The following is a 57,671-nucleotide window of genomic DNA, read 5'->3' on the forward strand; positions in this document are numbered from 1 at the left end:
ACCCGCACGGTGAGCTTCACCCCGGCGAACTCGCCGTGGCGCAGCGTGGGAGCGGTCGTGCCACCGGGCGGCACCGGGCCGGCCGGGGCCCGGAAGGCGGAGCGCGCGACCACGCTCGCGGCGTAGCGGGCCTCGTCGGCGGTCCACTCGCGCGGCAGGTGGCGGCCCTCGGTCGGGCGGTCCCACACGGCCGGTGCGAAGAGCGCCTGCGCCCCGAGGAGCATCGTCTCGCCGGAGACGGTGTGCGGCGGCGGTGGCGCCTGTTCCCGCACCGCGGCCAGCAGCCCGGCCGGGCCCGGTCCGGTCGCGGCCTCGTGCAGCAGCGGCACGGCCTGCTGGAGGGTGAGGTCCTGCCCGGGGACGAACGGGATCTCGGTGGCGTCGCCGTCCCTGGTGAACCGCAGCCCGAGTTCCATCCGGGTGGTGCCGTCCGGACCTGCCAGCAGCCGTCCGGCGGCCCGGTGCAGCCCGATCTGGGCGCGCACGAGATCCGGCTGCGGGACGTTCTCGGTGCCCACCAGCCTGACCCGGGCGGTGAGCCGGACGAGCTCCGTCCCGTCCGACAGCAGCTCGCGGCGGACCGAGACCGGACCGAAGCCGGTCAGTGGCGCCTCGGCGCCCCGGCCGACCGTCGGCGCCCCGCCGACGTCGTACCGCGGGTCGCGGAGCGACTGGTGCGGGGACGGTCGGTGGCCCAGGAAGCTGCCGTCCGCCAGGTACATGCCTTCGATCCACACGTCGTCGGCACGGCCCAGCTTGAAGGTGACGCCGTTCTCCACGCGCACGAGCTGCGCGTTCCCGAGCGCTTCGTCGACCCGGGCGGCGAGGTGCGCCTCGGTCCAGCTCTTCGGGTAGTACACCGTCCCGGGGTCGAGCAGCGAACGGCTCCAGCGCGAGGGGAAGGCCGCGAGCGGGGCGCCCTCGCCGACCGAGGGGTCCAGCCGCGCCTGGAAGACCCGGACCGTGCCGTTGGGCAGGGTCTCCTGCCGCTCGCCGGCCTGGAGGGCGGGCGGGCGGCGCGGGCCGCCCTTCAGCGTGCCGTCGGGTTCGGTGGGCTGCCAGGCGTTGTGCCGGGTCGGCGGGGGGACGGTCCCGGCCGTCGGGGCCGTCGGGGCCGCCGGGGCCGTCGCGGGGTCGGCCGCCGGGGCCGTCGCGGGGTCGGCCGCCGGCGGACGCGCGGAGGCTTCGGTGTCCGCGTCGCCGCCGTACGGCGCGTTCGGCAGCGGGACCTCCTCGTCCGGGGCGGGGGGCGGGAGGGCCTTGTCCTCGTCGGTGGACGTGCGGGGCCGCGTCGTGGTGTCGTCGGGCGTGCGGCCGAGGGGGGTGTCCTGACCGCCGAGGACCGAGGCGATGCTCCCGGTCTGCCGGGGGATCCGGGGGGCCGGCTCCTGGACGTCGTGGCGGCCGGACGCGTCGGTGCCGACCGGCGGGTTCGGGGCGCGGTCCGGAGTGCGGTCCGGGGCCGGGTGGCCGGCGGAGGAGGTGGCGACCGTCGCGGAGGCGGTGGCGTGTTCCGTGGTGGCCGCGGAGTCGTCCGCCCCGCCGACCCGCCTGCGGGGCGCGGCCGGCCCGTCGCCCGCGGACTCGGTGGACACGGGGGGCGCCGCGCCCTTGCGGGCCGGAGCGTTCCTCCGCGGGGTCTCCTGGCCCGCGGTCTCCGAGGGCGCCCGCTCGGAGGACCTCCGGTCCGGCGCCTTCTGCTCGGACTCCTGCGACCGCGGCTTCGGTGCGACGGCCGGGGCGTCGTCCGACTGGACCTTGACCGGCGCCCCGGGGGCGTTCCCCTCGCCGTCCTTCGATCCGCCGGCCTTCGGCGTCCCCGTGGAACCGTCCGTCGGCACCAGGGTCTCGGTGCTGCCGCCGATCGTCCGGGTGAGCGTCTCGGCCAGCGAGAGGTGGTCGCCGCCGCCCCGCTCCTCCGCCAGGAAGTCGACGTACGGCAGCAGTTGCTGCATCCACTCGGCCACCTCGCGGTCGGCCGGCGGGGTCTTGATGTCCACCCCCGAGGCGTGCGACAGGCCCTTGGCGACGTCCTCCAGCGAGTCGACCCGGAAGCTCCTGGCGAACTCGAAGGCCTCCGGGTGGCCCATCCGGGGCACCGGGAAGGGCACGAGCTTGCCGGATGCCATGCTGGCGAGCGCGGCGAAGCTGATCGGGTGGTAGAGCGGGAAGTACTTGGACGCCCCGTCCTTGACGGCCTGGAACTGGGTCCGCTGGACCAGGTCGGCGTAGCCGTGCATCAGCGGGGCCGTGCCGAGGTGCAGGACGTGGCCCATCATCGCGGTCATCATGCCGCCGACGAAGCTGCCCGCGGTGACGGTGAACTCGTGGTTCTCGCCGAAGATGAGGTTGTAGAAGCCCTCGCTGAGCACGTTCTGGGTGCCGGACTGGACGTAGTTGCCGAGCGCCAGGCCGAGCTGGAACATCTTGTTGCCCTGCGTCAGGCCGTCGGCGAGGTCCGGCAGGTGCTTTCCCAGCGCGTTGATCTGGTGGGCGGTCAGGCCCTTCCCGGCGTTCCCCTCCTGGGTGAGGACCGCGCCGAGCGCCTCCTTGAGGCCCTCGCTGGCCGCGCCCCGGGACAGGACGCTCTGCTGGGACTTGCCCACCCACTTCTCGGCGAACGCCTCGCCGAGCTCGCGGCCGAGCGCCCCTGCCCCCTTCTTCCCGAGCTGCTCGCCGAGGTGCTTGACGAAGGTCTTCTCCATCTCCTTGACGAAAATGCCGCCGAGCGTGCCCTTGCCGGTCTTCCCGAAGCCCGCCTGGAGCTGCTCGGCGGACGCCTCCATCAGGCTGCCGAGGTCCCGGGCGAACGCCTTGGCCTGCGCCTTCTTCAGGGCCTCGTCGGCGAGCCCCTTCGAGGTCTCCTTGCCGATGGTGCCGAGCGTGCCCTTCTCGCCGGACTTGGCGGCCGCCTCGGCGGCGGTCTTCAGCGTGCCCTTGAGGCTCTTCAGCTCGCCGTTCACCAGGTAGTCGCTGAGCTTGTCCGCGAGCAGCCGGCCGCCGCTCTTTCCCAGCAGCCGGCCGAGCAGCTTGCCCAGGCCCAGGCCGAGCAGGTCGAGCGGGCCGCCGAGGACACCGCCGATGACGCCGAAGAGCACGGCCTGCTTGGTGTACTCCTTGTCGATCTCCTTGCGGTTGCCCTGGCCGATCTGGAGGTTCTGGATGACGCCGTCCATCAGCAGACCGCCCACGATGCCCGAGAAGGTGTGCATCGCGATGGTCTTGAGCAGGTACTTCATCAGGGCCGTCAGCGCGACCTTGGTGAGCAGCTTCTTGAGCACCAGTCCGGACAGGCTGGTACCGAAGCTGAACGGCGCCCAGAAGATCGCCAGCGCGATCTCGACGATCAGCTGCACCAGCTGGGCGATCGCCATCCACTTGGTGTACTCGACCGTGTTGGCCACGTCGCCGGCGCAGTCCGCCAGCGCCTTGGCGGTCTTGGCCGCCGCCGTCACGTAGTCGTCCCCGCCGTTCGCGCCGATGAACGCGTTCATCTGGTAGGTGAACGTGGTGGCGGCCTGGCCCTTGAACTGCCGGGCGCAGGCGATCGCCACCTTCGCGATCAGCGCCCGCAGTTCCGGCAGCTCCTTGTGCAGCTGCTCGTAGGCGTCCCGGACGTCGCGCAGGTCCCCCTCACGGATCTCCGGCCAGGGCATGCCGGTGATGATCGTGAAGAACCTCGCGGTCGATTCGTTGACCTCGATCGAGGAGTGGGCCACGGGAACTGCCTGCCGTTTCCGTTCGGTGCGCGGGGTCGGGCCGTCGGCCGCGGGTGGGTCAGAAGCCGTTGGCGAGGTCGTTGGCGTGGTCGCCGGCCCGGTCGAGGGTGAGGGCGAGGAGCTCGCCGTTCTCACCGACCGAGAGCACGGTGGAGCCGATCCTCAGGAGCAGCTCGTAGAGGTTCTTGGTGCCGTCGTCGACCTGGGCGTGGTACTGCTGGCCGATCTCGTCGTTGCCGCCGACGCTCAGGTTGATCTCGTTGATGTGCTCGGCCTCGGTGGTGAGCTGGGCGACGAAGTCCTTGAGCTCGAAGAACTCGGCGAAGCTCTTCCTGAGCATCGCCGTCTTCGAGGTGGTGTTCGGCTCAACCACGGAACTCCTCCTGCCGGTCGGCCTTCTTCGTCCGCTCCTCGGCGTCGTAGCCCGGACGCATCGCCCAGAGCGGTTCGAGGATCTCGTCCAGCTCGGTGCCGCCGGTCATCGACAGCCGCAGCGTCTCGCCGATCCCGTCGAACCGGGAGATGCGCTCGGCGACCTGCCTGCCGACGTCGGCCCGGGCCTCGTTGAGCACGTCGGTGAGGACCTTGGCGAGCTCGGCGGGGGCCATGTCGCGGTAGTCGTTGGTGTGGAAGGTCATCGAGACGACCTGGCCCTGCGAACCGACCTTGACGGTGACCATCCGGTCCTTGGAGGTGACCGAGCCGGTGAGCTCGTTCATCTCCTGCTGCATGGCCTCGGCCCTGGCCAGCTCGGTCTGCATGTCGGCCATCGCCTGGGCGATCTGGTCCGCGAACGGGTTGCTCATGCGCTGTTCCTCGTCTCTCCTCGTGGCCCGGGTGCCGCCCGGCCGCCCTGCCGCCGGACGGGGCGGCCGGGCGGCACCCGGGGCGGTCAGCGTCCGATGACGCCGTGCACGGCACCGGAGTCGGTGCCCCAGACCTCTTCGTCCTCCGCCAGCCAGGTGGTGCGGCGGCGGTCCTTGTCGTTGCCCGCGCCGCCCGCCCCGCCCGCGCCGGCGCCCATGCCGGCGCCCGGCATCATCGGCATCCCGCCGGACGAGGTCGCGGTCCGCTGGCCGGTCAGGGCGGCCTGCTCCTGGGCCGCGGCCCGGGCGGCCCGCTCCGCGGCGGCGCGCTCGGCGTTGGCCTGGTCGACCGCGGTCCTGGTGAGGGACGGGTCGCCGCCGGCGGCCAGCGCCCGGTTGCTGAGGCCGCCGCCCATCCCGGTGACCATCGGGCCGCCGCCGAGGCCGAGCGAGCCTCCCCCGCCCGAGCCCCCGGCGCCGAGGCCCATCGTGTTGTAGGAGAAGCCGCCGGTGCCGAACTCGTTGGGCGTCAGGAGGTTGTCACCGCCGCCGCTGTCGTCGCCCGCCGCGGAGTAGCGGTCGGCGAGCAGCTGCCGGTACTGCGAGACGGTGTTGCCCTGGCCGTCGCGCAGGACGCCGTCCGGGCCGATGGTGTAGCCCGGGCCGGCCACCATCGGGTTGCCGTTGGAGTCCAGGACGGGATTGCCGTTCTCGTCGACGATCCGCCCGTCCTTGGTGATCACGGAGCTGGGGGGCACCACCACGGGCCGGTTCGAGCCGGTGCCGCCCGGGAGGAGGCTGTCGGGCAGCGGGCCGGTGTTGAGGTTCGGGAAGGGGTTGCCGATCAGGTTGGGGCCGCTGCCGGAGCCACCGGTGCCGGAGTTGCCGGTCCCGCTGTTGCCGAGGTTGAGGTTCGGGGTGTTGGTGCCGCTGTTGCCGCCGATGTTGCCGAGGTTGAGGTTCGGCGTGTTCCCGCCGCTGCTCCCGGAGTTGCCTCCGACACCCTTGATGTCCTTGATGTCCTTGGTGTCCGGGCCGCCGATGTCCTTGGTGTCCGGACCGCCGGTGATGTCCTTGATGCTGGGACCGCCGCCCCCGTCCTTGAGGTCGGGACCACCGCCGCCGTCCTTGGTGTCCGGCCCGCCGGTGATGTCCTTGATGTCGGGGGCCCCGTCCTTGGTGGGGTCCTTGGTGGGGTCCTTCGTCGGGTCGTCCTTCGTCGGGTTCTTCGGATCGGGCATGATCAGCGGGAAGGGCTTCAGCGGCTGGGCGGCGTTCGTGGCGGCCCCGTAGGCCGTGGTGATCGCGGTCAGCGCGTCGTCGGCCGCCTTGTCGAGGATCTTCACGACATTGGCGACCCAGATCTCCCGGGCCCGCTTGTCGACCTGCTTCCAGAAGTCGACCGTCGTGGGGTCGCCGAACGGCGCTCCGGTCACGGTGACCTTCAGGGAGGTGAGCAGGTCGAGCCTGCCGTAGGCGTCGGCCGCGCCGTTGGCCGGGTCCTCCCGGCTGTGCCAGGTCGGGGTCCGGTCGGACGCCTTCTCGATCTTCAGCGTCGCGCCCTTGAGCCCCTCCATCAGCGCCGCGGTCACCGTGTTCGTCGGCCAGGCCTGCGCCGATGCCCACCAGGCCTGGAAGCCCTTCCACAGCGCCGCGATCTGATCCTCGACCAGCGTCTTGCACGGCGTCAGGTAGGAGCCGACGTCGGCCATCCGGATGATCCGGTTGTCGGCGTCGATCTCGTTGCGGAACGCCAGCAGCAGGGCGCGGAGCGCGTTCGCCGCGCTGCCCTGCCAGTCGCCGTCCTCCTCCCCGATGCCCTTCACCCAGTCCGTCCCGATCTTGGTGATCCAGCCGTCGAGGAAGTAGGTGAAGTCCCGGAGGTTGTCCGCCGCCTTGGTGAAGCCGGCCGGGTCGAGCCGGTCGTTGCCCTTGATCGTGCCGTCGATGAAGCGTTCCAGCGGCGCCCTGCTGGCCGTCCACGCCGCGAACTTGGCACCCGCGCCGTCGAGGTTCGGGTAGTTCACGTTGGTGCCGACGACGTAGCTGGCGTGCTTCACGTCCGTGTTGACGCCCACGGTGTAGGTGAAGTACCAGGCCACCCAGCTGTCGAGCGCCACATCGGTGCCGTCGCCCTTGACGCCCTGCCAGCCGTAGTGGACCTCCTGCTTGCGGACGTCGGTGTTGACCCACGGCTTGTCGTCGTCGCGCACCGACTCCCGGGTGGCCGGCTTGGCGTCGGCCGTCGACCCGAGGAACGTCAGCCCGTCCTCCCAGATGTGCCCCATGGCATCCCCTCTCGCGGCCGAGCCCGACCGGACGTGGCGCGGGGCCGGCCCGTGCCCGGGCCGACTCCGCGGTGGTGGCGGGGGGTCCCCCGCCGGATTACTTGGTGCCGGGGTTCAGCGTCCGCCCGGCCAGCTTCATGAACTGCGCGTAGTCCAGGGAGTCGTCCAGCGCGTTGTTCAGGTAGCGGTCGGCGAGCTGGAGATCGATGATCAGGGTCTCGAACTGGCCGACGACCGTCCCGAGCATCCCGGCGACCGACGCGTCATAGGCCTTGAGCGTGGTGGCCAGCGTGTTCGGCGCGGTGAAGTTGCCGGAGTTGTTTCCCGTCAGGAACGGTGTGGTGCCGTCGCCGTAGGCCCTGAGCTCCCGCACCGGCAGCGACGTCTTGACATCGTCGAGGAAGGCCTTGATGGTCGTGCTGGAGAAGGTCGCCAGGAAACCGTCGGTGATCTTGACGGTGCCGCCGTCGTTGTCGCCGTTCCCCTCGTCCGCCACGCCGGTCAGCCCTGGACGTGGTCGAAGTGGGTGCTCGCCCGCATGTCCGCGTCCTTGATGGCGTTGCGGATCTCGGTGAGCGCGTTGTGGGCGTTGACGATCTTGCCGCCCATCGCCTGGTCGGCGTTGTGCAGCGTCTTCGAGAGGGTGTCCGCGGCGGTCGAGAAGTCACCCAGCAGCTCGACGCCGATCTTGGTGCCGAGATAGGTCCTGAGGTCCTCCATCTGGTCGTGCATGGTCTTGGCATGCGCTTCCAGGTCGTTGATGGCGGTGTCGACGCCCGCGTAGTGGAGCGACATGTGGCCTTCGGCCATGGTGGGTTCCCTTCTGGTCGAGCGGTCGGTGCAGAGAGGTCAGCGGGCCGCGGGGGGGTTCAGGACGCCCTCGACGTAGGCGGCGGGGCCGGGATCGCCGCCGAGGCTGTTGGTCGCGACCGTCAGGGTGTGGTCGCCGGCCGCGGCGAAGATCTGGCCGGTGTCGCCGAACTTCCCGTGGAAGGCGTCGTAGTCCTGGGAGACCTTCGCGTACTGGGCCAGCCAGTCGTTGATGTTGTTCTGGAAGGTGGTACTGGCCGCGCCCTCGAAGCTGTCCCGGATGGCCGCGTTGATGTCCTCGATGTAGGTGGCGGTCGTCCTCATCGCCGCGTACTTCTGCTCGACCTGGGTCCTGATGTCCTGCAGCACCTGCTGACTGACCGTCGTCTGCTGGGCCATGTGCGTACCTCCTCCGGTACCGTCGGCCGCTCCCGGCCGGCGGGATTCGCCGCGGGCCGGTCGGGCCGGCCCGCCAGGGTGAACGGCACGGCGCGGCCGACCGGTTCACCCCCGGCCGCCGCCGCCGCGGATCAGCGCGTGCAGCGCCCCTCGCCGGTCACCGCGGGCTGGACGACGCCGCCCGCCAGTGGCGCCGGGTCGAGGCTGGGACCGGTGGGCAGCAGGGACAGCACCCGCCCGGGCACCGCCGTCGGCGCGGTCTTCGGGTAGCCGAGCCGCTCGGCCACCGCCGGCGAGGCGAGCGGGTACTTCACGCCCGCATCGGTGACCAGGTACAGCGTGCTGCCGGAGCCGGCCCCGGACACCGCCCGGACCAGCGCGCCGCCGCCGGGGCGCACCGCGATCCGGTCGGCCGGGGTGCAGCTGGGCAGGATGCCGGGCTGGAGCACCGGCGGCAGGCCGAGCACGGGCGTGGCGTCCAGCACGGCGACGTCCAGCTGCCCGCCGTCGGCCGCGGGCCGCAGCGCCGCGCAGAGCGCCTGTTCGGCCCGCGGCGGCAGCAGCGCCGGCGGGCGGCCGGGCAGGCCCTCGGGGGCGAAGGCCGCCGCCGCCGAGGCCGGCGCGGTGTGCGCGGCGAGGTCGGCCGCGCCGGCCGGCGCGGGCGTCGCCGGACCGCTCGCGTAGGCCTCCTGCTGGGTGCGCGGATCGCCTTCGAGCAGGGCGAACTGGGTGGCGGTGACGGCCACCAGGCCCTGTTCCGTCAGCAGGTAGCGCTCCTCGCCGGTGCCGGTGAACAGCTGGCCGACCCGGGTGGGGCGGCCGGAGAGCGCCGGGCCGTCCTTGCCCCGGCCCGGCACGTCCGGGGCCCGCAGCTCCGGTCCGGCCGGGAAGGCGGCCAGGAAGGAGGCGGTGACCGGAACGGGCGCGGCGGCGGACCAGCCGAGCGCCCGGACGGCGCCGCCCACCGCGTCCACCGTGAACCGGCGGCCGTGCCACAGCAGGTGGACCGCACCGTCCGGGCCGGCGACCAGGACGCCCTGGTCGCCGGCCGGCCGGCCGGTCTGCCGGGTGCCGATCGCGACCGAGAGCTGCGGCACGGGCTTGGCCGGCGCCCCGGTCCCGGCGCTCGTGGTGCGCAGCGTGCAGAGCAGCCAGTCGGCGCCGGTCACGGCGGCCGGGGCCGGCAGGCCGTCGGGCGCGCCGACGATGCCGACCGGGGTGCCGCGCGCGGCGCCCTCCAGCGAGCGGGCCGAGACCTGGTCGACCTTCAGCTGCTCGCCGGCGAGCAGCCGCGCGCTGGCCTCGTTGAGGACGGGGTGGAGCAGGCCGCCGGCGTAGACGTAGCGGGCGCCGGTCTCCTTGACCACCACCAGGGTGCCGGGCTGCTTCCAGCCGCTCGCGCCACCGGGTTTGACCAGCCCGTAGACGCCGGCCCCGGCGCCGATCAGCAGGGCGAGGGCCAATCCGATGGCGGCGCCGCGGTTGGTCCGGCCCACGGGGGTGTCGGGGGCGTCCGGCTCGGCGCGCAGGACGCCGGCGGCGATCCGGCTCATCACGAACAGGTGGGCCTGCACCTGGTCGCGTCGGGACTGCATGGCGGTGGTCCTCCTCGGTGCGGGTACCTCGGGTCGGATCGGGTCTGCGGCCTGGCGGCCGCGCCGGGGAGGGTGCTCAGCCCGCCAGGCCGCGCATCGCCCCGTAGAAGCCGAACACCTGGAGCGCGAGCGGCAGCAGCGCGAGCGCGGCGAGCGAGTGCAGCAGGTCCCCGGCCCGGCCCCAGTACGGCAGCAGCCGGCGGCCGGGCACCGTCCACGCGGCCGCGCAGAGCCCGGTCGCGACGGCCAGCAGCACGGCGAACACGACCAGCCGCGCGCCCGGTTCGGCGTCCCAGCCCGTGCGGGCGGCCAGCAGGCCGAGGCCCAGCGCGCCCGGCAGCAGCAGCGCGAGCCGCTGGCGCAGCCCGCCGATGTCGCGGGCGTGCAGCAGGACCAGCACCGACAGGTCGGCGGCCAGCGCCGTCGTGCCCCAGCCGCCGTCGCGCGCCAGCGCCAGCAGGGCGAGCGTGACCGCGCACGCGGTGCCGACCGCGGCGAAGAACCCGGCCAGGTAGCTGTCCGCGACGAGACTGCGGGCGAGCACGTCCTCGGCCGGGAACGGCTCGATCTCCTCCTGGAGTTCGTCGGCGTTGCGGGGCAGCGCGGGCAGCCGCATCCCGGCCAGCTTGAACGAGAGGCCGGGGACGAACGCGCCGAACAGCACGGCGACGGCGGCGAGCGCCGCCGCGATGTGGGCCGTGGGCGCGCCGGACGCGGCGAGCGCCCCGGCCCCCAGCGTGAGCGAGGCCGTCACCAGCAGCCCGGCGAAGAACGGTCCGGAGCCGACCAGCGCCAGCGCCAGCGCGGTGGCGCCGACCGCCGCCGAACCGCCCGCCAGCAGCCGGGACGGGCCGGTGACGCCGGGGACCAGCGCGGCGGCGGCCGCCGCGTGGACCACTCCGGCGGCGACCAGCGCCGTCCCGGCCCGGGGGTCGCCGAGCAGCCGGGCCGCCGCCGTGCCCCCGGCCAGCAGCAGCACCGCGACGACCGCCGCGGCGGCGCACCGGGGGCCCTGTGGGCCGGGCAGGGCGAGCAGCAGCAGGCCGCCGGCCAGCGTGACCAGGGCGAGGACGAGCGCGAGCCCGCGGGTGGCGGCGGGCCGCCAGGAGTCGCCGCGGGCGGTGGTGCCGGCCCGGACGCCGTCCACCAGGTCGTCGAAGTGCACCTCGGGCAGCGTCTCCCGGACCGGGCGCAGGAAGAGCTCCTCGCCGTCGCTCAGCCCGAGTTCCTCCAGGGTGCGCTCCTCGTCGAGGGGCGGTCCGCCGAGGCGCTGGAGGACCCAGCCGGAGTGCTCGGTGCCGCTCTCCGCGACATCGGGACCGGCGTAGCCGAGGACGGCGGGCAGCAGGTCGGCGAGGACGACGTCGCCGGGGAGGGCGAGTTCGAAGGCCGCCCCGGGGGCGCGGAACCTCAGTCTGACCAGCCCTGTCGCCACCGTGGTGCTGCTCACCTGTCGCGTCCTCCCGTGGAATCGGCCTGCCCGCTCTCCCGTCACAGGTACGGACGGCGACGGGCGGGCGGTTCACCCGGTGCGCGCGGGCCCGGACGGCGGGCGGGCCGGCCACCGGTGAACCGGCGGGACCCCACGGGCCGTAGGCCCGAGTGCGGCGCGGTCCGCGGGCGGCACGGCCCGGGCCGCCGGACCCCCCGCCATCGGCGCCGCCGCCGGCGCCGCGAGAGGAGAGCCCCGTTGAGCGTGGTCCTGGTCGATCGTCCGCCCCGGCGCCCCGGCCCGGCGATGCCGGACGGCGAGCTCCAGCTGCAGGAGCCGCCGGTCCTTCCGGAGCAGCAGAGCGGCATGTCCAACATGATCGCCATGGCGCCGATGGCGCTGAGCTCGCTCTCGATGGTGATGATCTTCCTCAACCCGCAGTCCAACGGCGGTCCGCTCACCTATGTGGCGATGGGCATGATGGGCCTGTCCGCCGTCGGCATGCTGGTGACCCAGCTGATCCGCGGCGCCAGCGACCGCAAGCGCCAGCTGCGCGGCGAGCGCCGCGACTACCTGCGCTACCTCTCCCAGGTGCGCCGCCAGGTCCGCCGCCACATCGTCAACCAGCGGCTGGCCCTCGCCTGGCGCCACCCCGAGCCCGGCGCGCTCGGCTCGCTGGTGCGCACCTCGCGGCTGTGGGAGCGGCGGGCGGCCCACCCGGACTTCGGCGACGTGCGGATCGCCACCGGCTCCCAGCGCCTGGCGGTCAAGCTGGCCCCGCTCGCCACCCAGCCCGTGGAGGACCTGGAGCCGCTGTGCGCGCACGCACTGCGCCGCTTCATCCACGCCTACGGCTCGATCGACGACCAGCCGATCGCCGTCCACGTGCGCGGCTACGCCCACGTCCTGCTGCGCTGCGAGCACCCCGCGCCCGAGGCCGAGCCGGCGGACGGCGCGCAGGCCCCGCCCCCCGCGCCCGCCGGAGCGGAGCCCCCCGAGCCGGCCGACCCCGGCCCGGCCCGCGCGCTGGCCCGGGCGATGATCGCCCAGCTCGCGTTCTTCCACGCCCCGGACGAGCTGCGCATCGCGGCCGCCGTCTCCCGCGAGCTGCGCGAGGAGTGGGCCTGGCTGAAGTGGCTGCCGCACTCCCTGCACCCCACCGAGACGGACGGCGCCGGGCCGGTGCGCCTGGTCGCCGACTCGCTGCTGGAGCTGGAGCAGCTGCTGGGCCCGGAGTTCGCCGACCGGCCGCCCTACGAGCCGGAGACCCAGCCCGGCCGGGACGAGCCGTTCACCCTGATCGTCCTGGACGGGGTGAAGCTGCCCGGCGGCAGCCGCGCCCTGCTGGCCGGCTACCGCAACGCCGTGCTGCTGGACGTCTCCGGGGCGGTGGAGTGGAAGCACGCGCCGTTCCGGATGCGGCTGCGGATCACCGGCGACCGGCTGGACCTCGTCACCACCGACCGCAACCGGCGCGACGAGCTCACCCCGCTCGGCCGCCCGGACGCCCTGAGCGCCCCGGCCGCCCGCCGCTACGCCACCACGCTCGCCCCGTACCGGCTGGGCGACGCGATGGACGTCTCCGAGCCGCTCAGCACCGACTTCGACCTCACCTCGCTGCTGGGCATCAACGACCTGTACCAGCACGACATCGCCCGCAGCTGGGCGGAGCGCCCGCGCGGCCGCCGGCTGCGGGTGCCGATCGGCGTCGGCGCGGACGGCAAGCCGGTGGAGCTCGACATCAAGGAGTCCGCCCAGGGCGGGATGGGCCCGCACGGCATGCTGATCGGCGCCACCGGCTCCGGCAAGTCGGAGCTGCTGCGCACCCTGGTGCTCGCGCTCGCGCTGACCCACTCCTCGGAGACGCTCAACTTCGTCCTCGTCGACTTCAAGGGCGGCGCGACCTTCCTCGGCCTCGACGAGCTGCCGCACACCTCCGCGGTGATCACCAACCTGGCCGACGAGGCCGCCCTGGTCGACCGGATGCGCGACGCCCTGCACGGCGAGATGAACCGCCGCCAGGAACTGCTCCGCTCGGCCGGCAACTACAGCTCGCTGCTGGACTACGAGACCGCGCGGGCCGCCGGCACCCAGCTCGACCCGCTGCCGACGCTCTTCGTCGTGGTCGACGAGTTCAGTGAACTGCTCTCCGCGCACCGCGACTTCATGGACCTGTTCATCATGATCGGCCGGCTCGGCCGCTCGCTCGGCGTCCACCTGCTGCTCGCCTCCCAGCGGCTGGACGAGGGCCGGATGCACGCGCTGGAGTCCCACCTGTCGTACCGGGTCGGCCTGCGCACCTTCTCCGCCATGGAGAGCCGCGGCGTGCTCGGCGTGCCCGACGCCTACCAACTGCCCTCCCAGCCCGGCAACGGCATCCTGCGCAGCGACATCGCCACCCTCACCCGGTTCAAGGCCGCGTACGTCTCCGGGCCCTACCGGCGCCGGCGCGGCGCCGTCCAGCAGGCCGCGGTGGCCGGCCAGATCGTGGCCTACGGCACCGAGTACGTCGCGCCGCGCGACCCCGACCCGGAGGTGCTGGCCGCCGAGGAGGCCCGGGAGGCGGCCGAGGAGGACGCCCCGAACCTGCTGGAGCTGGCGGCCGAGCGGATGCTCGACGCCGGTCCGCCCGCCCACCGGGTCTGGCTGCCGCCGCTGGACACCCCGCCCACGCTGGACGAGCTGCTGCCGCCGCTCACCCCCACCACGCGGCACGGGCTGGCGCCCGACGGCCGCCCGGCCGTCGGCACGCTGACCGTGCCGGTGGGCGTGGTGGACCGCCCGTTCCAGCAGCTGCGCGAGCTGCTCACCGCCGACCTGTCGGCCGCCGGCGGCCACGTCGGCATCGCGGGCGGTCCGCAGAGCGGCAAAAGCACCCTGCTGCGCACCCTGATCACCGGGCTCGCGCTCACCCACACGCCGCAGGAGGTGCAGTTCTACTGCCTGGACTTCGGCGGCGGCACGCTCTCCTCGCTGCGCGGGCTGCCGCACGTCGGCGGCGTCACCGGGCGCCACGACCCGGAGCGGGTCGGCCGCACGATCGCCGAGGTCAACGCCGTCATCGCGCGCCGTGAACTGCGGTTCGCCCAGCTGGGCATCGACTCCATGACGACCTTCCGCCGCCGCAAGGCCACCGGGGACCCGGAGCTCGCCGACGACCGGCACGGCGACGTGTTCCTGGTCATCGACGGCTGGGGCACCCTGCGCCAGGAGTTCATGGACCTGGTGGCCGCGCTGACCCCGATCGCCGGACGCGGCCTCAACTACGGCGTGCACCTGGTCGTCGCCGCGGCCCGCTGGGGCGAGCTGTCCAGCGGGGTGCGCGACCAGTTCGGCACCCGCTTCGAGCTGCGGCTCGGCGACCCCATCGACTCCATGATCAACATGCGGGCCGCCGAGACCGTCCCGCACCTGCCCGGCCGCGGCCTGACCAAGGAGCGGCTGCACTTCCTCGTCGCCCTCCCCCGGCTCGACGGCCAGGCCGGCGCCGACACCCTCGCCGACGGCGTCGCGGACCTCGTCGACGCCGTCAACGAGCACTGGACCGGACCGCGCGCACCCGAGGTGCGGATGCTGCCGCTGCTGCTGGACTCCTCCGCGCTGCCCGGGCCCGAGGGCCGGCTGCGGGTCGCCATCGGCCTGGAGGACACCGCGATCGCCCCGCTCTGGCACGACTTCGAGGAGTCGCCGCACCTGCTGGTGGTCGGCGACAGCGAGAGCGGCAAGACCAACCTGCTGCGGCTGCTGGTCGACGGGATCACCTCCGCCTACACGCCGGCCGAGGCCCGGATCATGCTCGTCGACTTCCGGCGCGGGCTCTACGAGAGCGTCCCGGAGGAGTACCGGCTCGGCTACGCCGTCTCGGTGGACGTGCTCAAGCAGGTCGTCACCGGCGCGGCCCGCGCCATGGAGGCCCGGCTGCCCGGCGAGGAGATCAGCCCGGCCCGGCTGCGGCTGCGCGACTGGTGGACGGGGCCGGAGCTCTTCGTCGTCGTCGACGACTACGACCTCATCCCCAACCAGATGGGCAGCGGCCCCTTCGGCCCGCTCCTCGACCACCTGGCGCAGGGCGCCGAGCTCGGCCTGCACCTGATCGTCGCCCGCTCGGCCAACGGCATCGGCCGGGCCTACAGCGACCAGCTGCTGCGCCGCCTCCAGGACGTCAACACACCGGTCACCCTGCTCTCCTGCCCGCCCAGCGAGGGCACCCTGTTCGGCAGCGTCAAACCCCGTGTCCTGCCCCCCGGCCGCGCCCTGCACATCACCCGCCGCCGCACCGTCCAGGTGCAGACCGGCCTGATGCCCGACCCCGAACCGTCCGCCGCGGCCGACCCGCCGGGCCAGGGGCAGGGCGGGCGGTGAACCGGGGGTGCGGCGGGGGCCGTAGTCCAGGACGATGAGCCTTTCCCGCACCGGTGCGCGCTCCGGCGACCCCGCACCCCCGGCAGAGCCCCGCCGCCGCTTCGGCTTCCGGCGCGGGCCGCAGCAGGCGCTGCCGGCCGGGGGCGCCGCCGCCGCGCCCGTCTCCGTGCCCGCGCCCGCTTCCGCGCCCGCTTTCGCGCCCGTTTCCGCGCCCCGGCCGGCCGCCCTGCCCGTCCCGGCGCGGGCCGCCGCGCCGGGCCCGTCGGTGCTCCGCGCGGTCGGCCCGCACTTCGTGATCGCGTCGTCCACCGCCCGCGAGGACGAACTGTCGGCGGCGGTCGGCACCCTGCGGCCCGTCCCGGACGCCGTCGTGGTGGTCGCCGCCGCGCCCGACTCGGCCAAGGTCCTGCGCGACCGGATGGCCGACCTCGGCGTGATCGCCCGCGCCCGCGGCGCCGCCCACCTGGTCCTCGCCGCCTCCGGCCTGGCCGCGCTCGCCCCCAACGGGCGGCGCCCGGCCGAGGTCGTCGCCGAGCGCGCCGGGGTGCCCGTGGTCGCGCCGGACGGCCTGGTGGAGATCACGCCCGGCGGCAACCTCAAGGTCACCGACCCCGAAGGCGCGGTCGAGGCCTCTTCCTGGTGGCGCTGCGAACCGGGCGAGGCGCCGCGCCGGATCCACGACACCATCGGCGCCGGCGCCCCGGTTCCGGCCCCGGCGCCCGCCCCTTCCGTCGGGTCCGCCCCCCGCCCCGTGCCCGCGCCCGGCTTCGCGCCCGCGCCCGTCGTCGGCGGCCGGGCCGACGCCGTACGGGTCCTGCGGCTGCCCGCCGGCTTCTGGCTCACCGACCCCTGCGACCCGTCCACCGCCCCGCTGCCCGACCTCCGGCTGGCCGCCGCACCGCCCGGCAACGCCGTGGTCCTCATCGGCACCCCGGCCCGGCCGGTCCTGCTGCCCGAGGACTTCACCGAGGCCGTGCTCGCCCTGCCGCTCGGCACCGACCGCCCCCTGGTCAGCGCCCCCTGGGCGGCCCCCGACCAACTCGCCGCGCTCACCGGCGCGCTGGCCGCCCGCACGGCCCGGCCGGTGCAGGCCTCGATCGGCCTGCCGGTGCTCGGCCCCGGCGGCCCCACCTCGCGGATCCTGGACGGCGGCGGCCGGGCCGGCTGGGAGCCGTTCCTGCTGCGCCTGGCCACCGCCCCCGGCTCGCCCACCACCCCCGCCGCCTGGCGCAACGGCGGCGCCGACTGGCGCACCGACGGACCCGCGGTCTTCCAGGCCTTCCCGTACTGGGCGCTGGAGGCCGTCCCCGCCGGGCTCTGGCTGCGCCCCGAACCCCCGCACGTCCTCACCCCGCGCTTCCGGCGCCCCGAGGCGGCCCGCCCCCTGCTGATCGTCGGGGAGCGTGACCGGCCGGTGCCGGCCGACGCCTTCGAGGAGCTCGGCGCCCTGCTCGACCGGCTTCCGGCGGCCGGCGCCGAGGGGTTCGGGCTGCTGGTCCACGGACTGCTCGAACCGGCCGCCGAGCGCGTCGGCCGCTTCGTGGCGCGGATGCACGAACTGGAGTGGCTCGGCGCGGAGCAGCCGCTGAACGGCCCGCGTGCGGTGGCCCCGGTGTCGTACGGCATCGGCCGCCCGACCGCCGCGCCGCGCCCGGTCCCGGCCGCCCCGGCAGCCCCGGTATCCCCGGCAGCCGTCGGGGCGGGCACCCTCGGCCTCGGCCCGGGCGCCCGCCCCGACGTCCGGGCCGAGCTCCCGGCCCCTCACCGGGTACCGGCGGTTCCGGAGGCGGACGCGGAGACGGCGGCCGAGAGGCCGGCGCGGCAGCAGGTGCCCCCGGTTCCCGAGCCGGAACCGCTGCCGGTCCCGCTGCCCACGCCCGTCCGGGCCACCGCCGCTCCCGCCACCGGCAGCTCCGCCGGAGTCACCGCGCCCTCCCGCCGGGCCCCGGACGCCGTCGGCGGGACGAGCAATCCCCCGCCCGCCCTCGGCGGCGCCGCCGTCGCCGGTGCCGGGCCGGCCGGCCCGTCGGCCCGGCCCGCCAGCAGCGGCGCGCCCCTTCCCTTCCGGACCCCCGAGGTCCCCCCGGTCGAGCCGCCCACCGAGCCGCCTGTCGAGCCCGACACCGGAGCGCCGCCCCCGACCGCCACGCCGGAGGAGGCGGCAGCCGGGCCCGAACCCGCCGGCGACCCGGCCGAGGAGTCGCCGGACGCCGCGACGTCCGCACCGTCCCCCCGCCGGACGACGGCCCGCCACTTCGGCCTCGACGACTGCCCGGCACCGGTGACCGCGACCAGCGCCGCCGAGCGCGACGCCGTCCGCACCCTGCTCGGTGAGCACTACCACCGCTGCACCGGCCGGCTGGAGCAGCTCGCCACCCGCCTCCCCGGACTGCGGTCCACCTCCCAGGACGACTTCAAGCCCGACCTGGCCGCCGTCCTGCTCCACCACACCGACACCGGCGTCCCCGCGACCCGCGCCGGTCTGGTGGCCGCCGCGCGGTCCGGCGACCCGGTGCTGCAGCCCTTCCTGCGCTGCCTCGGCTCCGGCCTGCGCCGCCTGCCGAGCCACCACGGCGCCGTCCTGCTCGGCACCGCGGCCGGTCCGGACCCGGAGTCCGTCCTGGCCCACTACCCGACCGGCCGGCAGTTCCGCGAACCGGCGCCGCTGTCCGGACTGACCGCGCCCGGATCCGAACTCCCGGGCTCCTCCGTGGAGTTCCTCGTCTGGTCGGCCACCGGTCGGCGCACCTCGGTCTTCGACTCCGGCGAGGGTCCGGCCCAGGCGGTGTTCCCGCCGGGCACGGCGTTCACCGTCGTCGGCCTGGTGACCGCCGACGGCGACCGCCCGGCCTGCGTCCTGCTGCGCGAATCGGGCGGCGACCCCTCCGAACGCAACCGCAACGCCCTCACCCGCCTCCGCGCCTGGCTGGAACGCCGGGCCACCATGCCCGCGGCCGAACGCCCCCGGGCCGACTCCCCCGCCCGCTTCCACCTCACCCCGGGCGTCGACCTCGACGGCCCCGGCCGCTGAGGCCGCCGGTCCGGATCGGCAGCGGGGAACCGGGCGCAGCGATCACGCTCTGCGGCCAGGCCCGTTCACCCGGCCCGCCGGGCGCCACACGGCTCGACTCCGGGGACACCGGTGCCTCCCGGCGCCCGGCCGCCTGCGATGCGCGCCCGGCCGGCGTCCCCGGCCCCGCACCGCCTCCGGCCCGCCCGCCGCTCGACCGGGCCGCGCACGACGAAGCACCGCCGGACCGGCGACCACGTCCTCGTGCCCAGCGCCCGGCGCCCGGCGCGGGCCGATCACCCACGCGACCCCGGAGCACGAGTGGACGCCCAACAACGGTCCCGCCGCCGGGCAGACCGGGCCGGGGAGATGAGCCAGACGCCATCGCCCCTACCGGCCGCTCGCCCACGCCTCAGTGGCCGTCACGACGGGCACGGCCGTCCCCCGGCCCGGCAGGCACCGGCCGATCAGCGGCCGGCCGCCTGCGATGCGCGCCCGGCCTCGACATCCCCGGCCCGCCCGCCTCCGGCCCGCCCGGCACCCGACCGGGCCGCGCACGACGAAGCACCGCCGGACCGGCGACCACGTCCTCGTGCCCAGCGCCCGGCGCCCGGCGCCCGGCGCGGGCCGATCACCCACGCGACCCCGGAGCACGAGTGGACGCCCAACAACGGTCCCGCCGCCGCGCGGACCGGGCTGGGGAGATGAGCCAGACGCCATCGCCCCTACCGGCCGCTCGCCCACACCTCAGTGGCCGTCACGACGGGCACAGCCGTCCCCCGGCCCGGCAGGCACCGGCCGATCAGCGGCCGCAGCCTTCACGCGGACGCTGACGCGCGCAGGCAGGACGAAGGGCCGCCGATCCACGCCCACATCCCCGTGCCCGGCGCCCGGCGCGGGCCGATCACCCACCCGGTCCGCGCCATCGCCCCTACCGGCCGCTCGCCCACGCCTCAGTGGCCGTCACGACGGGCACAGCCGTCCCCCGGCCCCGCGGGCACCGGCCGATCAGCGGCCGCGACCTTCACGCAGACGCTGACGCGCGCAGGCAGGACGAAGGACGGCCGATCCACGCCCACATCCCCGTGCCCGGCGCCCGGCGCCCGGCGCCCGGCGCCCGGCGGGACTCGATCACCCACCCGGTCGGCACCTTCGCCCCTACCGGCCGCTCGCCCACGCCTCGGTGGCCGTCGCGACGGGCGCGGCCGCCGGGGTGCCCGTCACCGCCGGACGGGCGGGCACGGCGGCGACGGGGGCCGCCGACTCCGCCGGCAGCACCCGGCCCACCGACAGCCTGCCCGCCTGGGGCTGGACGGTCCCACCGGCCTTGCGCACCGCCGGGACGAGGGTCACGTGCTGCCCGGCCTCGCCGGCCGGCGCCTCCCCCGCAGTCGCCGCCGCACCGGGGACCGTGCTCGCGCCGTACCCGGGCGTCCCCCCGTACGCCGGCCTCCCGGCGTGCGCGGGCACCCCGGGAGCCGCCGTGCCCCCGTACGCCGGCCTCGCCCCCGACGCGGGCACACCCGCCGGCGGAGCCGCCGCGACGGCGGCCGCGTCCTGCCCGGCCACCGTCGCCCGGACCGCCACCGGGGCCTGGCCTCCCACCACACCGACAGCCGCACCGACAGCCGCACCGACAGCCGCGCCGAAGCCCGCGCCGCCGCTGGTCCGCATCCCGCCACGGGTGGCCGGGCCCAGGCCCTCCGCCGGGGACGCCGTCCCGCCCGGGCGCTCGGCGACCGTTCCGGACAGCCGCAGGACGAGGTTGCGCTCGGTGGGGTCGCCCTGGGGCCAGTCGCAGTCCTTGCTGCGCACGATCCGGCTGCGCACGCCGCTCCGCGAGGTCTGCCACGGATACGGCAGCACCCGGACGTTGGGCCGCCACCCGGCACCGGGCACGCAGTGCTGCAACTCCAGCTCCCACTCCTCCGCCCGCACGTCCAGCGAGGCTCCGGTCCGCCCCTCCAGCACGAAGGTGCCGTACGGGGTGCGCACCACCACGCGCTGTTCGTAGAAGGCGTCCTTGTCGAGGACCGTGATCCGCAGGGGCCCGTTCATTCGCAGCATGGTCGCCCTTCCGGCGGTCGAAGCCCGCGGAACCGCCACAGCCCCGCCACTTCTCTCGACGGCGCGTCCGGAGGCCCGGGTTCACGGGTCGCCACACCCCGGCCACGACCGCTCCGGCCGGTGAACCCTTCGCCGCGCCCCGGCCGTTGAAGAGCCGTAACGGGTCGTTCCCGCACGGTCCCCGGGCCGGTGCGACCGGCCACGACGGCCTCCGCACCGGTTTCCCGATCGGGCAGGCCCGCCCGCCCCATCGCGCACACCTCCCGAACCGCCGCGCGCACGCAGCGCACCGGAGGACCGGCCCGCCCCGGGACCTTGGTCCCACCCGGCCGCTCGCCCCGGCGGCCGCCCGCCCCATCCACCCCACCCGTCACACGCGTCACACCCGTCACTCCACTCTCCGGCCCGCGTCCGGCACCCGCCTCGTTTGCACCCGGAAGACACCGGCCCGGCGGTGCCTCGGCGGCGGCGTCGCCACCGTCCCACCCCGGCACACCGTCCATGACGGACAGCGGACCCCGCCCGCCACGCACCGGGGAGACGACGGACCGGATCCCGTCAACCCCCCGGACGGACCGATCCACACCATTCACGAAACCGCGCACCGAACGTCACAAACCGCACCTCCAGCGTGGCTAGACTGCGCCCCGCACAGGGACGGACACCCTCGTCCACCCGCTCTCACCTGGGAGGATCCGTGTTCGTTCGGCTGCTGGGGCCGGTGGAACTACGGACCGCCGACGGCCGGTCCGTCGAGCCCGCCGCCGCCAAGCGGCGCGCCGCGCTCGCCCTGCTGGCGCTCGAACTCGGCCGCACCGTGCCGGTCGGACGGTTCTTCGAACTGCTCTGGGGCGAGACCCCTCCGGCCCAGGCCCGAGCCGCCCTGCAGGGCCACATAGCGGCGCTGCGCAAGCTGATCGCCGGCTCCGACCTCGTCCTGTCCACCCGTCCGCCGGGCTACCGGCTGGACGGCCCGGCCCACGCGGTGGACTCACTGCTGTTCGAGCAGCTCGTCGCGCAGGCCGCCGCGGAGCGCACCCCGGCCGGCGACGAGGCGGCGGCCGGTCTGCTGCGCCGGGCGCTCGACCTGTGGCACGGTCCCGCCGCCCTGGCCGATCTGCCCGAGACCGACCTGCGGGACGCGCTCGCCGACCGCCTCCGCAAGGACCGGGCGCTCGCGCTGGAGGCCTGGGCCGAGCGGCTGCTGCGGCTCGGCCTCGGGGCGGCCGCGGTGTCCGACCTCGACCGCGCGCTGGAGTCGGACCCGTGGAACGAGCCGCTGGCCGCCCTGCTGGTGCTCTGCCTGAACCAGGCCGGGCGCCCCTGGGACGCGCTGAACACCTACCACCGGACCCGCCGCCGGCTCGCCGCCGACCTCGGTGTCGGCCCGGGCGCCGCCCTGCGGTCGGCGGTCTCCGGACTCCTCGCCAAGGAGCCGGGGCGAGGTCCGAGCGCCGCGGCGCCCACCCGGATCATCGGCCTCCCCCGCCAGGGAGGCACCACCGGCACCATCAGCACTACTGGCACCATCGGCACCACCGCACCCGCCGCCGCCCCGCGCTCCCCCCGCGCCGCCTCGGCGCCGACCCCGTTCGCGAGCTGCAAGCCCACCCCGCGCGCGTCCATCGCCCGGGGCGAGAACCGGAGCATCGGCCAACTCCAGCCCCCGGCAGCCGGGTTCAGACCGGCCGCCCCGGCCGTCGGCCGCCCGTCGCCCGACCAACTCCCGCGCCCGACCACCGGGTTCGTCGGCCGCTCGGCCGAACTCCGCAAGCTCGGCGAGCTGTTGCCGCACGGCGCGGGCCTCGGCGTCCTGGTCGGCCCGGCCGGCACCGGGAAGACCGCCACCGCCGTACGGTGGGCGCACGACGCCGCGGCCGCCTTCCCGGACGGGCGGCTCTTCGCCGACCTCAACGGCTTCGGCCCCGGCCGGCCCGCCGAACCGGCCGCCGTGCTCGGCCGGTTCCTCCTCGCCCTCGGCGTGCCACAGGCCGCGCTGCCCGGCGACCGGGCGGCCCGCGCCGCGCTCTACCGGTCGCTCACCCGCGAGCGCCGGCTGCTGGTGGTGCTGGACAACGTCCGCGACACCCGGGGCCTCACCGACCTGCTGCCGTCCGGCCCGTACGGCGCGACCGTGATCACCAGCCGCAGCAGCCTGGAGGACCTGGTGGTCGCCGAGGGCGCCGCCCCGCTGCGGCTCGGCCCGCTGCCCGCCGAGGACGCCCGCCGCCTGCTGGAGCACCTGCTCGGCCGCGCCCGGGTGGCCGCCGAGCCCGAGGCCGCCGACCGGCTGGCCGAGCTCTGCGGACGGCTGCCGCTCACCCTGCGGATCACCGCCGCCCGGCTGGCCACCCGCCCCGGCTGGGCGATCGCCGACCTGGTGCCCGAACTCGCCGACGAGCGGACCAGGTTGAACGCCCTGGACACCCGGGGCAGCACCAGCCTGCGGGCCTCCCTCGACCTGACGCTCGCCCACATCCCGGACACGGCCGCCCATCTGCTGGCCCTGCTCGCCGTCCACCCGGGCACCGAGACGGACGTCCCGGCGGCGGCCGCGCTGCTCGGCGCCGACCCCGCCGAGGCGGGCGGCGCGCTCGCGGCGCTCGCCGCGCACCACCTGCTCACCGAGACCTCCCCCGGCCGCTACCGCCGCTGCGACCTGATCCGGCTGTACGGCACCGAACTCCTCGACGCGCGGCCGGCGGGCGAGCGCACCGCGGCCACCGCGGCCCTGGCCGACCACTACCTCGCGGCGGTGGCCCACGGCGCCGCCCTGCTCCAGCCCGCCCCCGGCGCGGGCGCCGACAGCGCCGCCGGCCGCACCGGCCGTCCGCGCTTCCCCACCGTCCGCTCGACCCTGGACTGGTTCCAGGCCGAGGAGCCCGCCGTCCGCGGCCTGGTCGCCGCCACCGCCGAGGGCGGCGACGCCCACCGCGCCTGGCAACTCGCCTACCGTGCCGACGGCCTCTACTACAGCGTCGGCCGCCGCGCGGACCGGCTGGCCTGCCTGCGGACCGGGCTCGACGCGGCCGGCCGCACCGGCGACCCGGCGGCCGTCGCCGCGATGGAGGCCGTGACGGCCCGCGCCCTGAGCGGCCGGGGCCGGACGGCGGAGGCGCACCGGCTGGCCCGCCGGGCGGTCGACCGCACCGACGGGACCGCCGACACCGTCCGGGTGCAGGCCCTCACCGTGCTGGCCGTGACCACGGCGGCCGGCGGGCGGCCGACCGAGGCGGTCCGACTGGGCGAGCAGGCGATCGCCCTCGCGGAGGCGCACGGCCATGCCGAGCACGCCCCCTACGCGCTCAGCAACACCGCCGGGTTGTACGGCCTCGCGGGCGAGCCCGCGCGTGCGCTGCGGCGCGCGCGCGAGGCCCGCGCGCTGCTCGCCGAGCACCCGCTGGCCGTCTTCCACCTGTCCGCGATGATCAACGAGGCGCACGCCCTCCACCTGCTCGGCCGGTCCGCGGAGGCGGAGAAGGCCTGGCGGCAGACGCTGGAGCGCTGCCGGCTCGCCGGCGCCGTGCACCTGCACGCGGTCGCCGAACGGCACTTCGCCGACTTCCTGCTCGCCACCGGCCGCGCCCCCGAGGCCGTCTGGACGCTGCGCACGGCACGCGGCCTGTACGGGCGGCTCGGCGACACCGCGGTCGTCCGCCAACTGGACGAACGGCTGGCCGCCTTAGCCGGCTGAGGGCCGCCGCCGTCCGGGTTCCGGGTCCCCCACCCCGGGATCGGCCGGCCCCGGCTCCCCGGTCGACTCCGCCGTCAGCGCCGCCGTCAACGCCGCCACGCCGTCCTCGCCGAAGCGGTGCAGCAGCAGCGCCACCCACTCCACCGCCTGCGTCCGCTCCAGCGGCGTCCACCGCACGGCCGAGGGGTGCTCGTCGACCACCAGCGCCTCGGCGATCCTCCGCAGTCCGTCCGGGACCGCCGTCCGCGGCCCGCGCCGCCCCAGACCGTCCACGGCCAGCCGCCGGGCGGCCGCGACCACCGCCGCCCCGTCGGCCGGGGGCACCGCCCACCCGCCGCCGATCCGCCCGCCCGGCCCGGCGCGCCCGTCGTCCTCGGCCGGCTCCGCCGGCTCGGCCGCGAGCCACCCCGCGACCAACTCCCGGATCCCCGCCTCGCCCACCGCTTCCGCCATGGCAGCCAGCTTGCCAGCACCACGTCCCGTGGTCATCACCGTCACGCTGACGAGTACGGCTGCCGGCCCGTGCCGCGTTCACCACGGGGCCCGGCCGGGCCGACGGCGGCGGACGGTAGCATCGCCGCATGACCTCGTACTGGCACGTCGTGCTGCCACCGCTGTCCGCCTGACCGGGCGCACACACCGGCACGCCTGATCCCGCGCCCCCGGCCGGCCCGCAAGGGCGCCGGGAGTCCGTGTCGTGCGCCCGTTCCGAATCCAGTCCGCCTGCCGGAATCCCGGAATTCGACAACGGAAGTCCACGACTGTGCCGAACCGCGCCTCCACGCCCGCGTCCCCGTCCCTCTCCGCGCCCGCCTCCGCGCCGGCCCGCCGCCCCGGCCCCCTCGCCGGCCCGCTGCCGGTCCTCGCCGCCGCCGTGCTCTGGGGCACCACCGGCACGGCCGGCTCGCTCGCCCCCGCCGGCGCCCCGGCAGCCGCCATCGGCTGCGCCGGGCTGGTGCTCGGCGGGCTGCTGCTCCTCCTGTCCGACCGCACCGCCCGCTCCCTGCCCAGGACGTGCACGCCCCGCGAACGGCGGCTGCTGGTCCTGGGCGCGCTCGCGGTGGCCGGGTACCCGCTCACCTTCTACCCCGCCGTGGCCCGCACGGGGGTGGCGGTGGCCACCGTGATCGCCCTCGGCAGCGCTCCGGTCTTCACCGGCCTGCTGGCCTGGCTGACCGGCGGCCACCGCCCCACCGCCCGCTGGACCTGCGCCACGGCGACCGCGGTGCTCGGCTGCGCCCTGCTGGTGCTCGGCCCGCAACTCACCGGCGGCGCCACCGCCACGGACCTCCCCGGCGTCCTGCTGGCGGCCCTCGCCGGACTCTCCTACGCGGCCTACTCGCTCGTCGGCGGCCGCCTCATCGCCCACGGCCACCCGTCCGCCGGGGTGATGGGCGCGATGTTCGGCGCGGCCGCCGTGCTGGTCCTGCCGGTGCTGCTGATCGGCGACCCGCACTGGCTGACCGCGCCGCGCGGGCTGCTCGTGGTGCTGCACCTGGGCGTGGTCACCACCTTCCTCGCCTACCGCCTCTTCGGCCGCGGCCTGCGCCACACCTCCGCCCAGACGGCCACCGCCCTGACGCTCGCCGAACCCGCGGTCGCCGCCGTCCTGGGCGTCGCCGCCCTCGACGAACGCCTCCCCGCCGCCTCCTGGTCAGGCCTCGCCGTCCTCACCCTCGCCCTCGCCGTCCTCACCACCCCCGTCCACCGCCGCTGACAGATCAGCCGTCCGCCGCTCCCGAGGGGCCCAGGTGCCCCTCGGTGGTGGTGCGGGTGATCAGCGGGCGGTCCCAGAGGGCGAGGAGGGCATTGGCCACCTCCACGACCGCCGAGGGGTGCTCGTCGCCGCGCACCGTGACGCAGGCGGCGGACAGTCCCCGCGGAACCGCTCCAGCGTCCAGGAGGACGCGCCACTCGTCCGGCCCGAGTGCGAGGTACTCCAGCCCCGGCAGACCGGTGACCTCCAGCGGGTCGGCCAGCCTGCCGGGCTGCGCCGTGAGGGTGCGCACCCGCGGCAGCCCGGCGATCGGGGCGAGGCCGACGGGCGTGCCGCTCCGGCCGAGGATCTCCACGACCTCCAGGTCGGGGTGGGCGGCGGACGCGAGGTCGGCCACGTCGTATCCTCCGCCGACCCGGGCCGTGGCCGGCCACAGCTGCTCCGGGCCGCCGGCCGGGATGCTGCTCTTGAAGTGGTTCAGGACCAGCTCCGTCAGGGACTCGCCGTACAGTTCGGCGCCGATGCTCTCCTCGTGGCCGATGAGGATGACCTGGCCGAGGTGGCCGCCCGGACCCGGTGTCAGGTCGACGGCGTAGGTGTCACCGCCGTTGCTGCCGAAGGCGATCCAGCCCGGCGAGCCGACCAGGCCCTGGACGGCGGCGTCGGGCGGGGTGACGACCGCCGTCGTCGCCGCGAACCGCCACGGGCACGGCCGCCGGATCGAGTCGGCCGTGAACAGCCATTCCGGGGAGAGGAGTTCGCAGCCGACCGCGGAATCGGCGGCCTCCTCCTCCGCGAAGTCGGCCTCCCGGTCCCCCGATCCCTCCGGGCCGGCCGGGCACACCCTGGTCACGCGATAGAGCGCTTTGAGCTCCTCGGGCAGGGCGACGCCGAGCCGTTCCTCGGCGGCGGCGATCTCCTCCTCGGTCGCGCCGACGGCGTCGGGGAGCCGCTCGCGCAGCGTCCGTTCCAGCAGGGCCGGGTCCGCGGACGGCGCCGTCACCGCCCCGGGCACCGGTTCGGGCTGGCGGCGCCAGGGCTCGGCGACGGCGTCCTCGACCAGGACGAGCGTGCCCGGGCTCGGGCTCGCGAAGGCGCCCGGGAACTCCGTCGCGGAGCCGGCGTCGAACACCTGCAGGACCGTCCGGCCGTCCGGCGAGATGTCCGCCGCGAACATCACCTCGCTAACGCCCGCCTCCGCGAGCGCACGCTGCACCGGCGCCGCGGCCCGCTCGGCGGACTGCCGGTCGAGGGGCAGCCGCCACCCCGTCGACCCGACACTTCCCACCACGTGGCCGGGTGCGGCGGCCAGGCGGTCGGCGTGCTCGGCCCGAAGGAGCGTCAGCAGCGGCTCCCAGGTGTCGAAGTCGTCGAGCGCGGGCACAGGTGTCCTCCGGGGCGTGCGGCGGTCGTGGGTAACGCTCCGGAGGACCGTAGCGGCCGTCACCGACAACCGCGCCGAACCCGGCCGGGGGCTTCCGGGGCGGGAGTCCCCTCATGCCTCCAGCGCCGCCAGGCGGCGTGCCAGGGCCGGGTTGGGGCGGCCCTCGGCGGTGTGGAGGGCGAGGGCGCGGCGCCAGCAGTCGGCGGCTTCTCCCGGGCGGTCGAGTTCGGCGAGGACGGCGCCGTTGAAGTCGAGGGCGAGCAGGGCGAGCCGGGTGTCGCCGTGCTCCTCGGCGACGGCGAGTGCCGCGTGGGACGCGGCGAGCGCCTCCTCCGCCCGGCCGAGGACGCGCAGGGCCTCCGCCCGGCTGAAGCGCAGCGTGCCCTGGAGCGGGTCGTCGGGGTGGTCTCGGAGAAGGTCGAGGGCGCGGTCGGTGTGGGCGAGCCCGCGCTCCGCCTCCCCGACCCGGTGCAGGCAGTGGGCGAGGTGGTCCAGGGCGCGGGCGGTCGACGGGCCGTCGCCGCGCGCCTCGCAGGAGGTGGCGACGCGTTCCAGCACGGCGATGGCCCGGTAGCCGCGGCCGGACGCCGCGAGGGTCCCGGCGAGCGCGGTGAGGCACCGGTCGCGGACGGCGGTGTCGTCGACGCCCCCGGCGTCGAGGACGGCCCGTTCGGCGGCCTCGGCGGCCTCGGTGAAGCGCTTCCGGGAGACCAGGGCGAGGCCCAGGTCGGTCCGCAGCCGGAGCCGGGCGGTCCGGTCCCCGAGGCGTTCGGCCGCGGCCAGGCCCTCCCGGGCGAGTTCCTCCCACGCGTCCGGGTGGGCGCCGTCGTGGTAGTGCAGCGGCCCGCAGCCGTGGGCGAGCCGCCACGCCTCCGCGTCGAGGCCGTGCGCGGCACCGGCGCGGGCCAGGGCCGGCAGGGAGGGCCGCACCCGGCTGAACCACGCCACGGCGCCCGCCTGCTCCCCCGGCTCGCCCGATCCGGCGGAGGCCGCCTCGGCGGTCTCCGCCCACTGGCCGAGCAGCCGGCGCAGCGCGTCCGCCCGTTCGCCGGCCGGGAGCCCGGCGGCGAGTCCGGCCGCGTACCGGCGCACCGGACCGGGCCGCTCGAACCGCCCCGGCCCGGTCTGTTCCACCAGCCGGGCGGCGACGAGCGCCGCGAGCAGCTCGCCCGCCCGGGGCTGCGGCACCTCGCCGAGCGCGGCCACGTCCCGCGCCTCCAGGCTCCCGCCGGGGAGCAGGCCGGTCAGCGCGAAGACCCGCCCGGCCTCGGGCGGCAGGCCCCGCAGGCCCACCCGGAGGGCCGCCGCCACAGCGTCCGCTCCCGCCCGCCGCTCCTCGGCCAGCTCCTCCACCAGGGCGGCGGCGCTCCCGCGACCGGCCGCGAGCCGGGCACCCACCACCCCGACCGCGAGCGGCAGTCGCTCGCAGAGCGCGGCCAGCCGGGCGGCGGCCTCCGGTTCCCGGGCGACCCGCCCGGCGCCGGCCGCGGCGGCGAGCAGGCGGACCGCCTCGGCGGGGGCCGGCGCGTCGAGCGGCAGCGGGACGGCGCCCTGGCGGGCGACCAGGTCGGCGGTGAGCCGGGAGCGGCCGGTGACCAGGACCAGCACCCCGGGGTGGCCGGGCAGCAGCGGTTCGACCTGCTCGGCGGAGCGGGCGTCGTCGAGCAGGAGCAGCAGCCGGCGGCCGGCGGTCACCGTGCGCAGCAGGGCGGCGCGTTCGGCGGTGCCGGCCGGGAGTTCGCGCCCGTCGGCGCCCTCGCCCGAGCCCTCGCCCGAGCCCTCGCCGGCGCCGAGGTCGCGGAGCAGCGCGGCCAGGGCGGCGGCGGGGGTGAGCGGGGCGGTGTCGTCGTCGCCCCGGAGGTCGACGGTGTGCCGGCCGTCGGGGAAGCGGTCGGCACGGCTCTCGGCCCAGGCGTGGGCGAGGCGGGTCTTGCCGACGCCGGCGGGCCCGGTGAGCAGCAGGGGGCGGCCGTCGGCGGCGGCCACGGCCGCGTCGAGGCGGGCGAGTTCACCGGTCCGCCCGAGGAACCCGCCCGGTTCGTCGGGCAGTTCACCGCTCCGCGTCGCACCGTTCCAGTCCGCGGGCGGCGCGGGCCGTTCGAGGCAGCGGGCGAGGAGCGCGGCGGCGCTCGCGCGCCCCGGTTCGGCGGCGAGCAGGGCCGTCAACTGGGCCACCACGTCCGGCATCCGGCCGTCGGCCCCGTCCCACCGGACGAGGGCGTCGGCGGCGAGCCGTTCGACGGCCCGCCAACGCGCGGCGGTCAGCGGCGGTCCGGCCTCGGCGGCGAGCCGGGCGGAGCCGCACCCGTCGAGGGCGGGCCCGCGCCAGAGCGCGAGCGCGGCGCCCAGCAGGCCCGGGGCGTCGGCGGCGGGCTCCTCGGCGGCGGCGCGGAGCCGCTCGAAGCGGTGCGCGTCGACGGCGTCGGGGTGACCGAGCAGCGCGTAGCCGGCGCCCCGGGTGACCAGGTGGAGCCCGTCCGGGTCCTCGGGTATGGAGCCGGCCGGGGGTGCGCCGTCGGCGGCGGCCGCGAGCAGACGGCGCACGGCGGTGACGTGGCCCTGGAGCGCCGAGCGGGCGGTGGCCGGCGGGGCGCCGTCCCAGACCAGGTCGGCCAGCCGCTCGGTCGGGACGCTCCGGCCGAGGTCCAGGGCGAGTGCGGCGAGCAACGCGCGCCGCTTGGGGCCGGGTTGCGGCAGGACCCTGCCGTGGTCGTCCTGGACCTCGAACCGTCCGAGCAGATTGATGCGCACTGCCGCTCCCCACCGCGTTCCGATCAGCCGATCAGGGGGAGAGCATAGGGAATGTCTGGATTGGTCCACACCTTTACTGGTGGGCGCCCGTTGTCCCGAACTGCGCCGCACCGCACGCCTCGTGACGGAAGAACGGCCTTCGCCCCGGGCGCCGGCCTCAGGGCCTCAGGCGCCGACCTCGCCGTCGATCGCCTCCCGCAGGAGGTCGGCGTGCCCGTTGTGCCGGGCGTACTCGTGGATCAGGTGCAGCATCACCAGCCGCAGCGAGACCTCCGCCTTCCAGCGCGGCTGGTACCCGGTGACGTCCAGCGACCGCGCCTCCCGCTCGATCCGCCGGGCGTGCTCCACCTCCGCCTCCCAGACCGCGAACGCCTCGGCGCGGTCCGCGCCGGTCGTGTCGTAGGCGGCCTGGTAGTCGCCCTCCGGGGACCAGACCAGCGGGACGTCCTCCCCGTCGATCACCCGCCGGAACCACGTCCGCTCGACCTCCGCCAGATGGCGCACCAGGCCCAGCAGCGTCAGGGTCGACGGCGGGCTCGACCGCTGCCGCAGCTGCTCGTCCGTCAGCCCGGCGCACTTCATCGCCAGCGTCCCCCGGTGGAAGTCCAGGTACGCCCGCAGCGTCTCGCGCTCACCACCGGTCAGCGGCGGCGCGACCCGCCCGTCCCCCGTGTCCATCCCCATGACGACGCTCCTCGTCTTCCTCGCATCCGAACGATCGCGGCGCCCAGTCTTCCAGGGCGCCGGGCCGTCCCGCCGATCTTTTCCGGCGGCCGGGCCGCGCCGCCGATCAGCCGCTCGGCGGCCAGACCGTGGACGTGCACCGGTCCGGGGTCCGCCCCCGGGTCGAGCAGCGCGGAGAACGCGCCGGTCTGCCGCCCCGGAACCGAAGTCATCACAGTAAGCATGCTCATCATCTGGTATCACTCACAACCCGATTGGCCTGCGTGTTGTCGCGCGAAACCACTTCCTTCGGGTAGTTCCGAGTTGGGCATGTTGGGGTACGTACTGCGGCGCGCGCCCGCGAGGGGCCCGGAGCACCGGCCCCCCGCCCGTCGCCGCCACCCAGCGGCCGCCGCCACTACACACGAGGAGCCCGAGCGAGCCATGAGCCAGGACCGCATCCCCGGACCGGTACGCCAGACCTACGGCGCCGACGATCTGTCACGGACCGCCGGCTTCGGCGGCGGATTCATCAACTTCGGCGACTGGAGCGGCATCCGCACCGACGCGCCCACCCCGGAGGACCGCGTCCGCAGCCAGGAGGACCTCTACCGCCGGGTGCTGCGCGCCTTCCCGGGGCCGCGGGAGTCGCTGCGGCTGGGCGAGGTCGGTTGCGGGCGCGGACTGGGCGCGGCGCTCGCGCTCTGCGAGTTCCGCTTCGCGGCGGTGACCGGCGTCGACATCCACCCGGACCAGATCGAGCGCGCCCGCGCCGTCAACGCCAAGGCCCTGGCGACCTTCCCGGACCGGCTGGGCTACTCGCTGGGCTCGGCGGACGACCTGCCGTTCGCGGACGCCTCGCTGGACGGCGTGTACTCGGTCGAGGCGGCGCAGCACTTCCGCGAGCTGACCGGGTTCGCCCGCGAGGCGGCCCGGGTGCTGCGGCCGGGCGGGCGGCTGGTGGTCACCACGTTCTTCAGCGCCGACGGGCCGGACGTCGCCGAGCGGCTGAGCATCCTGCTCGGCAGCTTCGCCAACGGGCTGGACGTCGCCCACCCGCTCGACGCGTTCACCGCCGACCTCTCGGCGGCCGGCTTCACCGACCTCCGCACCGAGTCCATCGGGGCGGACGTGTGGCCGGGGCTGGACCGGTTCCTGGCGGGCGCCGTCCCGCGCGGCCACTGGACCCGCAACTTCCTCAGCACCTGGCGCGACGGCCTGCTCGACTACCACCTCGTCACCGCCACCCGCCGCTGACCGGACGGCCGCCGACCGGGCGGCCCGGAGCCGGCCGCCCGGCCCGGAGCGGTCCCCGCCCGCCACGGGGATCGCTCCGCCGCGGGGCCACGTCGGCCCCGGGGGCCGCGCCGGCCCCGGGCCCGCGTCAGCCCTGGTGGACCAGCAGCGCCGTCCGGACGGCCGATTCGAGCGCGCCCTCGACCCAGGCCGGCTTGGTGGAGGTGTGGTCCCCCGCGAAGTGCAGCGGCCCCTCGGAGCCCGGGATGTCCGGGAACAGCTCCGCGTGCTGGCCGGGCAGCAGCACCGAGGCCTCGCCGTAGGCGTAGTGGTCGCGCACCCACGACTGGGTCTTGCTCCTGGTCGTGAAGAAGACCTCGCAGCGGCGCCCGAAGATCGCCTGCACCCCGGCGAGCGCCCGCAGGTAGCGTTCCTCGTCGGCGTACGCGTCCCACTTGAGCGCGTCGTCGGACCAGCTGTAGGAGGCGAGCACCACGCCGCCGTCACTGCCCTCCATCGGGTGGGCGTGCTCGAAGTAGACGAACCGGTTGGCGTTGTCGCTCACCGAGCCGCCGCCGCGGATGTGGGCGGCCTCCGGAGCGCCGCCGACCGGGCGGAAGTCCGCGAAGCACGTCCTGAGGTCCTCCGGGACGCTCACCCCGAGCTGCCGCACGGAGTCGTGCGCGCCGAGGTGGCGGCCGTCCTCGACCCGGCCCGCCCGGTAGCGCTCGTAGAGCCCGGCCTCGATGCCGTCCAGCGCGGCCTTCCACTCCTCCTCGGTGAACTCCCACCAGCGGCGGGAGAACTCCAGCAGCACCTTGGTCGCGGCGTCGTAGTGCAGCTCGGTGATCGCGCGCCGCTTGCCGTAGCCGAGCGGCGGCTCGAAGGCCACGTGCCGCAGCCCGGCGAACGGGACGGTGATGATCGCCTCGTCGCCCTCGAAGACCTCGGTGACCCCGCCCCTGCCGCTCTGGCCGTCCTCGGAGACGGTGTGCACCCGGACCTTGCCGCCCTCCCGGTCGATGCGCACCGCCCGCCGGTCGAACCGCACCTTGCCCTTGACGGCCGCGTAGAGGGCGTCGACGAGCCGGGCCGTGCCGCCCTTGATCTCCCAGAACTTCGTCTTCGGGTCGATCAGCGCGGCGGACAGGAAGCTGTGCACGAAGGAGAGGTGCAGCCGGGAGGTGACGTTCTGGAGGGTGCCGACGAGGTCGACGGTCCTGATGTCCAGGCCGGCCTCCTCGGTGAGGTACCGGTACATCGACCAGTGGCCGTAGCGCCGCAGGACGGTGGACCAGCCCTCGACGAGGGCCGCGCCCTCCTTGCCGCGGACCAGCGCGAGCGCGGGTTCGAGCGCCGCGGCGTAGATGGCGGCGGCGGTCCGGCCGCGGTCGGCGCCGGTGACGCCGAAGCTCCCGTTGACCTCCCTGGGGTCGGCCTCGTAGTCGGCCCGCCGCACGTGCAGGCCGTTGACGTGGATCCAGGCCCGGTTGGCCCGGACCGAGGGGTTCGCCACCTCCACGTCCACCAGCAGGAACTCCTGGCGCGGCAGGTCGTACTTGTCGAGCAGCGCCATCACCAGCGGGTGGCTCTCGGGCAGCCGCATCGCGCCGGCCTCGGCGTACTGCTTCGGGTCGGCGAACGGCTGCCGGCCGTTCTCGTGGCCGCCCTCGCGGAAGGTCTTGATCCGGCCGCCGGCCCGGTTGCCGTTGGCCTCGATGACGACGACGTCGTGGCCCGCCCGGTTGAGCAGGTCGGCGGCGAGCAGCCCGGCCGGTCCGGCGCCGACGATCAGGACCCGCTTGGTCGCGCGCGCCCGCGCGGCCGGCAGGCCGTCCCGGACGATCTTCAGATAGCCGGGGACGAGCGGCCGGTCGTGCTCGTCGTAGACGGCGATCGCGCGGGCCACCGTCGTGTAGGCCTGCTCGTCGGTGCCCGGGGGCACCGCGGCCGGGGCGACGGCCGGCGGCGCGGCCGGGGCGAGCGCCGCCGCGGGCGCGGCGGAGGCGGCGGTGAGCCCGGCGGCGAGCACCGAGGCCCCGGTCATCGTGACGACGGTACGCCGCGAGGGCCCGCCGGGTGACGCCCCGCCGTCGGCGGTCGTCGTGGTGGATCGTGTGTCGGTAGCGCGGACATCCGAAGTGGTCATGGCGCACCACTCTTGGCGCACACTCGACGCAGCGGAACCGACATCACCCGGACGGGAAGATCAACCACTCGATCGGATTCGGACTCCCGCGCCTCATTGACGCCCCCGCAGCACGGTTCGCCGGCCCTCCCCCGTGCCGACCGCCGTCCTGCCGGGCAGACACGTAGTGGACGGCACCGCCGTCGGCGCGGCCGCACACCGGCCCCGCCCCCGCCCGCCCCTGGAGCCCTCCATGACCCCGCCCGACTCCGGCGCCACCACCGCGGCGCCCCGCTTCCCGGCCGGCTTCCACTGGGGCGCCGCCACCTCCGCCTACCAGGTCGAGGGCGCGGCCGCCGAGGACGGCCGCACCCCGTCGATCTGGGACGCCTTCTGCCGCACCCCCGGCAAGGTCCACCGGGGCGACACCGGCGACGTGGCCGCCGACCACTACCACCGCTTCCGCGAGGACGTCCGGCTGATGGCCGAACTCGGCCTCACCGCCTACCGGTTCTCGATCGCCTGGCCGCGGGTCCGGCCCACCGGCCGCGGCCCCGCCTGCGAACGCGGGCTGGACTTCTACCGCCGCCTCGCCGACGAACTGCTCGCCGCCGGGATCACGCCCGTCGCCACGCTCTACCACTGGGACCTCCCCCAGGAGCTGGAGGAGGCCGGCGGCTGGCCCGAGCGCCGCACCGCCGAGCACTTCGCCGACTACGCGGCCCTCGCGGGCGAGGCGCTCGGCGACCGCGTCACCCAGTGGACCACCCTCAACGAGCCCTGGTGCAGCGCCTTCCTGGGCTACGGCTCCGGCGTGCACGCCCCCGGCCGCACCGACCCGGTGGCCGCCCTGCGCGCCGCCCACCACCTCAACCTCGGCCACGGCCTGGCCGTCGCGGCGCTGCGCTCGGTGCTGCCCGCCGGGGCCCGGGTGTCGGTGGCGCTCAACCTGCACGCGGTGCGCCCGCTCACCGCGTCCGCCGCCGATCGGGACGCCGCGCGCCGGATCGACGCGGTCGGCAACCGGGTGTTCCTCGGCCCGATGCTGGACGGCGGCTACCCCGAGGACCTGCTCGCGGACACCGCGCGGCTCACCGACTGGTCCTTCGTCCGCCCCGGTGACCCGGCCGCGATCCACCAGCGCCTGGACTGGCTGGGCGTCAACTACTACACCCCCAGCGTGGTCTCCGCCGCCCCCGAGGGCACCGACCCCGCCCGGGAGGACGGCCACGGCGCGAGCGGCGCCTCCCCCTGGCCCGGCGCCGACCGGGTCGGCTTCCACCGGGCCCCGGGCGAGCGCACCGCGATGGACTGGGCCGTCGACGCGTCCGGCCTGTACGAACTGCTCACCGCGCTCGCCCGCAGCCACCCGCAACTGCCGCTCATGGTCACCGAGAACGGCGCGGCCTACCCCGACGAGCCCGGCCCGGACGGCACCGTCGACGACCCCGACCGCAGCGCCTACGTGCACGCCCACCTCGCCGCCCTGCACCGGGCCGTCGCCGAGGGCGCCGATGTGCGCGGCTACTTCCTCTGGTCGCTGCTGGACAACTTCGAGTGGGCGTACGGCTACGCCAAGCGCTTCGGCCTGGTCCACGTCGACCACCGCACCCTGGCCCGCACCCCGAAGTCCAGCGCCCACTGGTACGCCCGGGTCGCCCGGACCGGCACCCTGCACCCGCCGGGCACCGTCCGAGCAGGGGTCTCGACGGGCGTCCGGGCGGTGCAGCAGACTCTCCACGACGGCTCCCACCGCGCCCACCCGCACCAACCGCCGCGTCCGAACCAGCACATCGGAGAACCACCACGGTGACTACGAGTCGACAACTGGAGATACGCTTCGCCGACGGCCGCTCCGGCAGCGGACCCGCCACCTGGGGCCAGCGGGCCATCTGGGACATCGTCAACCGCCTCGCCCCCGCCGACCGCCCCCGCTACAACATCGCCACCGCCGCCCCGCTCGACCCGGGCCTGCCGCTGCCGGCCGTCCTGGACGCCCTCGGGCACCTGCTCCACCTGCACGACTCCCTGCACACCCGGCTGCTGCCCGAGCCGGACGGCACCGGCCTGCGCCAGCACGTCGATCCGGCCGGCCGGCTGACGGTGCACGTCCGCGACTGCGCGGCGGACGCCGGGCGGGACGAACTCGGCGCCGTCGGCGGCGCGTTGCACGAGGAGCTGGCCGGCCGACCGTTCGACTGCGCCACCGAGTGGCCGATCCGGGCCGGCCTGGTGGTCGCCGACGGCCTGGCGCGGCACATCTCCCTGGTGCTGTCCCACACCGCGGTGGACGGCACCGGCATGGGCCGGCTGGTCCGCGACCTCAGCGAGCTGGCCGTGGGCACCGCCCCGGACGCCGTGCGGGCCGCCCGCTCACCCCGACAGCCGCTGGAGGAGGCCGCGTTCCAGACCTCGGAGCGCGGCCTCAAGCGCGATGCCAACGCCCGCGCGCACACCCTGCGCAAGCTGCGCTCCGCCCCGCCCCGGCTCTTCCCGCCGAACGGCGCGCACACCCGGGCCGGGACCGGCTCCACCGAGCGGTTCCCGAACGCCGTGCTCAGCTCGCCCGCCCTGCTGCGGGCGGTCGACACGGTCGCCGCAGCGCACCGGGCCGGCTCCTCCGCCGTCCTGCTCGCGGCCGCCGCCGCGATGACGGCCCGGCTGGCCGGCCGCTCGGACGCGGTCCTCCAGGTGGTGGTCAACAACCGCTTCCTGTCCGGCCTGACCGACGCCGTCAGCGTGGTCGCCGGCGACGCCCTGCTCCACCTCCCCGACGTCGACGGCGAGTTCGGCGAGGTGGTGCGCCGCACCCATGCCGCCTCGATCGCCGCCTACCGGCACGCCTACTACGACCGGCGGCTGCTCGACGCGGAGGTCGAGCGCCTCACCGCCGAGCAGGTGCCGCTCGCCGACCGCTCCTGCGTCTTCAACGACACCCGCGAACTGCTCCCGAGCGGCCTGGCCGCGCAGTCCGCGCCGACCGGGGGCGAGGACGGGCGCACCACGCTCGACTGGCCCGTCGACTTCGACCCGCGCCCCGGGCTGACCTACGCCCTGGACGCCCTGAGCACTCCCACCGCCCTGCAACTCGCCATGACCGCCGACCCGGCGGTGCTCCCCCGGCCCGCGATGGAGCGCTTCCTCTACGGCGTCGAGGAGCTGGTGCTCACCGAGGAGCGCGCCCTCCGGCCCTGACCGCAGCACACCGGGGCCCGTCCGTCCGCTCACGTCCGGACGGCCGGGCCCCGGCCCGCATGGCTGATGGGCCGTCAGCGCGTGTGCTCGTGCACGTTGTTGGTCTGCTGGATCTTCTTCCAGGACTTCGGCTCCGGCCGCGTACCCGTCGTGGCGCCCGGCGCGAGGCCCGCCGCGGCCGGGGCCGGGACCCCGATGCCGTCCGACCCCGCCGCCGGCCTGCCCACGGTGAACAGCCAGGTGGTGAAGAGCGTGCCCAGCGGCCGGCCGGAGATCTGCTCGGCGTACGCCTGGAACTGCTGGACAGTGGCGTTCCCGAACTTGTGCTCGGCCGCCCAGCCCTTGAGGATCTTGAAGAAGGTGGCGTCGCCGACGGTGTTGCGCAGCGCCTGCAGGGTGATCGCGCCCCGGTCGTAGACGGCACCGGCGAACTGCTGGTCCGCGCCCGGGTCGCCCGGCTTGACCGACCAGAACGCGTCGGTGGCGGGGTAGTAGTCGTAGAAGAAGTCGGCCAGCTCCTGGGGGGTGCCCTCGTTCTCGTGCTCCGACCAGAGCCACTGCGCGTACCGGGCGAAGCCCTCGTTGAGCCAGATGTCGCTCCAGCGCTGCACCGAGACGCTGTCGCCGTACCACTGGTGGGCCAGCTCGTGCACCACGACGGAGGTGTTGGAGCCGCGGGCGAACTGCGCGGGGCTGTAGAAGATCTGCCCCTGGGTCTCCAGGGCGTAGCTGGTGGGCACGTTGGGCACGTAGCCGCCGACCGTGTCGAACGGGTAGGCGCCGAAGACGGTGCTCAGCCAGTCGGTCAGCTCGCCGGTGCGCTCGACGCTGGCCCGCGCCGCGCCGGCGTTGACGCCGAGGTCCGGGCTGTAGGCGGTGATGACGGGGAGCCCGCCCGGGGTGGTGTCCTGGCGGACGTCGAACTTGCCGATCGCCAGGGTGGCCAGATAGGTGGCCTGCGGCTTGGTCTGCCGGTAGTTGTAGCGGGTCCAGCCGGGCCGCTGGCTGGTGGTCCGGGTGCCGTTGCTGATCACCTCGGTGCCGTTGGGCACCAGCACCGAGACGTCGAAGGTGGCCTTGTCGGTGGGGTGGTCGTTGCTCGGGTACCACCAGGCGGCGCTCTCGGGCTCCTGGGCGGCCACGCCGCCGTCGGGGGTGCGGCGCCAGGCGGAGTAGCCGCCGCGCTGGACCTGGCCGGGCTTGTCGGCGTAGCGGACGACGACGGTGATCGGGCTGCCCTTGGCGATCGTCCGGGCCGGGGTGATCTCCAGTTCCTGCTCGCGGGAGGTGGCGAACGACGCGGCGCGCCCGTTGACCAGCACCTCCTTGACCTGGAGCACGAAGTCCAGGTTGAAGCGGGTGAGGTCCTGGGTGGCGGTGGCCAGGACGGTGGTGGTGCCCTCCAGCTCGTCGGTGGCGGGCTGGTACTTCAGCCGGATGTCGTAGTGGGAGACGTCGTAGCCGCCGTTGCCGGCGAAGGGATAGTAGGGATCGCCGACGCCCGCGGCTCCCGGGCCGGCCTGGGCCGCGGAGGCGGGGACGGACAGGAGCAGGGCGAGCGCGCCGGCAGCGGCAGAGACGATCAGCCTCTTGCGCACAGTGGTCCTCCACAGGGTCACTGGGACAACGGGTCGGATCGATCCTTGTCCCGACCACCCCGGGCCTACGCCTGAACAATGAGATGTTCATAAGAAGATACAGGCCGACATCATGCCGCCTCCGGCATGTGACGACCCGTCATGAAGGTCCGACGACCCGTCATGCGCCGAACGGCCGGACACCCCCGAACGGCCGGACGCTCCCGTGCGGCCGGACACCCCGTGCAGCCGGACCCGCTACGCCCCCAGGGCCACCGGTGCCCGCACCAGCGAGCCGTACTCGGTCCACGAGCCGTCGTAGTTCTTGACGTGCGGGTACCCGAGCAGCTCGGTCAGCGCGAACCAGGTGTGCGCCGAGCGCTCCCCGATCCGGCAGTAGGCGATCACCTCGCGCTCCGGCTCGACGCCCTCCCCGCCGTACAGCGCCCGCAGCTCCTCCGCCGAACGGAAGGTGCCGTCCTCGTTGGCCGCCCGCGACCACGGGATGTTGACCGCGCCGGGAATGTGGCCGGGCACCTGCGCCTGCTCCTGCGGCAGGTGCGGCGGCGCCAGCGCCTCGCCCCGGTACTCGGCGGGCGAGCGGACGTCCACCAGCACCGCGTCCGCCCCCGGCTTGGCGAAGACCTCCGCCTTGGCCAGCACCTCGTCCCGCAGCGCCCGCACCTCGGGGTGCTCGGGCCCGGTCAGCCGGTAGGCGCTGTGCTGGTAGTCCATGACCTCCTCGGTCAGCTCGCGCCCCTCCAGCTCCCACTTCTTGCGCCCGCCGTCCAGCAGCCGCACCGGACCGTAGCCGCGCAGCCGCAGCAGCCAGTAGGCGTAGGCGGCGAACCAGTTGTCGTTGCCGCCGTACAGCACCACGGTGGTGTCGTCCTCGACCCCGGCGGCGCGCAGCAGGTGCTCGACGCCCGCGCGGTCGGCGTAGTCGCGGCCGACCGGGCTGTGCAGGTCGGCGGTCCAGTCCCAGCCGATCGCGCCGGGCAGGTGACCGCGGGCGTAGGCCGCGGTGTCCTCGTCCACCTCGACCACCCGCAGGGTGCCGTCGTCCAAGTGGTGGGCCAGCCATTCGGTGCCGACCAGCGCCTCGGGGTGTGCGTAGCCGTTGCCGGTCATCGCCGCCCTCCCTTCACGCGGGGACCCTTCGAACCTACGTCCGCACCCCCGCCCCCGGCCACCCGGCGCGCGCCCTACCGGGCCGGCCAGGGCACCTCGTCGCGCTTCTCGTAGCGGTACCCGGCGGCCTCCCAGCGGGCGCCCTCCTCGGCCAGCCGGGTCCTGAACCGCTCCCAGGAGTGGCTCTCCCTGGACGACCAGCCCAGTTCGGCGAGCGCGGGCAGCCGGGGCAGCAGCATGACGTCGAGCTCCTCCGGGGTGTCCAGGGTCTCCGTCCACAGCGGCGCCTCGACGCCGAGCACGGAGCCGGCGGGCAGCGGCACCAGGGTGTCCGGGTCCCAGGAGTAGGCGGTCCAGACGTCGATGGTGCCGGCCCAGACCAGTCCGAGCGGGTAGCCCGACTCGTACTTCATGTCCAGGTAGCTGCGGCCGGACGGCGACATGATCACCTTGGCGCCGCGCTCGGCGGCCTCCTTCAGCTCGACGTCGCGCCCGGCCCGGCCGTCCCAGAACTGCAGCACCCCGCCCCCGCCCGGGGCGGTCTGGTTCCAGCCGACCGGGGTCTTCCCGGCGGCGAGCACCTGGGCGTTCACCCGCTTCACGAACTCCGCGTACTCGGCCGGGGCCATCTTCTTCACCTCGTCGCCGCCGAGGTGGAGGTACGGCCCCGGGGTGAGCCGGGCCAGCTCGGTGACCACGTCCTGGGTGAAGGCGAAGACCTCGTCGCCGGTCGGGCAGAGCGTGGAGAAGCCGACCTCGATCCCGGTGTACGGCCAGGGACGGGCGCTCTTCGTGCAGTCCAGCTCGGGGTAGGAGGCGAGGATCGCGTTGCTGTGGCCGGGCAGGTCGATCTCGGGGACGACGGTCAGGTAGCGCTCCTGCGCGTAGCGGACGATCTCCTGGTAGTCGGCGGCCGTGTAGAACCCGCCGGGGGTGCCGTCGACCTCGCTGACCGCGCCGACCTTCGTCAGCGCCGGCCGGGCCGGGATCTCGATCCGCCAGCCCTGGTCGTCGCTCAGGTGCAGGTGCAGGTGGTTGAGCTTGTAGAGGGCGAGGCGGTCGATGAACCCCTTGACCTCGTCCGGGGTGAAGAAGTGGCGGGTGACGTCGAGCATCGCGCCCCGGTAGCCGTAGCGCGGGCGGTCCTCGACGGTGACCGGGGCGACCGTCCACTCCGGGGCGCCGCCGACCGGTCGCGGGCTCTCGATCTGCGGCGGCAGCAACTGCCGGAGGGTCTGGGTGCCCCGGAACAGGCCCTCGGGGGCGCGGGCGGTGATCCGCACGCCGGTCGCGTCGGCCGTCAGCCGGTAGCCCTCGGTGCCGGTCGCCTCGGGGAGCGCGGGGTCGAGCAGCAGGCTGATGCCGTCGGCGCCCGCCGGGTCGGCGTCGGCGGCCACCGGGAGCGGCAGCCCGGTCGGGCGGCGCAGCGCCTCGGCGAGCTGCTCGGCGATCCGCCGCACCTCGCCGGCCTGCCGTTCGACGGCCTCCGCCCCGGGGACGGTCCGCACGGCGGTGCGCCCGGTGAGCCGGTAGCCGGGACCGGAGCCGGCGGCGACGGAGAGCGGCACCGGGACGATCCGGTCCGCGGTGCGCGGGCCGGCGGGCACGGCGACGGCCCCCGCCGAACCGGCGTCCTCGCCGCCGATCGCCCGCTGGACCCCGAAGCCGACCGCGGCGAGCAGCAGGACGGCGGCGAGGACCAGCGCTCTGCGGGTCCGGGCGGAGAACCCAGCTGTTCGGATCTGCACGGCCGCTCCCGGTGTCGTCACCCACGCCGCCGGCCGGGTGTTCACGGCCGGTTCACCGGAATGGTCTCAACCAATCGCCGCCGTGTCCCGTGCTTCGTACGAATTCGCTTCGCAGGACTTCCGGCCGCCCGGCCGGCTCAGGAGAAGACCACCGAGCGGACCAGCAGGCGCTCTCCGGCCCGCCCACCCGGCCGCAGCACGAAGTACGTGTCGCCCCCGCAGCCGAAGTCGCGGAAGACGGTGGCGGTCGAGCGGGTCTGGTTCGACGGCGCGAACGCCGGCTCCGCGTCGGTGGCCTCCGGCAGGTCGATGCACGCGCTGCCCTTCGGGTCGATCAGCGCGCCCGCGAAGTCGGAGCCGTACTTGTAGCGGAATTCGCCGTCGGCGGCGTTGGCGGAGACCGGGACGGCGAGGACGAGCACGATCGCACTGGTGGCGGCGAGCACGGCGTTGCGCAGACGCATGGCGGGTGGACCTTTCAAGCGGTACTCGGGTGGTACCTGGGGAATTGGTGCGAGATCACCCTAGAGGCCCAAAAATCGGGGAAACGATTCTGCTTATCCATCCTTTCGGGTGGTTTAAGCGCGTTTCCCGCGACTCCTCCATTCGTCCATTTGCTCGCCCGCCGCTCCCCGGACGCCGCCGCCGGGGCCGACGGAAGGACCGCCGCCGGGACCCTCGGAACCGCTCATCCCGCCGGGGCGGTGAAGAGGTAGCCGGAGTCGATCAGCACCGGCAGGTAGGCCTTCAGCGCCGCCACCGTCTGCGAGCGGTCCCCGCCGCCGTCGTGGTTGAGCACGATCGCCCCGGGGCGCACGTCCTTGAGGATCCGGTCGGTGATCACGCCCGTCCCGGGGCGGGCCCAGTCCCTGGGGTCGACCGACCACGCCATCGGCCGCATGCCCAGTTCGCCGCTCACCCGCAGGGCCGTCGAGGACCAGTCGCCGCCGGGCGCCCGGAACCAGGTCGGCACCTTGCCGGTGGTCCGGTGCAGCAGGTCGGAGGTGCGCTCCAGCTCGTCGCGGACCTTGCCCTCGGACAGGCTCCGCAGGTCGGGGTGGGTCCAGGTGTGGTTGGCGATGTGGTGGCCGCGCGCGGCGATCTCGCCGACCAGGCCGGGGTGCTCGACGGCGTTCTCGCCGATCAGGAAGAAGGTGGCCCGGATGCCGTACTGCTCCAGCAGCGCCAGGACGGTCGGGGTGTGCCGGGGGTCCGGACCGTCGTCGATGGTGAGCGCGACCACCTTCCGCGCGGAGTCCAGCTCGTACACCGGCCGGGTCTCGGCGGCCGTCAGCGCCCGCGCGGGCGTCGGCGCGGCCGGGGCCGGAGCCGTGGGGGCGGGCGCGGCCGCCGAAGGGGTCCCGGCGGCCGCCGAGGCGGTCGGAGCGGCGGCGGACGGGCTCGGCGTCCCGGCCGGCGTCCCGGAGGGGACGGCCGACGGAACGGCGGACGGGCCCGGCTCACCGGAGGAGCCGGCGGAGGCCTCGCCCGGCACGGCTTCGGGCTCCGGGTGACGCGCCGCCCGGGCGGCCCTCACCACCTCCTCACCCCGGCCGCAGCCGGTCAGCCCGAGCAGCGACATCCCCGCCGCGACCAGCAGCAATCTTCGCGAAGTAATCTGACGATCAGACAGCATGGCGAATGTCTCCCCCGTTCATCGGCCCGCCTCCCAGCGGCTACCCCGACGGGCTTGATCACCACCCCAACGGCCCATGTCGCGACGGGTTCGCGCACCCCGTGACCGGAAGCCCGTTCGGCCCGCTAATCTGACCTCTCCCAGTGTGATGATCTGTCTTCAGAGGACGTGGCCATGACGAAAAGTCAGGATTTCACCGACCGCTCCGACAGCGACGAGGCCGAACTGAGCCAGTGGGAGAAGTACGGGGTGGACACCAGCACCCCGCACTCCGCCCGCGTCTACGACTACTGGCTGGGCGGGAAGACCAACTTCCCGCCGGACCGCGCGATGGGCCAGGCCATCGAGCAGGCCGTGCCCACCATGAAGGCGCAGGCCAAGGAGAACCGCGGCTTCCAGGGGCGCGCCGTACGCCACCTCGCCGAGCACTACGGCATCCGCCAGTTCCTCGACCTCGGCACCGGCATCCCCACCTCGCCGAACACCCACGAGATCGCCGAGGCGGCGAGCGAGGGCACCCGGGTCGTCTACGTCGACAACGACCCGATCGTGCTGGCCCACGCCCGCGCGCTGATGGTCTCCACCCCGGCCAGCCGCACCACCTACATCCACGCCGACCTGGGCAAGCCCGCCGAACTGCTGGCCGACCCGGCCCTCAACTCGACGCTGGACCTCTCCCAGCCGGTCGGCCTGCTGATGATCGCCGTGCTGATGCTGATCGCCGACGAGGACGACCCGTGGGCCAAGGTCGCCGCGCTGCGCGACGCGCTCCCCTCCGGCAGCTACCTCGCGCTCACCCACCCGACCCAGGACTTCAACCAGGCCGCCGTCGCCCAGGTGACCGCCTCCGCCCGCGCGGCCGGCATGACCCTGGTGCCGCGCTCCAAGGAGGAGGTCACCCGGTTCTTCGACGGCTGGGAGCTGATCGAGCCCGGCGTCGCCCCGGTGATGGCCTGGCACCCGGACGGCGAGCAGCCCGAGGACCCGTACATGGCGTACTACTGGGGCGGCGTCGCCCGCAAGCTCTGAGCCACCGCCCGGAACCCGGCCGCCACCGGCCCCGCCCCCACCGGGCGGGGCCGGCCCGCAGACCGGGCGGCCCGTCGGCCCCCACGTCGGCAGCCGCCCTCACTTCAGCAGCCGCCCCTCACTTCAGCAACCGGGAGAGCCGCCGGTCCGCGAGCGGCCTGCCGCCGGTCTGGCAGGTCGGGCAGTACTGCAGCGAGGAGTCGGCGAAGGACACCTCCCGCACGGTGTCCCCGCAGACCGGACAGGGCTGCCCGGTGCGCCCGTGCACCCGCAGACCCAGCTTCTTCTCCGCCTTCAGCTCCCCCGCCGCCAGCCCCCGCGAACGCTCCACCGCCTCGCGCAGCGTCGTGCCCAGCGCCTCGAACAGCCGGGCCGTCTCCTCGTCCGAGAGGTCGGCCGCCAGCTTGTACGGGGACATCCGCGCCGCGTGCAGCACCTCGTCCGAGTAGGCGTTGCCGACCCCGGCGAGCACGCCCTGGTCCCGCAGCACGCCCTTGATCCGGCGCCGCTCGCCGCTCAGCAGCGCGCGGAAGCGCGCCAGGTCGAAACCCGGGTCCAGCGGGTCCGGGCCGAGCCGGGCCACGCCCGGGACCTCCGCCGCCTCCCGCACCACGTACACCGCGAGCCCCTTCCTGGTGCCCGCCTCGGTCAGGTCGAAGCCGTCCGCCTCCGGGCCCTCCAGCCGCACCCGCAGCGCCAGCGGGTTGCGCGCGCTCGGCCGCGGCGGCAGCGGGGGCAGGCCCTCCTTCCAGCGCAGCCACCCCGCCCGGGCCAGGTGGACCACCAGGTGCAGGCCACCGGCCTCGATGTCGAGGAACTTGCCGTGCCGCACGACCGGGCCCACCGTCCGGCCCGCCAGCGCGGTCACCGGCGGGTCGTAGGTCTTGAGGGCGCTGATCGCCACCGGCTGGACCTCGGCGATCACCCGCCCGGTCAGCCGCTGCGACAGGTAGGCGGTCAGGGCCTCGACCTCGGGCAGCTCCGGCATGCGCCCAGTCTCGCGCAGCCGCCCGCCCCCCGCCCGCCCGCCCGCCGCCGGCTTTGCCGTCCACCGGCCCCCGGCGCAGTCTGGAGGGGTCGACCGCGCGCCAGCCGAGGAGGTCCGGCCCGCCATGAGCACGCTCGAGGAACAGATCGACATCGACGCCCCGGTGCTGGCCGCCTGGGAGCAGTTGCACCGGGTCCACGACTACCCGCGGTTCGTCGACGGCGTCCGCAGCGCCCAGCCGCACGGCCGCAACCTCGCCCACCTCGAAGTGGACGTCGCCGGCGCCGGGCGGGACGTCGAGACCGAGATCACCGACCGGGGACGCGGCCGGGTGATGGCCTGGCGCACCCTGGACGGCGTGCCCCTGCGGGGCGCCTTCGCGCTGCGCCCGCTCGACCGCGCGCACACCCGGGTGCAGATCCGCATCGAGTACGACCCGGAGGAGATGCACGAGGTGTTCGGCGGACCGCGCGGCTTCGCGCTGGCCGGGGCCATCGAACGCGCCGTCCGCACCGACCTGGCACTGTTCCGGGACCTGGTGGAGACCCGGGTGGCGGCCGCCGCCGAGCCGCCCGCACCGGTCGTCGAGCCGCCCCGGATCGTGGACGTAAACGGGATATAAGACCAGCTCAGGGGTGGTCGTGAGGATCTTCACAGCAGCCTGCCGGGCCCGCCGTCCGACGCTCCACCTGTGGCACACTCGGATCCCATGAGCACGGCCCCGCTCCCCAGGACGCTGCGCGCGGCGATCTTCGCCGCGCTGCTCGTGCTGCTCGCGGGGCTCGGCCAGGTGCTGGTCACCGGCCGTCCGCTGCCGCTCGGCACGCTGGCCCTGGCCGGCGCCGCCGTCTTCGCGGTGGCCTTCGCGCTGGCCGGCCGCGAGCGCGGCTACCGGGCGGTCGTGGCGGTCTTCCTGCCACTGGAGCTCGGCCTGAGCGCCCTGTTCGGCTTCGCCCAGTCGACCTGCCCCTCGCTGCCGCCCGGCACCGCGCGCGGCCTCGAACCGCTGCTCTGCGGCGGCGGCTCGCTCGGCGGCCTCCTGCTCGGCCACGGCCTCTCCCGGCCGGCCGGGCTCGCGGTGCTGCTGCTCCTGCACACCGCGCTGGCGCTGGCCGCCGCCGCCTGGCTGCGCAGCGCCGACGCCGCGCTGTGCGGCCTGGCCCGCTCGGTGCGGATCCTCGGCGACTTCGCCCAGCGCTTCGCCGCCGCGGCCGGCCGCCGGCTGCTGCTGCTCGCCGCCCCGCTGCCGGCCCGCCCGGTGGCCCGGGTGCCGTTCCCGCGCGCCAGCCGCGTCCGGGTGCCCGCCGAATCCGTCGTCCTGCGCCCCGCCGTCCGGCGCGGACCGCCGATGCTCGCGCCGGCCCGCTGAGAACAGCACCCGCGAGGGTCCTCGGCCGGCCGCGCCGCCTCCGCGCCCGCACGCCGTTACGAGCACCAGGACGACCCCTCCCATGAGCACCTCCCCCAAGAAGACCCCGAAGACCGCCGCGAACGCCGACCGGAAGGCCGCCCGCCGGGCCGCCACCGAGCGGATGCGCGAGGAGCGCGAGCGCGCCGATCGGTCCGCCCGGATCCGCCGCCGCACGGTGGTCGGCGCCGCCTCCGCCGTCGTGCTCGCCCTGGTGGCGGGCGTGGCCCTCGCCGTCGGCGGCTCCTCCGGCTCCGGCGACACCGCGGCCTCCGGCCCGCTGGTCGTCCCGGCCAACGCGAGCGGCGCGGACGGCACCGTGATCACCTACGGCAAGGCCGACGCCCCGCACACCCTGGAGGTCTACGAGGACTTCCGCTGCCCGTACTGCGAGCAGCTGGAGACCACCACCGGTGCGACCATGCAGCAGCTCGCCGACGCCGGCAGCTACAAGATCGAGTACCACCTGGCGACCTTCCTCGACCAGGGCCTCGGCGGCAAGGGCTCGCGCACCGCGCTGGCCGCCGCCGGCGCGGCGCTGAACGAGGGCGTGGACAAGTTCAAGCAGTTCCACGACGTGCTCTACGCCAACCAGCCGGACGAGCGCGAGGACGCCTTCGCCGACGTCAACCACCTGCTCGACCTGGCCGGCAAGGTCCCGGGCCTGAAGACCGACGGCTTCGTCAAGGCCGTCCAGGAGGGCACCTACGTGCCGTGGGCGACCCAGGTGAACAAGGCCTTCGACAAGAGCGGCGTCACCGGCACCCCGACGGTCCGCCTGGACGGCCAGAAGCTCGACGTCTTCGCGGGCGGCGCGCCCGTCGCGCCCGAGAAGTTCACCGCGATGGTCAAGCAGGTGACCGGATGACCGCCCCCGCCGCCCGCCGCACCTACGGCGCGAGCCGCCCGTTCGCCCTGCTGCTGGTGATCGGCGGCGCGCTGGGGCTGTTCGCCTCCGTCGTCCTCACGCTGGACAAGATCCGGCTGCTGAAGGACCCGTCGTACGTTCCGAACTGCAATATCAATCCGATCATCAGCTGTGGCTCGATCATGCGCAGCGACCAGGCCGAGGCCTTCGGCTTCCCGAACTCGCTGCTCGGCCTCGCCGGGTTCGCGGTGGTGATCGCGGTCGGCGCCGGGCTGCTGGCGGGCGCGACGTACCGGCGCTGGTTCTGGCTGGGCCTGCAGGCCGGGACGGTGTTCGGGATCGGCTTCGTGACCTGGCTGATGTACCAGGCGCTGTACCGGATCGGGGCGCTCTGCCCGTACTGCATGGTGGTGTGGGCGGCGATGATCCCGCTGTTCTGGTACACCACGCTGCACAACCTGCGCTCGGGGATCATCCCGGTGCCGCGCGGCCTGCGCCCGGTGGTGCGGGAGGCGGCGCGCTACCACTGGGTGGTGCCGGCGCTCTGGTACGCGGTGATCGTGCTGCTGGTCCTCAAGCGGTTCTGGTACTACTGGTCCACACTGATCTGACCCCCCGCCCGCCTCCGGAGCCGCGTCGGCCCGGGGGCGGGCGCTCCGCGATCCCGGTGAGGCCGCGATGTCGAAGATCGTTCTTTTCATGTCCGTCTCGCTGGACGGCTACTTCGAGGGACCGGACCGGGACATCTCCTGGAACCGCGTCGACGAGGAGGTGCACCGCTACCTCAACGCGGTGCTGGGCTCGATGGCCGGCCTCGTCTCCGGCCGGGTCACCCATGAGCTGCTGGCCGACTTCTGGCCCACCGCCGACCGCGACCCGGCCGCCGAGCCCTGGACCGCCGAGTTCGCCCGGATCTGGCGGGAGATGCCGAAGACGGTCTTCTCCCGCACCCTGCGGCAGGCCGACTGGAACACCACCGTGCTCCCCGAGGCCACCCCGGAGGCGGTCGCCGCGCTCAAGGCGGCCGCCGGCGGGGACCTCGCCCTCGGCGGCGCCGGCCTGGCCGCGTCCCTGCGCGCCCACGGCCTGGTGGACGAGTACCACCTGCTCGTCCACCCCGTCCTGCTCGGGCGCGGCCGGCCGCTGTTCCCGGCCGACGGCGTCCCCGAGGACCTGGAACTGCTGACCACCCGCGCCTTCGGCAACGGCGTGGTCCTGCTGCGCTACGCCCGGGCGGCGGTCCGCGGCGCGAACCCGTAGGCGGCGACCTCGGCCAGCAGGGCGGCGCGGCGGTCCTCGTCCAGGAAGGAGGCCCGGAAGGAGTTGGCGGCCAGCAGTCGCAGGGTCTCGTCGTCCAGGCCGAGGGCCTCGGCGAGGGCGTCGAAGTTGTCGCCCGCGTAGCCGCCGAAGTAGGCCGGGTCGTCGGAGTTGACGGTGGCCAGCAGGCCGGCGGCGAGGATGGCGGGCAGCGGGTGGTCGGCGAGGGTGTCGATGCAGCGCAGCCGGACGTTGGAGAGCGGGCAGAGGGTGAGCGGGATCCGCTCGCGGACCAGCCGCTCGACCAGCGCCGGGTCCTCCAGGCATCGCAGCCCGTGGTCGATCCGCTCCACGCCGAGCACGTCCAGCGCCTCGGTGATGTACGCGGCCGGGCCCTCCTCGCCGGCGTGGGCGACCCGGTGCAGGCCGGCCTCGGCGGCACGCCGGTAGACCTCGCGGAACTTGGCCGGCGGGTGGCCGACCTCGGCGGAGTCCAGCCCGATGCCGGTGATCCGGCCGCCGAACCAGGGGCGGGCGGCCTCGAAGGTCTCCAGCGCGGACTCGGCGGACTCGTCGCGCAGGAAGCACATGATCAGCCGGGTGCTGATGCCGTGCCGCTCCTCGCTGCGGTCCAGCGCCCGCCCGAGGCCGTCCACGACGACGGCAAGCGGCACGCCGCGCGCGGTGTGCGCCTGCGGGTCGAAGAAGATCTCGGCGTGCCGGACCCCCTGCTCCGCCGCCCGGGCCAGGTAGGCGTCGGCGAGCTCGGCGAAGTCCTCCTCGGTCCGCAGCACGGCCATCAGCGCGTAGTACAGGTCGAGGAAGGACTGCAGGTCGGTGAAGGCGTAGGCGCGCCGCAGCTCCTCGGTGTCCGCGTACGGCAGGGTGACGCCGTTGCGGGCGGCGAGCGCGAAGGCGAGCTCGGGCTCCAGGGTGCCTTCGATGTGCAGGTGCAGTTCGGCCTTGGGGAGGGGCATCGGGGGCCTGTCCGGGGATCGCGGTGCGGATACGAAGTGGTCATCCTACTTTTCTGGCGTCTCCGACCACGCATCGGGCAGGTCACGCACCCGCCGCAGCGGCGAGGCGATCAGCAGCGCGGCGCAGGCCACCAGCAGCCCGATCGTGATCCACATCGCCGGCCGCAGGCCGAGCCACTCCCCCAGACCGCCGCCGATCACCGCGCCGAGCGGGATGGTGGCCTGGTTGGCGGCCATCGAGGTGGCCACCACCCGGCTGAGCAGCGCGGGCGGCGCGTAGCGCTGCCGGAAGCCGCCGATCACGACGTTGGCGAGCACCACCCCGGCCACCATCACCGCCGACCCGGCCGCGTACAGCAGCACCCCCGCGCCGGGCCGGGCGCTCGGCAGCAGCAGGCCGAACGGAGTGGCGGTGAGCAGGGCGAGCAGCACACCGCGCGCGGTGCCGTACCGGCGGGTGACCGGGCGGGCGAGCGCGGCGCCGGCCACCCCGCCCAGCGCCCCGGCGGCGGCCGGCCAGCCGACCGCGGCGGGGGCCACGCCCAGCTCGTCGACCAGGAACAGCACGGCCACCGCCTGGTAGCCGGCCAGCGCGAGGTTGGCGGCGGCGCCGTAGCGCAGCAGCGCGCGCAGGTACGGGTCGCGGCGGACGAAGGCCAGCCCCTCGCGGACCCGGCGGCCGAGCGGCGCCGGGTCGGCCGCCGGGGCCTGCGCCGGCCGGTCGCGGATCAGCAGCAGCGCCGCCGCGGCGGCCAGGAAGCTCGCCGCGTCGACGAGCAGTGCGGCGGCCGCGCCGAAGGCCTGGACGGTGAGCCCCGCCACGCCCGGCCCGGCGACCTGGGCGGCCGAGGCGCCGCCCTGGAGCCTGGCGTTGCCCTCGGTGAGCCGCTCGGGATGCAGCAGATCCGGCAGGTACGCCTGGTGCGCCGTGCCGAGGAAGACCGCCGCGGTGCCCGCGAGCAGCGCGACCAGCACCAGCTGGGCGAGGGTCAGCACGCCGAGCAGGGCGGCGGCCGGCACCGAGGCGTACAGCGCCGCCGCGACCAGGTCGGCCCGGACCAGCACGGTGCGCCGGCGCCACCGCCCGACCCAGACCCCGGCCGGCAGGCCGATCAGCAGCCAGGGCAGCCAGACGGCGGCGCTCAGCAGGCCGGTGGCGAGCGGTCCGGCGTCCAGCGTGACCACCGCGACCAGCGGCAGCGCGACGGCGGTGACGGCCGAGCCGAGGCGGCTGATCGTCTCGCCCGCCCAGAGCAGCCGGAAGTCGCGGTCGGCGAACAGGCCGGCGGGTAACCGGGGCGTGCCCCGCAGGCCGGTGTCCGTCACGGCCGGGCCGGGACGCTGTGGGCGAAGGCGAAGACCGACTCCCGCGCGCGCCCGTCCTCCGGAACCGGGCGGTCGGCCCACCGGGCCAGCACCGCGACCAGCTCGCCCGCCAGCTCGCGGGCCTCCTCCGGGGTGAGCCGCAGCCAGGTCTCGGTCGCGACGGCGCAGCCCTCCCGCCAGGGCTCGGGATAGTCGTGGCGGGCGGCGGACCAGCCGCGCACCAGCGCGGCCTGGCGCTCCAGCTGGAGCGAGCCGGCCGCGTCGGCGACGGCCTCGGCGACCGGGTCGGCGGCGAAGTCGGCGCGCCGCCAGCGCGGGGTGCCCGCGGTCGGGCGCCACCAGCGTTCGCGGCGGTCGCGGGCCAGCTCGGGGGCCTCCTCGACGAGGTCGGCGCCGGCCAGCACCTTGAGGTGGTGGCTGATGCTGCCGACGGCCTGGCCGGTGCGCTCGGCGAGCAGGCCGACGGTGGCGGGGCCGTCCACCGCGAGGAGGTCCAGCAGGCGGCGGCGGACGGGGTGGGTGAGGGCGGCCAGGACGCGGGAGTCGGCGATCTGCCGGACACCGTCCGCGACGGGCTCGGTGGGCTCGGTGGGCTCGGTCATGCGGCGAGGATATCCACAAGGACTCTTGTGCAACAGCCCTTGTACGAGAATCCTTGTCCGTCCCGGCGGCCACCGGACGCGTGTACCGGAGGGGCTCGCGGGGCACCGGGTACTCGGGGGGTTTCCGGTTCCCGCCGACGAGGGAGTGGACATGCGGCACCCCGACGCCCCGCACACCAGGCCCGAGGGCATCTCCCCGCACGCCCTGGACAACGACACCCTGGTGCACGAGCTGGAGCAGCTGCACCGGACCAGGCACGAGACCTTCCTGTACGGCTCCGAGGAGGCGCTGAAGCGGCACACCCTGCGCACCGGGCAGCTGGAGGCGGAGTACCTGCACCGCTTCCCCCGCCGCCTGGTCACCGCCGGGCGGACCAGGGCCGGCGCCCGCGCCCGCGCGGCCGCGGTCCGGGCCGAGGCGCTGCCCGAGTAGTCCGGCGGCCGGCGAACCGCCGCCCGGCGGGACACGCCGGGCCGTACCGGCGTGCCACGGCGCGGGCGGTGGGCGAGGGTGGGAGGACCGACACGTCCACCGCGCACACCCCCGGGAGGGCCGCGATGCCCATCGCAAGCGTGAACCCCGCGACCGGCGAGACCCTGGAGACCTTCGAACCCCTGGACGCGGCCGGCCTCGAACAGCGGCTGGCCCGCGCCGAGGCGGCCTTCCGGACGTACCGCACCACCTCCTACGCCCAGCGGGCCGGCCTGCTCCGCCGCGCCGCGGACCTGCTCGACCGGGAGCGCGAGACCGTCGCCCGGACGATGACCGAGGAGATGGGCAAGCCGCTGACCGCCGCCCGCGCCGAGGCCGCCAAGTGCGCCAAGGCGATGCGCTGGTACGCCGAGAACGCCGAGGCGCTGCTCGCGGACGAGCACCCGGAACCCGCCGACGTGGCCGACTCCGGGGCGGCCCGCGCGTTCGTGCGGTACCGGCCGCTGGGCGTGGTCCTGGCCGTCATGCCCTGGAATTTCCCGCTCTGGCAAGTCGTGCGGTTCGCCGCGCCCGCGCTGATGGCCGGCAACGTGGGCCTGCTCAAGCACGCGTCCAATGTGCCGCGCACGGCGGTGGCGCTGGAGGAGCTGTTCCGCCGGGCGGGCTTCCCGGAGGGCTGCTTCCAGACCCTGCTGATCGGCTCGGGCGCGGTGGAGGCGGTGATCCGGGACCCTCGGGTGGCCGCCGTGACGCTCACCGGCAGCGAGCCGGCCGGGCGGGCGGTCGCGGCCACCGCGGCCGACGAGGTGAAGAAGGCGGTCCTGGAGCTGGGCGGCAGCGACCCGTTCGTGGTCCTGCCGAGCGCGGACTTGGACGCCGCCGTCGCCACCGCCGTCACGGCGCGGTCGCAGAACAACGGGCAGTCCTGCATCGCCGCCAAGCGGTTCATCGTGCACGTCGAGGTCTACGACCGCTTCACCGCGGCGTTCACCGCGGCGATGCGGGCGCTGAAGGTCGGCGACCCGATGGACGAGGCCACCCAGGTCGGCCCGCTGGCCAGCCGGCAGGGGCGGGACGACCTGGCCGGGCTGGTCGACGACGCGCGGGCGCACGGGGCCCGGGTGGAGTGCGGCGGGCGCCGGCCGGAGGGCCTGGACGCCCAGGGCCTGGACGGCGGCTGGTTCTACGAGCCGACCGTGCTGACCGGCATCACGCCGCGGATGCGGATCCACCACGAGGAGACCTTCGGCCCGGTCGCCACCGTCTACCGGGCGGACGACCTGGACCAGGCCGTCGCGCTGGCCAACGACACCCCGTTCGGCCTCAGCTCCAACGTCTGGACGGAGGACCCGGCCGAACAGGACCGCTTCGTGCGGGACATCCAGGCCGGCGGGGTGTTCTTCAACGGGATGACGGCCTCGCACCCCGCCCTGCCGTTCGGTGGCGTCAAGCGCTCCGGCTTCGGCCGGGAGCTGTCCGGCCACGGCATCCGCGAGTTCTGCAACATCACCACGGTCTGGGTGGCCTGAGGCGTGTCTGCGCGCGCCCCGTCCGCGCCCCCGGCCGGGGCCGCGCGCCCCGGCCGGATCCGGCCAGGTTTCCGGACAGTCGATTGTTCCGCTTTGTCCGCCTCCCGGGAGACCGGAGCGGCGAGCACCGGGGAACGCCCTTCACCTCACCTGGACAGGACCCCCACAAAATCCCTTCGTTGACAAACCTGCGTAAATTCTTCCGCTCATATTGATAAAAGCTGAACCGCTTCTTTTCGGATGGCTGAACGCGCGCCCATCCCGTGAATAGAAAGCCGACGGAGACGCATTTCCGGCTACGTTCTGCGGTGACCGGCCGGAGGGTCGGTCACCACGGGAAGGAAACGCGATGAAGTCCCTCAAGCGTGCCGCCGCCCTCGTCTCCTCGGCCGCCGTGCTGGCCGGCGGCATGACCGTCCTGGCCGCCGGCCCGGCGAGCGCCGCCGCCGAGATCACCCTCCAGAACGTCGCCACCAGCCGCTTCCTCGACAGCAACGGCAACGGCAACGTCTACACCCTCCCCGGGAACGGCGGCTCGTACCAGCGCTGGTACGCCTCCGACCTGGGCGGCTCCACCTTCACCCTGCAGAACAAGGCCACCGGTTTCTGCCTCGACTCCAACGGCAACGGCAACGTCTACGCGCTGAGCTGCAACGGCGGCAGCTACCAGAAGTGGGTCCGTCGCGCCTCCACCTACGGCAACACCTACCAGAACCTGGCCACCGGCCTCTACCTGGACAGCAACGCCAACGGGGACGTCTACGCCCTGAGCGGCAACGGCGGCTCGTACCAGCAGTGGCGGTGACCGGCCGTCAGGTCGACCGGCGGTTCAATCGGGCATCCGATATGACCGTTCGTCACCCCTGAACTGCCCCTTCGTCAAGCGGGGGCCGCCCTCCCCGGCGCCTCAATCGCCGGGGAGGGCTTCCCCATGCTACGGTCCCCACTCCGGGGCCGACATACCCGGCGGCGTTCGCTCACGGCTGAACCAGCCCGCCACCTCGGGCCTCCGACCAGAATCGGCCGCAAGACCACTCGCACCCGGAACGACGGGGATGTTCAGTGACCATTAGTACACTCACATCAGCACTCCACCGCAGGACGGAGAGTGACGAGTCGTCGGTCACCTTAGCCCCCGCCGACCGGCGGACGCGGTTCATCCCCTGGGCGGTCGCCCTCGCACTGTTCCTGATCTACGCGTTCTTCACCGTCCGCCGCCACGAGCTCCTGCTCACCAGCGGATACGACCTCGGAATCTTCGAACAGGGCGTCCGCGGATACGCCGAGGGCCGCGGCCCGATCGTCGAACTCAAGGGCCCCTCCTTCAATCTGTTGGGCGATCACTTCTCGCCCGTCCTCGCCGCCCTCGCCCCGTTCTACTGGATCTGGCCCTCCGCCAAGACGCTGCTGCTCGCCCAGTCCGCCCTGGTGGCCGTCGCCGCCGTGCCGATCTGCCGGTGGGCGCTGCGCGGGGCCGGACCGGCCACCGCGCTGGTCGCCGGCCTCGGCTACGGGCTCTCCTGGGGGCTCGCCTCGGCGCTCGGCTTCGACTTCCACGAGATCACCTTCGCGGTGCCGCTGATCGCCTTCTCGGTCACCGCGCTCGGCGAGCGGCGCTGGACCGCCGCCGCCCTCTGGGCCGCGCCGCTGGTGCTGGTCAAGGAGGACCTCGGCATCACCGTGGCCGCCGTCGGCGCGTACATCCTGTGGCGCGGCGACCGCCGGGTCGGCGCGGCCACCGTGGTGTTCGGCGTCGGCGCCTCGCTGCTCGAACTGCTGGTGCTGCTCCCGGCGATGAGCCCCGGCGGCAGCTTCGCGTACTGGGACAACCTGAGCGGCGGCTCGGGCGGCCGGAACCTGCTCACCCTGCCGCTCGACCTGGTCACCCCGGGCGAGAAGGTCACCACCGTCCTGATGCTGCTCGCGCCGACCGCGCTGCTGGCCGCCCGCTCGCCGCTGTTGCTGGTCGCGCTGCCCACCCTCGGCTGGCGGCTGCTCTCCAACAACCCGGCCTACTGGGGCACCAGCTACCACTACAGCGCGGTGCTGATGCCGATCGTCTTCATCGCCTTCGTGGACGTCCTGGTGAAGGCTCGGGAGCGCGACGGCGTGCTGCCCCGGTGGCTCGCCCGGGCGGCCCTGCCGGTCAGCGCGGCGGTCACCCTCGCGCTGCTGCCCGGCTTCGCGTTCAGCCAGTTGTTCACGCTCGACCTCTGGCGCACGCCGGCCCGGGTCGAGGCCGCCCGGTCGGTACTGGCCGCCGTCCCGGACGACGCCCGGGTCGCCGCCTCCAACCGGCTGGTGCCGCAGCTGACCAACCGCTGCGAGGTCATCGTGTTCGGCTGGCCGCAGCAGTGGTCGAGCGCCGAGTGGATCGTGGTCGACGAGGACCAGCCGATGGGCTGGCCGCTGCCACCCGACAAGGAGCGGCAGGAGGTCGCCGCCGCCAAGCGCGGCGGCTACCACGTGGTCCGCAGCGACCACGGCATCACGCTGCTGCAGCGCACGGCCGGCGGCCCCGCCGCGACGGCCGACACGCCCGCGCCCGGCACGCCCGGGGCCGGCTGACCCGCCGCCCCGGGCCGGACCGCCCCGGCCCGCCCGGCCCGGGGCGGTCCGCCCCGCTCCGAACCTGCCCCCGTCTCCGACCAGTTCAGGGATCCCGTGCCAGTCGAAACCGGGCTCAGCCCGTCCACCCGAACGAACCGACCGCTGCTGCCGCGCGCCGCCCGCCCGTCCGCGCCCGGCAGCGCCGGCCCGCTCGCCGGGCGCCGGACCGCCGTCCTGACCCTGCTCTGCTTCGCGGTGACCGCCGCCTGCGGGCTCCAGCAGTGGTCGGCGGTCCTGCTCGGCGGGTTCGACCTCGGCATCTTCCACCAGGGCGTGGCCGGATACGCGCACTTCGGCCTGCCGATCTCCCCGGTCAAGAGCTACCACCACGAGTTCCCGCCCGGCTTCTCCCTGCTGGGCGACCACTTCTCGCCGATCCTGGCCGCGCTCGCCCCGCTGTACTGGATCTGGGAGGACCCGCGCACGCTGATCCTCGGCCAGGCACTGCTGTTGGCGGCCGGCGTCCCGCTGATCCGCCGGATCGCGGTCCACTGCTTCCCCCGCCCGGTCGGCGGCACCGCCACGGACGGCGGCGCCGAGCGGGCCGAGGAGGGCGGGCAGGCGGACGCCGCGCACACCCGCGCCGTCCGCCGGATCGCCGACCTGGCCGGCCTGGCCTACGGCCTCGGCTGGCCGCTGCTGGCCGCCGGGCGCGGCGGCTTCCACGAGGTCGCCTTCGCCGTCCCGCTCATCCTGCTGATGCTCGAACGCGGCCTCGCCCGCCGCTACGGCACCGCCGTCCTCGCCGCCGCCCTGCTCTGCGCCACCAAGGAGGACCTCGGCCTGCTGGTCGGCGTCTACGGCCTCGTCCTGCTCTGGCGCAGCCGCCCGCGCGGCGACCGGCAGGGCGAGCGGGCCGGGGACCGCCGCGGCCTCGCCCACGGCGCCGGCCTGCTGGTCGGCGGCCCGCTGGTCTCGGCGCTCGCCATCGTCTGGCTGATCCCCGCGATGGGCGGGCAGCCGGACTACTACTGGGTGTACGGCCCGATCGGCCCGGACGCCGGGACCGCGTTCACCAACCTGCTCGGCGACCCCCTGCTGCTCGTCCGGGTCGCCACCGACGCCACCGTCAAGCCGCTGCTGCTGCTCTGGCTGTTCGGCACCCTGTTACTGCTGCCGCTGCGCTCCGCGACCACGCTCTGCCTGCTGCCGCTGCTCGCCGAGCGCGTGCTCTCCGACAACCCCAACCACTGGTCGATCGCCCACCACTACGACGCCCTGCTCTGGCCGGTGCTGCTCACCGCCTGCCTGGAGGTGCTCGGCCGCCTGTACGCCCGGGGCGGGACGCACCGGCGC

Annotated in this window: 42 protein-coding genes (2 of these 42 running past the window's edge); 18 read left to right on the plus strand and 24 right to left on the minus strand. The window is 75.4% G+C overall.

Features of this window, described 5'->3' with window-relative positions; genetic code table 11:
- The 9 genes from ACFCLZ_RS06510 to eccD all read right to left on the minus strand — a co-directional run.
- Positions 1 to 3,719, minus strand: partial view of an EndoU domain-containing protein gene (locus ACFCLZ_RS06510; RefSeq protein WP_380283768.1) — the 5' portion only. 12,256 nt of this gene lie to the left of the window's left edge; 3,719 of the gene's 15,975 nt are visible here — the first part of the coding sequence; the start codon lies at positions 3,717 to 3,719; the stop codon falls past the left edge of the window.
- Between the two features lie 58 nt (positions 3,720 to 3,777).
- Entirely contained in the window at positions 3,778 to 4,092 is a 315-nt protein-coding gene (locus tag ACFCLZ_RS06515; protein WP_380283769.1) for a hypothetical protein, read from the minus strand.
- On the minus strand, positions 4,085 to 4,525 hold the full coding sequence (locus tag ACFCLZ_RS06520) for a YbaB/EbfC family nucleoid-associated protein (protein ID WP_380283770.1): 441 nt from the start codon (positions 4,523 to 4,525) through the stop codon (positions 4,085 to 4,087). The genes ACFCLZ_RS06515 and ACFCLZ_RS06520 overlap by 8 nt, the downstream gene beginning before the upstream one ends.
- A gap of 86 nt (positions 4,526 to 4,611) precedes the next feature.
- A complete protein-coding gene (locus ACFCLZ_RS06525) occupies positions 4,612 to 6,813 on the minus strand; it encodes a hypothetical protein (protein ID WP_380283772.1) in 2,202 nt (733 codons plus the stop codon).
- Between the two features lie 97 nt (positions 6,814 to 6,910).
- Positions 6,911 to 7,309: a hypothetical protein gene (locus ACFCLZ_RS06530; protein ID WP_380283774.1), complete on the minus strand. Its 399-nt coding sequence runs from the start codon at positions 7,307 to 7,309 to the stop codon at positions 6,911 to 6,913.
- Positions 7,310 to 7,314: 5 nt separating this feature from the next.
- Positions 7,315 to 7,623 (minus strand): hypothetical protein, encoded by a 309-nt coding sequence (locus ACFCLZ_RS06535; protein WP_380283775.1) that lies wholly within the window; start codon positions 7,621 to 7,623, stop codon positions 7,315 to 7,317.
- Positions 7,624 to 7,662: 39 nt separating this feature from the next.
- Positions 7,663 to 8,022 (minus strand): hypothetical protein, encoded by a 360-nt coding sequence (locus ACFCLZ_RS06540; RefSeq protein WP_380283776.1) that lies wholly within the window; start codon positions 8,020 to 8,022, stop codon positions 7,663 to 7,665.
- A 131-nt stretch (positions 8,023 to 8,153) separates the two neighbouring features.
- Positions 8,154 to 9,617: a type VII secretion protein EccB gene (gene eccB / locus ACFCLZ_RS06545; RefSeq protein ID WP_380283777.1), complete on the minus strand. Its 1,464-nt coding sequence runs from the start codon at positions 9,615 to 9,617 to the stop codon at positions 8,154 to 8,156.
- 76 nt (positions 9,618 to 9,693) lie between these two features.
- The gene (eccD, locus tag ACFCLZ_RS06550; protein WP_380283778.1) at positions 9,694 to 11,067 is read right to left on the minus strand and encodes a type VII secretion integral membrane protein EccD; all 1,374 of its coding nucleotides are present in this window, start codon (positions 11,065 to 11,067) and stop codon (positions 9,694 to 9,696) included.
- A 288-nt stretch (positions 11,068 to 11,355) separates the two neighbouring features.
- Between eccD and eccCa the strand changes: the two genes are divergently transcribed.
- Positions 11,356 to 15,411, plus strand: a complete 4,056-nt coding sequence (eccCa, locus tag ACFCLZ_RS06555) for a type VII secretion protein EccCa (protein WP_380286093.1) — start codon at positions 11,356 to 11,358, stop codon at positions 15,409 to 15,411.
- 34 nt (positions 15,412 to 15,445) lie between these two features.
- Positions 15,446 to 18,442 carry a hypothetical protein gene (locus tag ACFCLZ_RS06560; protein WP_380283780.1) on the plus strand — a complete coding sequence of 999 codons (2,997 nt, stop codon included), beginning with the start codon at positions 15,446 to 15,448 and terminating at the stop codon, positions 18,440 to 18,442.
- A gap of 1,137 nt (positions 18,443 to 19,579) precedes the next feature.
- Here the strand turns inward: ACFCLZ_RS06560 and ACFCLZ_RS06565 are convergent.
- A complete protein-coding gene (locus ACFCLZ_RS06565; RefSeq protein WP_380283781.1) occupies positions 19,580 to 20,479 on the minus strand; it encodes a hypothetical protein in 900 nt (299 codons plus the stop codon).
- Positions 20,480 to 21,185: 706 nt separating this feature from the next.
- Between ACFCLZ_RS06565 and ACFCLZ_RS06570 the strand changes: the two genes are divergently transcribed.
- A complete protein-coding gene (locus ACFCLZ_RS06570; RefSeq protein WP_380283782.1) occupies positions 21,186 to 24,182 on the plus strand; it encodes a BTAD domain-containing putative transcriptional regulator in 2,997 nt (998 codons plus the stop codon).
- Here the strand turns inward: ACFCLZ_RS06570 and ACFCLZ_RS06575 are convergent.
- The gene (locus tag ACFCLZ_RS06575; protein WP_380283783.1) at positions 24,171 to 24,635 is read right to left on the minus strand and encodes a hypothetical protein; all 465 of its coding nucleotides are present in this window, start codon (positions 24,633 to 24,635) and stop codon (positions 24,171 to 24,173) included. The two genes, ACFCLZ_RS06570 and ACFCLZ_RS06575, sit on opposite strands and share 12 nt — an antisense overlap.
- 310 nt (positions 24,636 to 24,945) lie before the next feature.
- On the opposite strand from ACFCLZ_RS06575, the gene ACFCLZ_RS06580 reads away from it, so the two are divergent.
- Positions 24,946 to 25,899 (plus strand): DMT family transporter, encoded by a 954-nt coding sequence (locus ACFCLZ_RS06580; RefSeq protein WP_380283785.1) that lies wholly within the window; start codon positions 24,946 to 24,948, stop codon positions 25,897 to 25,899.
- 4 nt (positions 25,900 to 25,903) lie between these two features.
- Here ACFCLZ_RS06580 and ACFCLZ_RS06585 read toward each other — a convergent pair whose 3' ends face one another.
- The 3 genes from ACFCLZ_RS06585 to ACFCLZ_RS06595 form a co-directional block, all read right to left on the minus strand.
- Positions 25,904 to 27,283 carry an SMI1/KNR4 family protein gene (locus ACFCLZ_RS06585; RefSeq protein ID WP_380283786.1) on the minus strand — a complete coding sequence of 460 codons (1,380 nt, stop codon included), beginning with the start codon at positions 27,281 to 27,283 and terminating at the stop codon, positions 25,904 to 25,906.
- A gap of 111 nt (positions 27,284 to 27,394) precedes the next feature.
- Positions 27,395 to 30,034 carry a BTAD domain-containing putative transcriptional regulator gene (locus tag ACFCLZ_RS06590; RefSeq protein WP_380283787.1) on the minus strand — a complete coding sequence of 880 codons (2,640 nt, stop codon included), beginning with the start codon at positions 30,032 to 30,034 and terminating at the stop codon, positions 27,395 to 27,397.
- A 165-nt stretch (positions 30,035 to 30,199) separates the two neighbouring features.
- Positions 30,200 to 30,718 carry a DinB family protein gene (locus ACFCLZ_RS06595; protein ID WP_380283789.1) on the minus strand — a complete coding sequence of 173 codons (519 nt, stop codon included), beginning with the start codon at positions 30,716 to 30,718 and terminating at the stop codon, positions 30,200 to 30,202.
- Positions 30,719 to 31,141: 423 nt separating this feature from the next.
- Between ACFCLZ_RS06595 and ACFCLZ_RS06600 the strand changes: the two genes are divergently transcribed.
- A complete protein-coding gene (locus ACFCLZ_RS06600; RefSeq protein ID WP_380283790.1) occupies positions 31,142 to 31,954 on the plus strand; it encodes a class I SAM-dependent methyltransferase in 813 nt (270 codons plus the stop codon).
- Positions 31,955 to 32,081: 127 nt separating this feature from the next.
- Here ACFCLZ_RS06600 and ACFCLZ_RS06605 read toward each other — a convergent pair whose 3' ends face one another.
- Positions 32,082 to 33,980 carry a flavin monoamine oxidase family protein gene (locus tag ACFCLZ_RS06605; RefSeq protein ID WP_380283791.1) on the minus strand — a complete coding sequence of 633 codons (1,899 nt, stop codon included), beginning with the start codon at positions 33,978 to 33,980 and terminating at the stop codon, positions 32,082 to 32,084.
- Between the two features lie 334 nt (positions 33,981 to 34,314).
- Between ACFCLZ_RS06605 and ACFCLZ_RS06610 the strand changes: the two genes are divergently transcribed.
- Both ACFCLZ_RS06610 and ACFCLZ_RS06615 read left to right on the plus strand, forming a co-directional pair.
- Positions 34,315 to 35,874, plus strand: a complete 1,560-nt coding sequence (locus ACFCLZ_RS06610) for a GH1 family beta-glucosidase (RefSeq protein ID WP_380283792.1) — start codon at positions 34,315 to 34,317, stop codon at positions 35,872 to 35,874.
- Complete coding sequence (locus tag ACFCLZ_RS06615) at positions 35,871 to 37,256, plus strand: condensation domain-containing protein (protein WP_380283793.1); 1,386 nt, start codon at positions 35,871 to 35,873, stop codon at positions 37,254 to 37,256. Before ACFCLZ_RS06610 ends, ACFCLZ_RS06615 begins: the two co-directional genes overlap by 4 nt.
- A gap of 74 nt (positions 37,257 to 37,330) precedes the next feature.
- Here the strand turns inward: ACFCLZ_RS06615 and ACFCLZ_RS06620 are convergent, their stop codons facing one another.
- The 5 genes from ACFCLZ_RS06620 to ACFCLZ_RS06640 all read right to left on the minus strand — a co-directional run bounded on the left by ACFCLZ_RS06620 (position 37,331) and on the right by ACFCLZ_RS06640 (position 43,348).
- Positions 37,331 to 38,854 (minus strand): M1 family metallopeptidase, encoded by a 1,524-nt coding sequence (locus tag ACFCLZ_RS06620; protein ID WP_380283794.1) that lies wholly within the window; start codon positions 38,852 to 38,854, stop codon positions 37,331 to 37,333.
- Positions 38,855 to 39,091: 237 nt separating this feature from the next.
- Positions 39,092 to 39,964, minus strand: a complete 873-nt coding sequence (locus ACFCLZ_RS06625) for a sulfurtransferase (RefSeq protein WP_380283795.1) — start codon at positions 39,962 to 39,964, stop codon at positions 39,092 to 39,094.
- 74 nt (positions 39,965 to 40,038) lie between these two features.
- Entirely contained in the window at positions 40,039 to 41,712 is a 1,674-nt protein-coding gene (locus ACFCLZ_RS06630; RefSeq protein ID WP_380283797.1) for a beta-N-acetylhexosaminidase, read from the minus strand.
- Between the two features lie 137 nt (positions 41,713 to 41,849).
- Positions 41,850 to 42,176: a hypothetical protein gene (locus tag ACFCLZ_RS06635; RefSeq protein ID WP_380283798.1), complete on the minus strand. Its 327-nt coding sequence runs from the start codon at positions 42,174 to 42,176 to the stop codon at positions 41,850 to 41,852.
- A 224-nt stretch (positions 42,177 to 42,400) separates the two neighbouring features.
- Positions 42,401 to 43,348 (minus strand): polysaccharide deacetylase family protein, encoded by a 948-nt coding sequence (locus tag ACFCLZ_RS06640; protein ID WP_380283799.1) that lies wholly within the window; start codon positions 43,346 to 43,348, stop codon positions 42,401 to 42,403.
- Positions 43,349 to 43,522: 174 nt separating this feature from the next.
- Here ACFCLZ_RS06640 and ACFCLZ_RS06645 point away from each other — a divergent pair, with 174 nt between their 5' ends.
- Complete coding sequence (locus ACFCLZ_RS06645) at positions 43,523 to 44,377, plus strand: SAM-dependent methyltransferase (protein ID WP_380283800.1); 855 nt, start codon at positions 43,523 to 43,525, stop codon at positions 44,375 to 44,377.
- A 118-nt stretch (positions 44,378 to 44,495) separates the two neighbouring features.
- On the opposite strand, the gene ACFCLZ_RS06650 is transcribed toward ACFCLZ_RS06645, so the two are convergent.
- On the minus strand, positions 44,496 to 45,365 hold the full coding sequence (locus tag ACFCLZ_RS06650) for an Fpg/Nei family DNA glycosylase (RefSeq protein WP_380283802.1): 870 nt from the start codon (positions 45,363 to 45,365) through the stop codon (positions 44,496 to 44,498).
- A gap of 124 nt (positions 45,366 to 45,489) precedes the next feature.
- On the opposite strand from ACFCLZ_RS06650, the gene ACFCLZ_RS06655 reads away from it, so the two are divergent.
- The 5 genes from ACFCLZ_RS06655 to ACFCLZ_RS06675 all read left to right on the plus strand — a co-directional run bounded on the left by ACFCLZ_RS06655 (position 45,490) and on the right by ACFCLZ_RS06675 (position 48,901).
- A complete protein-coding gene (locus ACFCLZ_RS06655; RefSeq protein WP_380283803.1) occupies positions 45,490 to 45,987 on the plus strand; it encodes an SRPBCC family protein in 498 nt (165 codons plus the stop codon).
- 87 nt (positions 45,988 to 46,074) lie between these two features.
- Positions 46,075 to 46,734, plus strand: coding sequence for a hypothetical protein (locus tag ACFCLZ_RS06660; RefSeq protein ID WP_380283804.1), 660 nt, complete (start codon positions 46,075 to 46,077; stop codon positions 46,732 to 46,734).
- A gap of 82 nt (positions 46,735 to 46,816) precedes the next feature.
- On the plus strand, positions 46,817 to 47,641 hold the full coding sequence (locus ACFCLZ_RS06665) for a DsbA family protein (protein WP_380283805.1): 825 nt from the start codon (positions 46,817 to 46,819) through the stop codon (positions 47,639 to 47,641).
- Positions 47,638 to 48,252, plus strand: coding sequence for a vitamin K epoxide reductase family protein (locus ACFCLZ_RS06670; RefSeq protein WP_380283806.1), 615 nt, complete (start codon positions 47,638 to 47,640; stop codon positions 48,250 to 48,252). Before ACFCLZ_RS06665 ends, ACFCLZ_RS06670 begins: the two co-directional genes overlap by 4 nt.
- Positions 48,253 to 48,319: 67 nt before the next feature.
- Positions 48,320 to 48,901 (plus strand): dihydrofolate reductase family protein, encoded by a 582-nt coding sequence (locus ACFCLZ_RS06675; RefSeq protein ID WP_380283807.1) that lies wholly within the window; start codon positions 48,320 to 48,322, stop codon positions 48,899 to 48,901.
- Here the strand turns inward: ACFCLZ_RS06675 and ACFCLZ_RS06680 are convergent.
- From ACFCLZ_RS06680 to ACFCLZ_RS06690, 3 genes are read right to left on the minus strand one after another with little or no spacing between them, the layout of a single operon-like run.
- A complete protein-coding gene (locus ACFCLZ_RS06680) occupies positions 48,865 to 49,875 on the minus strand; it encodes an adenosine deaminase (RefSeq protein ID WP_380283808.1) in 1,011 nt (336 codons plus the stop codon). The two genes, ACFCLZ_RS06675 and ACFCLZ_RS06680, sit on opposite strands and share 37 nt — an antisense overlap.
- 45 nt (positions 49,876 to 49,920) lie before the next feature.
- Positions 49,921 to 51,201 (minus strand): MFS transporter, encoded by a 1,281-nt coding sequence (locus tag ACFCLZ_RS06685; RefSeq protein ID WP_380283809.1) that lies wholly within the window; start codon positions 51,199 to 51,201, stop codon positions 49,921 to 49,923.
- The gene (locus ACFCLZ_RS06690) at positions 51,198 to 51,803 is read right to left on the minus strand and encodes an ArsR/SmtB family transcription factor (protein ID WP_380283811.1); all 606 of its coding nucleotides are present in this window, start codon (positions 51,801 to 51,803) and stop codon (positions 51,198 to 51,200) included. The genes ACFCLZ_RS06685 and ACFCLZ_RS06690 overlap by 4 nt, the downstream gene beginning before the upstream one ends.
- A 151-nt stretch (positions 51,804 to 51,954) precedes the next feature.
- Here ACFCLZ_RS06690 and ACFCLZ_RS06695 point away from each other — a divergent pair, with 151 nt between their 5' ends.
- From ACFCLZ_RS06695 to ACFCLZ_RS06715, 5 genes are all read left to right on the plus strand, one after another.
- Complete coding sequence (locus ACFCLZ_RS06695; protein ID WP_380283812.1) at positions 51,955 to 52,236, plus strand: DUF6158 family protein; 282 nt, start codon at positions 51,955 to 51,957, stop codon at positions 52,234 to 52,236.
- Positions 52,237 to 52,361: 125 nt separating this feature from the next.
- Positions 52,362 to 53,765 (plus strand): NADP-dependent succinic semialdehyde dehydrogenase, encoded by a 1,404-nt coding sequence (locus tag ACFCLZ_RS06700; protein ID WP_380283813.1) that lies wholly within the window; start codon positions 52,362 to 52,364, stop codon positions 53,763 to 53,765.
- 349 nt (positions 53,766 to 54,114) lie between these two features.
- Entirely contained in the window at positions 54,115 to 54,570 is a 456-nt protein-coding gene (locus ACFCLZ_RS06705) for a ricin-type beta-trefoil lectin domain protein (protein ID WP_380283814.1), read from the plus strand.
- 257 nt (positions 54,571 to 54,827) lie between these two features.
- A complete protein-coding gene (locus ACFCLZ_RS06710) occupies positions 54,828 to 56,333 on the plus strand; it encodes a DUF2079 domain-containing protein (RefSeq protein WP_380283815.1) in 1,506 nt (501 codons plus the stop codon).
- Positions 56,334 to 56,429: 96 nt separating this feature from the next.
- Positions 56,430 to 57,671: the 5' portion of a DUF2079 domain-containing protein gene (locus ACFCLZ_RS06715; protein ID WP_380283816.1), read on the plus strand. Its footprint extends 480 nt past the window's final position; the window shows 1,242 of its 1,722 coding nt (coding positions 1-1,242); its start codon is at positions 56,430 to 56,432; its stop codon lies off the right edge, out of view.

It is taken from the genome of Kitasatospora purpeofusca (genome assembly GCF_042691725.1).
Classification (GTDB): Bacteria; Actinomycetota; Actinomycetes; order Streptomycetales; family Streptomycetaceae; genus Kitasatospora; species Kitasatospora purpeofusca_B.

Bases quoted from the DNA above. Each gene is read 5' to 3' on its own strand.
- ACFCLZ_RS06520 (WP_380283770.1), bottom strand. From the start codon at position 4,525: ATGAGCAACCCGTTCGCGGACCAGATCGCCCAGGCGATGGCCGACATG.
- ACFCLZ_RS06670 (WP_380283806.1), top strand. From the start codon at position 47,638: ATGACCGCCCCCGCCGCCCGCCGCACCTACGGCGCGAGCCGCCCGTTC.
- ACFCLZ_RS06660 (WP_380283804.1), top strand. From the start codon at position 46,075: ATGAGCACGGCCCCGCTCCCCAGGACGCTGCGCGCGGCGATCTTCGCC.
- eccCa (WP_380286093.1), top strand. From the start codon at position 11,356: ATGCCGGACGGCGAGCTCCAGCTGCAGGAGCCGCCGGTCCTTCCGGAG.
- ACFCLZ_RS06640 (WP_380283799.1), bottom strand. From the start codon at position 43,348: ATGCTGTCTGATCGTCAGATTACTTCGCGAAGATTGCTGCTGGTCGCG.
- ACFCLZ_RS06665 (WP_380283805.1), top strand. From the start codon at position 46,817: ATGAGCACCTCCCCCAAGAAGACCCCGAAGACCGCCGCGAACGCCGAC.
- ACFCLZ_RS06535 (WP_380283775.1), bottom strand. From the start codon at position 7,623: ATGGCCGAAGGCCACATGTCGCTCCACTACGCGGGCGTCGACACCGCC.
- ACFCLZ_RS06690 (WP_380283811.1), bottom strand. From the start codon at position 51,803: ATGACCGAGCCCACCGAGCCCACCGAGCCCGTCGCGGACGGTGTCCGG.
- ACFCLZ_RS06575 (WP_380283783.1), bottom strand. From the start codon at position 24,635: ATGGCGGAAGCGGTGGGCGAGGCGGGGATCCGGGAGTTGGTCGCGGGG.
- ACFCLZ_RS06695 (WP_380283812.1), top strand. From the start codon at position 51,955: ATGCGGCACCCCGACGCCCCGCACACCAGGCCCGAGGGCATCTCCCCG.
- ACFCLZ_RS06705 (WP_380283814.1), top strand. From the start codon at position 54,115: ATGAAGTCCCTCAAGCGTGCCGCCGCCCTCGTCTCCTCGGCCGCCGTG.
- ACFCLZ_RS06565 (WP_380283781.1), bottom strand. From the start codon at position 20,479: ATGAACGGGCCCCTGCGGATCACGGTCCTCGACAAGGACGCCTTCTAC.
- ACFCLZ_RS06560 (WP_380283780.1), top strand. From the start codon at position 15,446: ATGAGCCTTTCCCGCACCGGTGCGCGCTCCGGCGACCCCGCACCCCCG.
- ACFCLZ_RS06655 (WP_380283803.1), top strand. From the start codon at position 45,490: ATGAGCACGCTCGAGGAACAGATCGACATCGACGCCCCGGTGCTGGCC.
- ACFCLZ_RS06540 (WP_380283776.1), bottom strand. From the start codon at position 8,022: ATGGCCCAGCAGACGACGGTCAGTCAGCAGGTGCTGCAGGACATCAGG.
- ACFCLZ_RS06675 (WP_380283807.1), top strand. From the start codon at position 48,320: ATGTCGAAGATCGTTCTTTTCATGTCCGTCTCGCTGGACGGCTACTTC.
- ACFCLZ_RS06645 (WP_380283800.1), top strand. From the start codon at position 43,523: ATGACGAAAAGTCAGGATTTCACCGACCGCTCCGACAGCGACGAGGCC.
- ACFCLZ_RS06680 (WP_380283808.1), bottom strand. From the start codon at position 49,875: ATGCCCCTCCCCAAGGCCGAACTGCACCTGCACATCGAAGGCACCCTG.
- ACFCLZ_RS06595 (WP_380283789.1), bottom strand. From the start codon at position 30,718: ATGGGGATGGACACGGGGGACGGGCGGGTCGCGCCGCCGCTGACCGGT.
- ACFCLZ_RS06700 (WP_380283813.1), top strand. From the start codon at position 52,362: ATGCCCATCGCAAGCGTGAACCCCGCGACCGGCGAGACCCTGGAGACC.
- ACFCLZ_RS06610 (WP_380283792.1), top strand. From the start codon at position 34,315: ATGACCCCGCCCGACTCCGGCGCCACCACCGCGGCGCCCCGCTTCCCG.
- ACFCLZ_RS06600 (WP_380283790.1), top strand. From the start codon at position 31,142: ATGAGCCAGGACCGCATCCCCGGACCGGTACGCCAGACCTACGGCGCC.
- eccB (WP_380283777.1), bottom strand. From the start codon at position 9,617: ATGCAGTCCCGACGCGACCAGGTGCAGGCCCACCTGTTCGTGATGAGC.
- ACFCLZ_RS06650 (WP_380283802.1), bottom strand. From the start codon at position 45,365: ATGCCGGAGCTGCCCGAGGTCGAGGCCCTGACCGCCTACCTGTCGCAG.
- ACFCLZ_RS06525 (WP_380283772.1), bottom strand. From the start codon at position 6,813: ATGGGGCACATCTGGGAGGACGGGCTGACGTTCCTCGGGTCGACGGCC.
- ACFCLZ_RS06635 (WP_380283798.1), bottom strand. From the start codon at position 42,176: ATGCGTCTGCGCAACGCCGTGCTCGCCGCCACCAGTGCGATCGTGCTC.
- ACFCLZ_RS06625 (WP_380283795.1), bottom strand. From the start codon at position 39,964: ATGACCGGCAACGGCTACGCACACCCCGAGGCGCTGGTCGGCACCGAA.
- ACFCLZ_RS06605 (WP_380283791.1), bottom strand. From the start codon at position 33,980: ATGACCGGGGCCTCGGTGCTCGCCGCCGGGCTCACCGCCGCCTCCGCC.